Below are 52,287 nucleotides of genomic sequence, written 5' to 3'. Positions count from 1 at the left end.
CCCTCGCTGATTCCCCCCTCGGGCTCGTTCCACTACCAGCCCGGCGCGGTGGTCACCGCCTGGAGCTCGTTCGCCTGGGATTCCACGCGCCATGACCTGCTGCTGTGGGGCGGCGGCCATGCCAGCCATTCCGGCAACGAGATGTACATCTGGGACGGCAGCACCGGCGCTTGGACACGAGGTTCGCTGCCGAGCAAGGTGCTGCCGGCGACGGCGGCCGGCCAGCCGAACCTGATCATCGACAACGCGGCCCCGCAGGCGTCCCACACCTACAACTCGAACCAGTACCTGCCGATCAACGATCGCTTCATCACCTTCGGCGGCCCGGCCTACAACGATGCCAGGGGCTTCTCGGTGCTGGACGGCAGCGGCAACATCGTGCGTGCCGGCCCGTGGATGTACGACCCGAGCAAGGCCGACCCCACCAAGGTCGGCGGCACCAATGGCTCGGGCTGGAACCCGGCCACGCAGGGCGGCAACATGTGGCAGAACCGCGCGCCGATGGCGACCGGTGCCGCGCCGGGCTACTTCATTAACAACACGGCCGAATACCACCAGGAAAACGGCCATGACGTCGTCTACATCACCGACTACAACGGTGGCGGCGGCTGGCCCAACCTGTACCGCTACATCGTGGCCAATCCGGGCACCAGCGAGACCGATCGCTGGGAACTGGTGGGCGTCACCAGCTACGCCCACAACGCGGCCAGCTTCCAGGCCGCTGGCACGATCGACAACGCGCACAACCTGTACGTGCACACGGTGTCCTGCTACACCTGCTCGGCCTACGACCTGAACGTCTGGGACATCACCAAGTCGGGTGTGGGCAACGCGGCAGTGGACATCCAGCTGGTCGGGCCTCAGGGCCAGGCGTTCACGATGGACCAGACCTACTCGGTCCAATACAGCGATCGGGACGGCGGGCTCTACCTCTATAACGGCGACCAGGGCAAGGTGTATCGCACCCAGGTGGCCTTCAACCCGGATGGCAGCCTGAAGACCGTCTGGGAAGTCGACCTGCTCGGTTCGGTGACCGCCGCGCATCCCAAGGGCAACTATGTCTATGGCGTGGTCGGCAAGTGGCAGTACGTCGACGAGCTCGGTGCATTGGTCGCGCTGGACGAGATGTCCAATGGTGATGCGAGCGTCTGGCTCTACAAGATCGCCGATCTCTCGGCCCCGGTGCCCGAGCCCGGCGTATGGGCCATGCTGCTCGCCGGCCTGGGCCTGATGGGCCTGCGCCTGAAGCGCCTGCGCCCCTGAGCCGGCAGGCGCTCGCAGCGCTCGCCCGCCGCCACACACCCCGGGTCCAGCCCGGGGTTTTCTTTGTCCGGCGCGCCTCCTAGACTGGGCAACTTTTCCCAAGCTCCCCGGAGTCCGCGCCATGAAGCTCTACTACCACCCCGCCTCCACCACCAGCCGCCCGGTGGTGATGTTCATCGAAGACAACGCCATTCCTGCCGAACTGCAGGTGGTGGACCTGTTCACCGGCGAGCACATGGGCCCGGCGTTCTCGTCGGTGAATCCGAGCCAGCTGGTGCCGGTGCTGGAAGACGGCGATTTCCGCCTCACCGAAAGCTCGGCGATCCTGAAGTACCTGGCCGACCGCATCGATTCGCCGGCCTACCCGAAGGACCTGAAGGCGCGGGCCAAGGTCAACGAGATGATGGACTGGATCAACACCCAGCTGTGCCGCGACCTGGCCTACGGCACGGTGTACGCGCAGATCTTCCCGGGCCACAAGCGGCCGACCGAGGAAGCCCAGCGCGTCACGGTGGCCTGGGGCCAGGAGCGCGCCAAGCGCTGGATGGCGGTGCTGGACCAGCACCTGCTGGGCAGCGGCAAGCCCTACCTGTGCGGTGCCTCGATCACCATCGCCGACTACTACGGCGCCTCGTTCGTGCACCTGGCCGAGGTGATCGGCTCGGACCTCTCGGCCTACCCGAACGTGAAGAGCTGGCTCGGCCGCATGAAGGAACGTTCCACCTGGGACAAGGTCTACGCCGCGATCAACGGATTCGCCAAGCAGCTGCCGCGCGGGCAGCTGGCCACCGTGTGAGCGGCAGCACGTCGGGAGCCTCACCATGAGCATCCGTGGCCTGCACCACAACGCCTACCGCTGCCGCGATTCGGAACAGACGCGCCGCTTCTACGAGGATTTCCTCGGCCTGCCGCTGAGCGGCTCGCTGGAGATCCGCGAGACCAAGAGCGGCCGCAAGACCGACACGCTGCACACCTTCTACCGCCTGGGCGACGGCTCGTTCCTGGCCTTCTTCGAAGCGCCGGACATGCCTTTCGAGTTCAAGGCCCAGCACGACTTCGACCTGCACATCGCGCTGGAGGTCGACCTCGCGACGCTCGACGGCATGCTGGCCAAGGGCAAGGCCGCGGGCATCGAGACGCGCGGCATCTCGAACCACGGCTTCATCGACTCGATCTACTTCCGCGACCCCAACGGCTACGTGATCGAGCTGACCTGCAAGCGCGAGGGCCACGACGGCGCAATGGACCCGACGCGCAACGAGGCGCGGGCCATCCTCGACCGTTGGCAGTTGGCCAAACAAGCCGCCTGACACGCCGATGGTCACGGCGCCCTGTTGCGCCGCGTTCAGCGGCCGCAACCCAAGCGAACACCGCGGAACCGGCTCTGCCGGGCCGCTGGTGTTGCCCCCTTGAGGGGGAGGCGCCGCAGGCGCCTCGGGGGTGAGCCTGTTACTCGGGTTTGAAGTCGATCGCCTTCAGCAGCGCGGCCATCTTGTCCGAATCGGCCTTCAGCGCGGCCGCCAGCTCCTGCGGGCTGCGCGGCTGGCCGGGCTCGAAGCCGATCTCGGCCAGGCGGCCTTTCACCGCCGGGCCGGCCAGTGCCTTCAAGGCCGCTTCGCGCAGCTTGGCCTGCATCGCGGCCGGCACGTCGGGCTTGACCCACAGGCCCAGCCAGGCCACCGCCTCCAGCTGCGGGTAGCCCTGCTCGGCGAAGGTGGGCACCTCGGGCAGCAGCGCGAAGCGCTTGGGCGTGCTCACCGCATAGGCCTTCAGCTTGCCGGCCTTGATCAGCGGCAGCGAGGTGGGCATCGCGTCGAACATCAGCGGCACATGGCCGCCCATCACGTCGGTCAGCGCCGGCGTCGAGCCCTTGTAGCCGACGTGCACCATGTCGATGCCGGCGGCCTTGTTCAGCTGCACGCCGATGACGTGCGAGATGGTGCCCGCGCTGTACGAGGCCACGTTCACCTTGCCCGGGTTGGCCTTCACGTAGCCGACCAACTCCTTCAGCGTGCTGGCCGGCAGCGTGGGCGTGCCCACCAGCACCAGGCCGCCGCGCGCGAGCTCGGCCACGGGCATAATCTCGTGCGGCATGTCGATCTTCAGCTTCATGATCTGCGGGATCTCGCTGACCAGCGAGTTCACGCCCACCATCACCGTGTAGCCGTCGTGCGCGGCCTGGCCCAGTTCGGCCACCGCCAGCGAGCCGCCGGCACCCGGCTTGGGCTCGACGATCACCGGCTGGCCCGAGTCCTTGCCCAACTGGTCGGCCAGCAGCCGCGCCATGATGTCGGACGAGCCGCCGGCCGTGCCGGCGACGATGATGCGCAGCGGCTTGTCGGGGAACCTGGCGGCGGTCTGCGCCAGCAGGGTGGCGGGCAGCAGCGCGATCAGGCTGGCCAGGGCGTGGCGGCACAGGCCGCGGCGCAGGGCATTCGGTTTCATGGATGTCTCCAGTCGAACAAGAGTGTGGCGGTTCAGCCGGTCCAGCGCACCAGGGCCAGTACCAGCAGGGCGAGAAAGACGGTTTCGCCCAGCATCAGCAGCACGGGCTTCAAGCCGACGCTGGCCAGCTCGCGCAGCTGGGTCTTCATGCCGATGGCGGCGATGGCCGCCACCAGGCACCAGCGCGAGGCATCGTTGCCCAGGGCAGACAGCACCGGGGGGCACCAGCCGCTGCTGTTGAAGGCCACCAGCAGAGCGAAGCCGACCGCGAACCAGGGCAGCAGTGGCGGACGCGGGCCGGCCTGTGCTGCCTCATGGCCGCTGCTTTTGCGTGTCAGCATCACCGCGAAAACGATCACCGGCAGCAGCATCGCCACCCGCATCAGCTTGACGAAGGTGGCCACGTCGCCGGTGTGGTGCGACAGGCTGTAGCCGGCGCCGACCACCTGCGCCACGTCGTGGATGGTGCCGCCGAGGAACACGCCGGCGGCGCGCTCGTCCAGCCCCAGCGCGCGGCAGATCATCGGGTAGACGATCATCGCCAAGGTCGACAGCGCCGAGACGCCGACCACGGTGAACAGCGTGGCGCGTTCCTTCTGCGGATGCGCCGGCAGCGCGGCGGCCAGTGCCAGCGCGGCGGAGGCGCCGCAGATCGCGGTGGCGCCGCCGCTGAGCAGTCCGAACAAGGTGTTGAAGCCGAGCCAGCGCGCGACCAGCATCGACAGGCCAATGGTCAGCACCACCGAGGCCATCACGATCAGCACCGGGTGCCAGCCCAGCTCGGCGATCTGCGCCAGCGTGATGCGCAGGCCCAGCAGCGCCACGCCGATGCGCAGCACCTGCCGCGCGGTGAACTCGATGCCCGGCGCGCAGGGACCGTCGGTCGAGAGGAAGTTCATCGCCATGCCCAGCAGCAGCGCGAACAGCATCACCGGCGCGCCGTAGTGCTGCGACAGGAAGGTGGCGGCTGCGGCCACCACGGCCGAGGCCAGCACGCCCGGGAACAGGCGGCGCAGCCGGGCCGGCCAGGCGGTGATGTCGAAAGGGGCGAGCGCGGCGGTGTTCATCGCGGGTGTCCTGCGGAAGAGGGGGCCTGGCACGCGGCTCAGGCCGCCAGCGCCTTCGGGCGCGAAACGCTGCGCTCGGGCGCGGTGCCGGCGTCGGCTTCGGCCGCCAGCCCTTGCGCCAGCCGGCGGTCGCGCTCGTAATGCGCGGCGGCGCGCCACCAGGCCAGCGCGGCCAGCAGCGCGGCGCCGGGCGTGATGGCCAGCGCGGCCTGCAGGCCCCAGTGGTCGGACAGCCAGCCGGCCAGCAGCGGGCCGGCGGCCAGGCCGAACAGGTTCTGGCACAGCGCCAGCACCGACGAGCCGGTGGCGCGCGCGCCGGGGTGGACCACGTCGATCACCATCGCCGAAGCCGGGCCGACGGTGCAGGTGGCCAGCGCGCCGCCCAGCAGCACCAGGCCGAACTGCAGCGACGCCGATGCGATAACACCGAAAGCAAGCGTCAATGGGACCATCGACAGTACGCACAGGCCCGCCAGCAGCAGCGGCTTGCGGCGCGGCGCGGCGCGGCCGAGCCGGTCGACCAGCGCGCCCCACAGCACGCTGCCCAGCGCGCCGGCCAGCACCACCAACGCCGCCTTCAGCGCGGCCTGCTCGGGTGCCAGCCCATGCAACCGGTTGAGGAAGCTCGGCAGCCAGGACCACAGCGCCGAGACGACGATCAGCTGCGCCGCGCCGCCCACGCACACCCAGCGCAAGGTGGCCGAGCGGCCCAGCGCACGCGCGGTGGCGCGCAGGCCCGCGCCCGGCCGTGTGGTGGTGACATCGAGCGCCACGGTCTGGTAGTCGCGCACCTTCAGGTACAGCAGCGCCAGCAGCAGGCCCGGCAGGCCGACCACGCCGAAGGCCGCGCGCCAGCCCCAGCGCGCGGCGATCAGGCCACCCAGCAGCACGCCGAGCACCGAGCCGACCGAGGCCGCGGCGAAGAAGCCGGCCAGCAGCGCGCCACGCAGGCGCTGCGGAAAGTGGCTGGCGATCAGTGCCGCGCCCACCGCGCCGTAGCCGGCTTCGCCGACGCCGACCACCGCGCGGGCGGCCAGCAGCGCGCCGTACTGGCGCGTGAACATGCACGACACGGTGGCCAGGCTCCAGGCACCGGCCATTACCGCGACGCTCCTGACGCGGCTGACGCGGTCGGCCAGCAGCGCCACCGGCAGCGCGCCGAGCGCGACGGTCAGCGACACCACCGAGACCAGCGCGCCGAGCTGGCGGTCGCTCAGGCCCCACTCGGCCTTCATCTGCGGGAACAGCGAGACGATGACCTGGCGGTCGACATAGTCGAACACCATCAGCGCGATCGTCATGCCGAAGGCGAACCAGGCCGGCCCGGGGCCGAACAGGTAGCGCTCGTCCGGCCGGGCCGGTTGGGCATCGAGGTGCATGGCGGCGGTTCCCGTGCAGTGGCGGCGGTCAGGGGATCAGCACCGTGGCGCCCACCGTCTGCCGCGATTCGAGCGCGCGGTGCGCCAGCGCCGCATCGGCCAGCGCGTAGGTCTGGCTGGCCGTGCCCTGGATGTGACCCGCGCGCACCAGGCCGAACAGCTCGTCAGCCATCGCCAGCATGTGGCTGCGCGGCGTGGCGTAGTGGATCATCGCCGGCCGCGTGACCCACAGCGAGCCCTTCATCGCCAGCTGCATGGTGTCGATCACCACCGGGCCCGAGCTGGTGCCGTTGCTCACCAGGACGCCGCGCGGCTGCAGGCTGTCCAGCGAGGCCTGCAAGGTGTCCTTGCCGACCGAGTCGTACACCACCGGCACGCCCTTGCCACCGGTGATCTCGCGCACCCGCTCGGCGATGTTCTCGCGGCTGGTCACGATGGTGTGGGCGCAGCCATGGGCGCGCGCCACCGCGGCCTTCTCGTCGGTGCTGACGGTGCCGATCATCGTGACGCCCAGTGCCCGTGCCCACTGGCAGGCCACCAGGCCCACGCCGCCGGCGGCCGCGTGGTACAGGATGGTCTCGCCGCCCTGGAGCGGAAAGACCTGGCGGAACAGGTACTGCGCCGTCATGCCTTTCATCATCAGCGTGGCGGCGGTGCTGTCGCTCACATCGTCGGGTAGCGGAATCAGCACCTCGGCTGGCATCACGCGCACGTCGGCATAGGCACCTTGCGGCCCGAGCAGGTAGCCGACGCGGTCGCCGGGCTGGACCTCGGTGACGCCGGGGCCCACCGCCTCCACCACGCCGACCGCGTCGGAGCCCAGGCCATTGGGCAGCGGCATCGGGTAGCGGCCGCTGCGGAAGTAGATGTCGATGAAGTTCACCGCCACATGGCTGTGGCGCACGCGCGCCTGGCCAGGGCCGGGCTCGGCGACCTCGACGGTCTGCAGCTCGAGCACCTCGGGGCCGCCGGTCTGGTGGATGCGGATGGCACGGGCCATGGGGATGTCTCCTTCAGGGTTGTTCGAGCAATTCGTCCAGCAGCTGCCGGCCGCGCGGCCAGGGGCCGAAGCCCGAGGCCGGGTTCAGATGGCCGACGGGTCCCAGATCGACCAGCCGGCTGCCCCAGGCCGCGGCCAGATCGGCCACGCGCCCGGGGCGCGCCAGCGGGTCGTCGCTGCTCGCGGCCACCAGGCTGGGGAAGGGCAGGCGCTGCTGCGGCACCGGCAGCCAGCCGCCGGCGCGCAAGGCCCCGAGCGTGGGGTAGCCGGCGGGCAGCGGCGATTCGAAGTCGGGCGGCGTGGCCAGCAGCGCGGCCTGTACCGGCCGATCGGTCTGCAGCGCCCAGTGCGCCACCATGATGCAGCCGCCGCTGTGCGCGACGACGACGATCGGCCCTGGAATCGCCTGCGCCGCACGCTCGATCGCGCAGACCCGCGCGCCGCAGTCCAGGTCCTCACGGCCCATCGGCGGCACGCTGTGCACCGGCCGGCCGGCGGCCGCGAGCTCGTCGTGCAGCAGCGTCTGCCAGTGCGTGGCCACCGCGTCGCGCAGGCCGGGCACGATCAGCACCGTCGGGGACATGCGCATGCGTCGGTTCAGGCGTGCTGGAGAAAGCCGCGCTGGCCGTGGCGGCGGTTCGGCGCGAAGCCGTTCTTCGCCAGCGTCTCGTCGGCGTTCTTGTAGAACTCGCCGATGCGGTAGATGCGGCGCGCCTCGGCGGCATCGGCCACCTCGCGGCCGAACTCGCGGCTGATGCGCACCAGCTGCTCGATCTGCTTCACCGAGCCAAGCTTGGCCTTGCGGTCCTGGGTCCAGATGTTGTCCTCGATGCCGCAGCGCACATGCAGGCCCATCGCGATGGCCATCATGTTCAGCGGCAGCACGTTCAGCATGCTGGTCTCGAGCGTCAGCACCGCGCCATCGGGCACCGCGCGCACGAAGTTGGCCAGGTTGTAGAGGTTCGGCGCATCGAAGCCGCCGCCGATGGCGACCCAGGTCAGGATCAGCGGCACGTTGCAGACGCCGCGGCGCATCATGCGTTCGACTGTCTCCAGCTGCGTGATGTTGGCGAGCTGGAAGTGGGTCTGGATGCCCTTGGCGGAGAGCCGGCGGATGTGTTCCTCGACCCATTCCGGACCGGCGGGAATCGTCATCTCGCGGTAGGCGCGGTACATCGCCGGTTCGGCCAGCGAGGTGCCGGCGATGTCGGCCTCGGTCATCTGCTCGACCACGTTCATCTGGTTCGAGTTGATCGCGATCGTCACCTGGTCCGGCCGCGGCTGCAGCTCGGCCAGCATGTGGCGCGTGTCGTCGGAGAGCCACTTGGCCGCTTCGCCGTCGCCTTCGGGCGCGAACGAGATCGAGCCACCGACCTGGATGATCAGCTCGGGCACGCGGGCGCGGATGCCGGCGATCAGCTCGTTGAACTTCGACAGCCGCTTGCTGCCGTGGCCGTCGAGTTCGCGCACATGCAGGTGCAGCACGGTGGCGCCGGCGTTGTGGCAGTCCACCGCCTTCTGGACCTGCTCGTCCATCGTCAGCGGGATGTCCTCCGGAAAGTCCGCCGGCATCCACTCGGGGCCGTAGGGGGCCACGGTGATCACCAGCTTGTCCTGGTTCTCGGGGAACAGCGAGCCGTCTTGGAAGTTCATGGCGTGTCTTTCAGGTGTTAGGAGAGTCAGAACGGGGTGTCGCCCTTGATGCCGGCGCGTTCCATCTTGCGGTGGCACGGGGGGTAGTCCATCACCGCGTAGTGCTGGGTCGAGCGGTTGTCCCACATGGCCACCGAATTCGGCTGCCAGCGCCAGCGCAGCTGGTACTCGGGGATGAAGGCCTGGCTCTGCAGGTAGCGCAGCAGCTCGCTGGCGCCGTGGGTGTAGTCCTGCCCCACGCGCACGTGGGCAGCGGTGTGGAAGTTCGTGAAGTGCGTGGTGAAGGCGTTGACGAAGAGGATCTTCTCGGCCGTGTCCGGGTGCGTGCGCACCACCGGGTGCTCGGCATCGGGGAACTGGGCCTTCAGCGCCAGGCGCTTCTCGATCGGCATCGCCGCGCCGAAGCTGGCCTCGATGCTGTGTCGTGCGCGCAGGCCGTCGATCTTGCGCTTCACGTCCTCCGGCAGCTTCTCGTAGGCCAGCACCATGTTGGCCCACATCGTGTCGCCGCCCACCGGCGGGCATTCCACGCAGCGCAGCACGCAGCCGAAGGGCGGCTGTTCGCGCCAGGTGGCGTCGGTGTGCCAGGCGTTCTCGTAGCGGTCGTTCGGCGTCTCGGGGCTCTTGTAGATGCGCACCAGTCCGGGATGCTCGGGGTCACTGCCCGCCACGGGGTGGTCTTCCAGCTCGCCGAAATGGCGCGCGAAGGCCACGTGCTCGGCCCGCGTGATGTCCTGGTCGCGGAAGAACAGCACGCGGTGCCTCACCAGCAACGCGCGGATCTCGGCCATCAGCCCGGCGTCGCGCGAGGCGGCGCCGAGGTGGATGTTCGACAGCTCGGCGCCCAGCGCGCAGGTCAGCGGCTCGACGCGAAGGCTGCGGGTCAGCGCCTCGGCGCTGATGACGGCGGGGGCGGCCGGGCTGGCCAGGGTGGCGGTGGCGCTCATCGGGGGTGTCTCCTTCACTGGGGTACAGCGTAGGAAACCCGGGGGTGCCGAGCCCCCCCATCGTGGAGGGGGGTCGTTCAGCCCGCCTGCGCGCTGAGCGCGTCACCGGGCGGGGGGAGGCCCGCCTTCAGCTGTCCGAGGCGGCCTGGGCGCAGCGCCCGCCGCCCTGGGCCTTGGCGCTGTACATCGCGCGGTCGGCCTGGCCGATCAGCTGGGCTGGCTCCGGCCAGTCGTCAGGGCCGGCCTGGGCCACGCCCACGCTGAGCGGCGGCTGGCCCGGCTGGCGCGACCATTCCTCGATCAGGCGGCCGGCGATCTCGGTGGCGGTCGCCGCATCGGCGTCGGGCAGCAGCACGCAGAACTCGTCGCCGCCGTAGCGGCAGCACAGGTCGTAGTCGCGGCAGGTGGCCTGCAGCAGGCCGGCCACCGCGCGCAGCACCTCGTCGCCGGCCAGGTGGCCGCGGCGGTCGTTGACGAGCTTGAAATCGTCCACGTCCACATACAGCAGCGACAGCGGCCGGCCCGCGCGCCGCGCGCGCGAGAGCTCGCGGCGCAGCGATTCGGCGAAGAAGCGCTGGTTGTACAGCCCGGTCAGCGGATCGCGGCGCGAGACTTCCTCGAGTTCGCGCGTGCGCTCGGCCACCTTCTGCTCGAGGCTGAGCGCGTGCTGGATCGCCTTGTCCTTGGCCGATTCGATCTCGGCCAGCAGGCTGCGGATGTAGGTGTCGAAGACGAACTCGTTGTCGAAGTACAGCAGCTTGTCCAGCGCCTGCACGGTGTCTTCGCGGTCGGGGTGCGCGCCCATGCGGCGCGCCAGCACGTCCAGCAGCAGCGACTTCAGGATTCGCATCGCCGACAGGTAGTACTTCGGCGCGACCCCGATGCGCTTGTGGACCAGGCCGATGCGCAGGCGGTTGTTGACGTAGTCCTCGTCGTAGTAGCCGGCGAACAGGTCGATCACGTAGCGGGTCATCGCCGCGCGCAGCCGGGTCAGCGTGCCGATGTCGCCGATGATCAGCGAGATCTCGTCGATCCCGGTCTGCTTTTCGTAGAACACCGCCACCAGGGCTTCGACCTCTTCCGCGATGAAGCCGCTGCAGGCGGACAGCAGCTGCACGTCGCGCGGGCCGAAGCCCAGCAGTTCCTTGCGGCGTGCGATCTCCAGGTCGTGGATCTGCATCTGCTCGAGCAGGCTCTGCTGGGTGGGGTTCATGGCAGGGATTCGTCGCGAAGGGTCGGTCAGGCGGCCGGTGCCGCGGCCGCCCGCTCGGCCAGCGTGAACACCGCCACCGTCTGCGTCAGCTGCGCGGCCTGCTGCTTCAGGCTCTCGGCCGCCGCGGCGCTTTCTTCCACCAGCGCGGCGTTCTGCTGCGTCACCTGGTCGAGCTGGTTCACCGCATCGCCGATCTGGCCGATGCCGCTGCTCTGTTCGTTGCTGGCGGCGCTGATCTCGGCGATCAGGTCGTTGACGCGCCGCACTTGCGCGACCACCTCGCCAATGGTGCGGCCGGCGTCGCCGACCAGCGTGCTGCCGGCCTCGACCTTCTCGACGCTGGCGCCGATCAGCGACTTGATCTCGCGCGCCGCCTCGGCGCTGCGTTGCGCCAGCAGCCGCACCTCGCCGGCCACCACCGCGAAGCCGCGGCCCTGCTCGCCGGCGCGCGCGGCTTCCACCGCGGCGTTCAGCGCCAGGATGTTGGTCTGGAACGCGATGCTGTCGATGGTGCCGATGATGTCGGCAATGCGGCGCGAGCTGTCGCTGATGTCCTGCATCGTCGCCACCACCTGGCCGACCACCGTGCCGCCCTGGTCGGCCACGCTGGCGGCCTGCGCGGCCAGCTGCGCGGCCTGGCGTGCGGTGTCGGCGTTGTGGTTCACGGTGGCGGTCAGCTGCTCCATCGAGGCCGCGGTCTGCTGCAGATTGCTGGCCTGCTCCTCGGTGCGCTGGCTCAGGTCGGCATTGCCCTGGGCGATCTGGCCGCTGGCGGTGGCCACACTGTCGGCATTGCCGCGCACGCCGGCCACGATGCGCGCCAGGTTCTCGGTCATGCGCTGCAGCGCGGCCAGCAGCTGGCCGGCTTCGTCGCGGCGCCTGGTCGTCAGCTGCGCGCGCAGGTCGCCTTCGGCCACCGTCTCGGCCAGCTGCACGGCCTGGCGGATCGGGCCGGTGATCGAGCGGGTGATCAGCCAGGCCAGCAGCGCGCCGGTGACCATGCCCAGCGCCAGCAGCCCGCCCACGAGCCACAGCGTGTGCTGGTAGTTGCGCTGCGAGTCCTGGTAGGCGCCGTCGCCCCCCTGGGTCTGGAACACGACGTCGCGGCTCACGGCGGCCATCAGGTCGCCGAAGACCTTGCGGCTGTCACCCTGGTAGATGGCCATTGCCCCGCTGGTGTCGCCCTTGCTGGCCAGCTCGATCGAGCGGGCCTGCTGCGCGACGAAGCGGGTCTCGGCCGCGCGGATCTCGTCGGCGATGCGGCGCTCGGTCTCGGACGCCACGGTGGCGTCGTAGCGCTTCCAGGCTTCGGCGGCCTCCTGGGCCGCGTCTTTCAGGTGTTGGACCTCGGCGGCCCGGGCCTCCGGCGTCGGGCTCATCAAGGCCATCGCTTCGGCGCGGCGCTGCCCGTTCAAGGCCGCCTGGTACTCGCCCAGCGTGCGGGTCCCGACCAGCCAGTTGGTGGCGAGTTCGGCCGTGGCGTCGTTGACGGCCGCCAGGCGGTTGATCGCCGCCAGTCCTAGCACCAGCAGCAGGGCCAGCATGGCGGCGAAGCCGAGCCCCAGCCGGGTGCCGATCTTCAGGTTGGAGAACATGGACATGGTTGCCTTTCCTGCGAACGGGTGTGTGAGGGGAAGGTGGCGAGCTCAGCAGACGGTACCGAGGGCGGCGCCATCGTGGGGTCCTGCCAGATCGCGCAGCCGGCCACGCTGGCTGGTGAACCAGCCCAGCAAGTCGCCGCCCGGCATCGGCCTGGCCAGCAGGTAGCCCTGGGCCAACTCGCATCCCAGCAGCCGCAGCAGGCGCCAGTCGGCCGCGGTTTCGACGCCTTCGGCCACCGTGGTGATGCCCAGCCGCCGGCCGATGTCCAGCGCGCTCAGCAAGATGGCGCGGCGGTTCGCGCGCTCGCTCGCGCCGTGCACGAAGCTGCGGTCGATCTTCAGCTCGGTGAAGGGGCAGCGCGAGAGGGTCTGCATCGACGAGTAGCCGATGCCGTAGTCGTCCATCGCCAGGCCGAAGCCCTTCAGGCTCAGCCGCGCCAGGTTGGCCAGCGAACGCGTGCTCATCAGCGAGGTCTCGGTCACTTCCCAGGTGACGGCGGCCGGCGCGATGCCCTGCGCAGCGACCAATGCGGTCAGGCGCTCGATGAAGCCGGCATCGGCCAGGTCGTCGGCCGACAGGTTCAGCGAGACGCTCAGGTTCGGCAACGAACGCGACCACTGCTGCATCTGCCGCAGCGACTGCTCGACGATGGCCAGCGTGAAGCGCGCCATCAACGGCGTGCCTTCGATGCGCGGGATGAAGCGCTGCGGGCCGACCAGGCCCAGCGTCGGGTGCTGCCAGCGTGCCAGCACTTCCACGCCCCGCAGCCGCACGTCGCGCAGCGAGAGCTTGGGCTGGAAGTACGGCACGAATTCGCCTGCCGCCAGCGCGCGCTCGATTTCCGGCAGGTCCGGCGCCGCGGCTGTTGCGGCGTTGCCCGGCGCGGCCGGGCGCTGGCCGGCACGCCGGGGCTTGAGCGCATCGTCGAGCAGGGGCTGCAGCTGTTCGCGCGCCACCGGCTTGACCAGCGTGCCGAGCAGCCGGGTCGCGCGCTGCTCGCTGCCCAGGCGCTCCACCGTTTCCAGCAGGCGCGGGTCGCGTGCGCTGGCCACGATCAGGTGCTCGGCGAGGCCGGCCGCGTCGACACGGCCGAGCAGTTCGATGCCGTCCATGCCGGGCATCGCGATGTCGGTGATGACCAGGAACACCGGCTCGGCGCGCGATTGCAGCAGGCGCAGCGCCTCGTGGCCCTCGGCAGCCTGCAGCACGTCGGCCAGGCCCATGTCCTGCAGCATCGCCACCAGGTGCTCGCGCTGCGTGGGGCTGTCTTCGACCACCAGCACGCTCAGCGCGGTGGGTACAGGGGGCGTCATGTTCACGGGCTCCCGAGGGCGCTGGCACTCGGGCCGAGTGCCAGGATTTCGCGGTCGATGGCCGCCAGCGGCACGCTGCGCTCCACCGCGCCGCGCTTGACCGCTTCGCGCGGCATGCCATAGACCACGCAGCTGGCTTCGTCCTGCGCCACGGTGCGGGCGCCGGCCTCGCGCATTTCCAGCAGGCCGGCGGCACCGTCGTCGCCCATGCCGGTCATGATGATGCCCAGCGCATTCGCGCCGGCGCAGCGCGCCACCGAGCGGAACAGCACATCCACCGAGGGGCGATGCCGGCTGACCGGTGGCCCGTCGACCACCTCGACGAAATACTGCGCGCCGTTGCGCCGCAGCAGCAAGTGGCGGCCGCCGGGCGCGATCAAGGCGCGGCCCGGGCGCACGCGGTCGTTGCTCTGCGCTTCCTTGACCTCGATGGCGCACAGCTGGTCCAGCCGCTGCGCGAACGCGGCGGTGAACTTCTCCGGCATGTGCTGCACGATGACGATGGCGGGGCTGACGCGCGGCAGCGCGGTGAGCACCTGCTCCAGCGCCTGCGTGCCGCCGGTGGAGGTGCCGATGGCCACCACCTGCTCGGTGGTCTGCGCCATCGCGCGCGGGGCGGCCATCGGCGCCGCAGGCAGGATCACGTCGGCGCTCTGCGTCGGCCCTGCCGGGGCCGCCGTCGGCGGCCGCGGCGCGAGCCGCCCGACGTTCGCCCGCGCCGCGGCCTTCACCGCCTGCACCAGCTCGCTCGCGCTGTCCTGCAGGAAGCGCTTCAGGTCCAGCTTGGGTTTGGTGACGATGGCCACCGCGCCGGCAGACAGCGCCTCCACCGAGGTCTTCGCGCCGCGCTCGGTCAGCGTCGAACAGATGACCACCGGCGTCGGCCGCTCGGCCATGATCTTGCGCAGGAAGGTGATGCCGTCCATGCGCGGCATCTCGACGTCCAGCACGATCACGTCCGGCCACGCGCTCTTCATGCGCTCCATCGCCAGCAGCGGATCGGCCACCGCATGCAGCACCTCGATGCCCGGCGCGGCGGCGAGCAGCGCGCCCAGCACCTGGCGCACCACGGCGGAGTCGTCGACGATCATGACCTGGATGCTCATGGTGTAACGCTCACATCCGGCGGTAGACCGAAGGCGCCACCGCGCGCAGCTCGGGGTGCATGTCGGTCAGCGATTCGGAATGGCCGATCAGCAGATGGCCGCCTTTCTTGAGCGTCGTCACCAGCCGGGCGACGACCTCGCGCTTGGTGGTGGCGTCGAAGTAGATCATCACGTTGCGCAGGAACACGATGTCGAACAGGCCCACGCTTGGCAGCGGCCGGTCGAGGTTGATCTGCAGGAAATTCACGCGCTGTCGCAGCGCGCGCTGCACCAGCAGCGTGCCCGCCTGCGGGCCGGTGCCACGCAGGCAATAGCGCCTCAAATACTCGGGGGCGATGCCCTCGGTGCGCGTGTCCGGGTAGTGGCCGCTGCGCGCGCGCTCGAGCATGCGGCTGCTGATGTCGGAGGCCAGCACCTCCCACGGCAGGTCGCCCTGCGCATCGGCCAGCACCATCGCGATGCTGTAGGGCTCCTCGCCGCTGGAGCAGGCGGCGCTCCACACCCGCAGCGGCTGGCCCTGCCGGCGTGCGTCCAGGGCCAGTTCGTGCAGCAGCTCGAAATGGCGCGGCTCGCGGAAGAAGTAGGTCTCGTTGGTCGTCAGCAGGTCGATCGCGCGCTGCACCTCGTCGGGCTCGCGGCCGCTGCGCAGCAGCGCGTGGTACTGCGTGTAGCTGGCGAGGCCGCGCTCGCGCAGTCGCTTGTCGAGCCGGCCGCTGACCAGCGCCTTCTTCGCCGACGACAGCGTGATGCCGGCCGACTCGTGGATGAAGGCCTGGAACTGCCGGAACTCGCGCTCGCTGATCTCGATCGTCATCGCGGGCTCCGGCGCGCGCTTCAGGCGGCCAGCGCTTCGGCGCTGCCGACGGTCACGGCCAGGCCGTCGATCGCCAGCACCTGCTGGATGTTCAGCAGGATCACGAACTTGCCGTTGACCTTGCCCATGCCCGAGACGAAATCGGTGGCAATGGCCATGCCGAAGCTGGGTGGCGGCTCGATGTCGGCCGGCGCGATCTCCTGCACCGCGTTGACCGAGTCGACGACGATGCCCACCACCTGCTGCTCGCCGTTGACTTCGAGCTCGACGATGACGATGCAGGTTCGCTTGGTGACCTCGGCCGTCGGCTTGCCGAAGCGCACCGCCAGGTCCATCACCGGCACCACCGCGCCACGCAGGTTGATCACGCCGCGAATCGTGGCCGGCATCATCGGCACGCTGGTCAGGCCGCCGTACTCGATGATCTCCTTGATCGACAGGATGCCGATCGCATACACCTCGCCGCGCAGCATGAAGGTGAGGTACTGCGTCGGCTCCAGGGTCGCCGCGTTGGCGGCGACGGGAACGAGAGCGTTCATGGTCTGTCCTTCGCTTGGCCAGGAGGCGATCAGTACTTGACGAAGTGGCTCTCGTCCGGCGCCTGCTCGCTGCCGTGGGCCTTGGGCTCGGCGCGGCGCGCCGGGCCTGCGGGCGTGCGCGCGGCGGCCTTGCGCAGCACCTGGCGCGCGGCGCTCGCCGGGGTGGTTGCGCTGCCTTCGGTCTTGAAGAAGCTGATGATGTTCTGCAGCTCCTCGGCCTGGCCGCTCATCTCCTCGGCGGTGGCGGCCAGCTCTTCGGAGCCGGCGGCGTTCTGCTGCGTGGTCTGGCTCAGCTGCGCGACGGCGGAGTTGATCTGCGCGACGCCGGACGATTGTTCTTCCGAGGCGGCGGTGATCTCCTGCACCAGGTCGGAGGTGCGCTTGATGTTGGGCACCATCTCGTCGAGCAGGTGGCCGGCACGCTCGGCCAGCTCGACGCTGGAGCCGGCCACTTCGCCGATCTCCTGCGCCGCGACCTGGCTGCGTTCGGCCAGCTTGCGCACCTCGGCGGCCACCACTGCGAAGCCCTTGCCATGTTCGCCGGCGCGGGCCGCCTCGATGGCCGCGTTCAGCGCCAGCAGGTTGGTCTGGTAGGCGATGTCGTCGATGATGACGATCTTCTTGGCAATCTGCTTCATCGCCGCGACGGTGGACTTCACCGCCTCGCCGCCTTCGGTGGCTTCGGTGGCGGCCTTGCTGGCCATCGCGTCGGTGGCCTTGGCGTTCTCGGTGTTCTGCGTGATCGAGGCCGTCATTTGCTCGACCGAGGCGCTGGTCTCCTCGACGCCCGAGGCCTGCTCGGTGGCCGCTTGCGACAGCGACTGCGCGGTGGAGTTCACCTGCTCGGCCGCGCTGGCCAGGCCGTTCGCGCTGTTGGACACCTCGGACACCACGTGCGAGAGCTTGCCGACCATCTGCTTCATCGCGAACAGCAGGCTGCGGTCGTCGCCGGCGCGCAGGGCGATGTCGATCGTCAGGTCGCCCGCGGCCACCTGCTCGACCACCCGGGCCGCATAGGCCGGGTCGCCGCCGAGCTGGCGCATCACCGCACGCAGCATGAACAGGCCCAGCAGCATCAGCGCCACCAGCGCCACGCCGCTGGTGCCGTACATCAGCACCTGGGCGCGGGTGGAGGACTCGGTGGCGTGCTGCACCGCCGCGTCTGCGTACTGCTTGTTCAGCTCGACCAGCTTGCCCAGGCTGGCTTCGGCGGCGGTGAACAGCGGGCGGGCGTCCAGCAGCAGCTGGTGGAACTGCTCGAACACCTGCTTGCGCTGCGCCGGCGAGTCGGCCTTGCTGCCGTCCTTCATCAGCGCCGTCAGCTTCATGTCGGCGGCCTTCCAGGCGTCCCACTCCTTCGTGAACTGCTTCCACACCTGGGCCTCCTCGGGCTCCTGCGGCAGCGGTTCGTAGACCTTCCAGGCCTTCTCTGCGCGGGCCCAGGCGGTGGCCTTGCGCTCGATGGCGCTGTCGATGTCCTTCCACTCGGCCGGGTACAGCGCCAGCGCGTCGAAGGCGCGGCTGTTGGAGCGGATGGCGGTCTGCGCCTCGTTGATGACCTGCAGCGAATTGATCGACGGCAGCCGGTTGCGGCCGATCTCGTCGAGCATCTCGGCGTCGCGCTTCAGGCCGAAGAAGGCGATCACGATCACCGCCAGCAGGGCCAGCACGCCCACGCTGATCAGCGTGAGGATCTTGGCCTTGAGCGAAACATTGGCAAACATGGTGGGGTCCCTTTCTGCAGGGGAGGGTGGATTCAGTTTGAAAGTTGTTCGGCGCGCGGCGCCGGGCTGGTGACACTGGCCATCAGCGCGGCCACGTCGAGGATCAGGGCCACCTCGCCGCTGCCGAGGATGGTGGAGCCGGAGATGCTCTTGACCTGGGCGAACACGCGCGACAGCGGCTTGATCACGGTCTGGAACTCGCCCATCAGGCTGTCGACCACCAGGCCGAAGCGCTGGCCGGCCTGCTGGATCACGACCACGCTCTCGCGCCGCGGCGGCGGCGCCTCGATCTCGAAGTGGTCGCGCAGCCGGATCTGCGGCAGCACCTGGCCGCGCAGGTTGCTGAAGGATTGGCCGGGCTCGCTGGCAAACTCGATGCACTCGTCTACCACCTCCAGCGGCACCACGAACACCGAGCCGCCGACGCCGACCAGGAAGCCGTCGATGATGGCCAAAGTGAGCGGCAGCCGAACGCTGACGGTGGTGCCCATCCCCTCGATCGAGCGGATGGACACGGTGCCGCGCAGCGCCGTGATGTTGCGCTTGACCACGTCCATGCCGACGCCGCGGCCGGAGAGGTTGGTGATCTGCTCGGCGGTGGAGAAGCCGGGCTCGAAGATCAGCTCGAACACTTCGGCGTCGGTGAGGCGCTGGTCCGGCTGCACCAGGCCGCGCTCGAGGGCCTTGGCCAGGATGCGGTCACGCTTCAGGCCGCCGCCGTCGTCGCCGACCTCGATCACGATGCTGCCGGAATCGTGGAAGGCATTCAGCCGCACGGTGCCGCGCTCGGGCTTGCCGCGCGCCTCGCGCTCGTCCGGCGGCTCGATGCCGTGGTCGATGGCGTTGCGCACCAGGTGCAGCAGCGGGTCGCCGATCTTCTCGACCACGGTCTTGTCGAGCTCGGTGTCTTCGCCGCTCACGTCGAGCGCGATGTCCTTGCCGATCTCGCGCGCCACGTCGTGCACCACGCGCTGGAAGCGGTTGAAGGTGGCGCCGATCTTCACCATGCGCAGCTGCAAGGCGCTGTCGCGCACCTGCTGCACCAGGCCCGACAGGCGCGAGGTGGCCTCCTGCAGCTCGGCCTGGTGGGTCTGCTGCGCCAGCAGGTTGGCGCTGGCGCCGGCGATGATCAGTTCGCCCACCAGGTTGATCAGCGTGTCCAGCTTGTCGGCATCGATGCGCAGCGAGCGCGCCTCGGCCGCCTTGCCGTCGCTGGCCTGGCGCTGCTTGACCAGCGCGGCTTCCACCACCTCGGGCGCCACCGCCCGCTGGTTCACCAGGATGCTGCCGATCAGCGGCGCCTGGGGCGTGCTGGCCGCCTCGGCGCTGCGGGCCTGCGCGGCCAGCGCCTCGTTCAGCTCGCGCTGCGTGATGCTGCCGCAGGCGACCAGGATCTCGCCCAGCCGCAGCGCGTGGGTGGGCAGCGACTGGATCAGCTGCACGTATTCTTCGGTGCGGCTGTGCGGTGCGAGCAGGCCGATCGAGCACTCGTCGCGCACGAACTCGAACACGCCCTCGATCTCGGCCTTGCTGGCGCTGCTGGCGAAGCTGATCTCGAAGCCGAGGTGGCAGTTCTCCGGGTCCAGCGCGGCCAGCGGCGGCAGCTCGTCGGTGACGGTGTGGATCGCGACGATGCGGCCCAGGCGCTTCAGGTAGCGCAGGAAGCTGGTCGGGTCCATGCCGTGGCGCAGCACGTCGGGCCCGAATCGCAGCGACAGGTGCCAGTGCTCGCGCATATCGCCGGCTTGGCCGGTGTTGCCGGCCAGGCGTTCGAGGGCAGGGCCGTCGGCCGGCGCGGCTGCGGCCACCAGCGCGTGGCTGGCGGGCTGCGCCTGGTGATGCGCCAGCTGGGCCAGCAGCGCGGCGCCGGCCTGCTGCTGCCCGGCATCGGGGGCCTGGCGGCCGGCTTCGACATCGGCGATCAGCTGGCTCAGATGGTCGCAGCAGGACAGCAGCAGCACCGTCAGCTCCTCGCCGATGTGCAGCGCGCCGCCGCGCACCTCGTCGAGCACGCTCTCGACCACATGCGTGAACGCGACGATGTGGTCGAGCCCGAACAGCCCGGCCGAGCCCTTGATGGTGTGCGCGGCGCGGAAGATGGCGTTCACCGCTTCGGTGCGATCGGCCAGCTGGTCCAGTGCCAGCAGCGCGGATTCCATCTCGCCGAGCAGCTCGCGGCTTTCCTCGGTGAAGGTGTGCAGGGCGGCGTCGAGGTTCATGCGGTGGCTCCGGCATCGGTGGCGCTGTCGATCAGCAGCGGGTCGCCGAAGAAGGCGGCCACGTCCAGCAGCTCGAACACGTCCAGCACCGCCGGGCTGTGCCCCTGCAGGCGCAGCGCGCGGCCGGCCGCGGTGGCCGCGGTCTTGGCCGCCATCAGCAGCTGCAGGCCGGCGGCATCGAATTCACTGACCTCGGCCAGGTCGATCTCGATCGGCGCGCCGTCGCCGTCGGCCAGCGCCTGCAGCAGCAGCGGTTTGAGCTCGGCCGCGCGGTAGATGGTCATCTCGCCGGTGATGCAGATCATGGGGACGTGCCTTTAATGATTTACGGGAGGATGAGTTTCTGCACCGCGTTCAGCAGCGCATCGGGCTTGAAGGGCTTGACCATCCAGGCCTTGGCCCCCGCGGCCTGGCCTTGCGCCTTCTTCTCGGCCTGCGATTCGGTGGTCAGCATCATCACCGGCGTGAAGCGGTAGGCCGGCAGCTGCTTCACCGCCTTCAGGAAGCTGATGCCGTCCATGTTGGGCATGTTCACGTCGCTGATGATCAGGTGCACCTTCTGCCCCTTCAGCTGCGACAGCGCGTGCTGCCCGTCGCTGCCTTCGACCACTTCGTAGCCGGCGCCTTTCAGTGCAATGCCGACCACCTGCCGCAGCGAGGCGGAGTCGTCGACGATCATGATGGTCTTGGCCATGGGGGTGTCCTGTGGTCGTGGTGGATCGGGGTCAGAAGAAGGTGACTTCCTCGCTGGCCTCGGGCACAGCGGCAGCGGCCGCCTGGCCGTGGTGCAGCGCACGCTCGCTGGCCATCGCATAACTGTTTTCCAGCTCGGCCAGCAGCGCGGCGGCGTCCAGCGGCTGCAGCTGCTGCCGCTCGCGGAAGCAGCGCTCGCCATCGGCCAGCAGCGGCGGCACGCGGCCGATGTTGGCGTGCACATGGGCCATCACCTGGCTCACGCGGTCCTGGAACTGCAGCTGCACCAGCGCCTGCGAGATCTCCTCGCGCAGCTGTTCGCGGCTGGCGGCCAGCGCCTGCGCGCGCTGCAGCAGGTGGCCGGTGCTGCTGCGGAAGCCGCCGAGCACCGTGCCGATGCTGGACTCCGAGGCGCGCATCGAGGCCTGGTCGGCGGCCAGCGAGTCTTCCGCGCCGCGGCAGGCGGATTCGATCGCGGCGATCACGCTGTCGACCTTGGCGCCGATCTCGCGGCCGGTCTGCGCCGATTGCTGCGACAGCATGCGCACCTCCTGGGCCACCACCGCGAAGCCGCGGCCATGCTCGCCGGCGCGCGCCGCCTCGACCGCGGCGTTCAGCGCCAGCAGGTTGGTCTGCTGCGCGATGCGCGCGACGGTGGCGGCCATCTCGCGCAGCTCGCCGATGAAGCCCTGCAGCCCGGTGATGCTGCCCAGCAGCGCCTGCTTGCTGGCCATGGCCTCGCGCTGCGCGGCGATCACCGCGTCCAGCTGCTGCTGGCTGCGCGACAGCAGCGGCACCAGGCCGCCGCCGTTGCCGGCCTCGGACAGCTCGGCGGTCTGCTGCAGCTGGTCGACGATGCCGGAGAAGCGCTGGCTCAGCGCGGCGATGGCGGTCTCCATCTGGCCGCGGGCCGACTCGATGTGCTGGGCCCACACCGGCAGCAGCAGCTGCCCGAGCTGCTGCTGGCCGCCGACGTAGCGCGCCAGCGCCGCCCGGTGCTGCCGTTCGGTGTGCAGCTGCCAGCGGCTGATGGCCCCGCCGGCGGTGGCCAGCAGCCCGGCCAGCGCGAGCGGCACCCATTGCCAGGGCGCCAGCGTCAGCAGCGCCAGCGCACCGGCCAGGCCCAGGGCGGCGGGCGCCCACAGGCGCCCCCGGCCGGCGGCGGTGCCAGGGGTCGAACCGGGGGCGTTGGAGCAGTTCATGCGCGGCCTTTGCTAGGGGTTGCCGATCGTTGTTCGTCTCTCGCGTTCTCGGAGTGTCTCGCTGTCCACTTTAAATCAAACAAAACAAATACAACATAAATTGAGCACAATTTGCATGAAAGAGGTGAGCACGCGAGCCGGGCAGGGCCACCGCCCTGGGCGCGTTTCATGCTGGAATCCGGCGATGCCGCTGCCCGACACCGCCCCGCTCGACGATGGCCGACCCTGGGTCGGCGTGCTGCCCGGCGCTGCCGACCGGGCGCTGCCGCTGGTATGCGACTCACCGCACAGCGGCACCCGCTACCCGCTGGACTACGGCTTCGCGGCCGAGCCCGCGCTGCTGCGAAAGGGCGAGGACACGCACATCGAGCGCCTGTGGATGCAGGCACCCGCGCTGGGTGCCACGCTGATCCACGGCCGAGCCCTGGCCCGCGCCGCTGCAGCCCACGCAGCGCACGCGCGAACTGGGCATGGGCCTGGTGTGGCAGCTCACGCCCACCGGCGAGCCGATCTACCAGCGCCGCCTGTCCGTGGCCGAGGTGCAGCGGCGCATCGACCGCTGCTGGCACCCCTACCACCAGGCCCTTCACGCGGCCTGCGACGCCGCGTTGCAGCGCTTCGGCGCCTGCTGGCACCTGAACCTGCACTCGATGCCGGCCAATGCCTACGAGCGCCTGGGGCTGAAGGACCGCGGCCCGCTGGCCGACTTCGTGCTGGGCGACCTGCACGGCCGCACCTGCGCGCCTGCCTTCGTCGACGCGGTGCGCGGCGCGATGCAGGCGCGCGGCTACCGCGTCGCGGTCAACGATCCCTACGCCGGGCAGGAGCTGGTGCGCCTGCATGGCCAGCCGGCGCAGGGCCGGCACAGCCTGCAGATCGAGGTCAACCGCGCGCTGTACATGCACGAGCCGAGCCGCGAGCCCAACGCCAATTTCGAGCGTCTGCAGGCCGACATCGGCGGCATCCTGGCCGAGGTGGTGGACTGGATCCGCCAGCGCAGCGTTGCCTGAGCCGCGCGGCCCGGCTTGAATCAGCGCAGCGCCGCGGCGCCGGCGCGCACCGTGTCGATGAACAGGCGCGGGTCGATCGGCTTGCTCACCACCTTCACCGCCAGCGGCCAAGCGCCCATCGCGGCCAGCCGGTCCGGTGCCAGCCCGCTGACGGCGACGATCAGCCGCGGCCGCACCGTGCTCTCGGTGGCCAGGTGGCGCAGCATCTCGAAGCCGTTCATGTTCGGCATCATGATGTCGGTGATCACCACGTCGGGGGCCGAGTGGCCGATGGCCACCAGCGCCTCGAAGCCGTTCTCGGCATGGTCGATGCTGGCGCCGGGAATCGCCGCTTCGACCAGTGCGCTCATCAGGTCGCGGTCGTCGGCACTGTCGTCCACCAGCAGCACCGACAACGGCCGCGTCGGGCCGTCGGCTTCCGGCGCGGCGGCGCCGGCGCTGGTCTGGCGCGCGATGAAGCGGTCGGCGCTGTCCGCATCGAGCCGCCGGTGGCCGCCCACGGTCTTCCAGGCCTTCAGGTGACCCTGGTCGACCCAGCGCTGCACGGTGGGCACCGAAACGCCCAGCCGGCGCGCCACTTCGGCGGTGGAGTAGGAACGCGGAGGGGTACTGCTGTCGTCTTCGCTCACGGAAGCCATTTAATCACTTCGCTCAGGCGCCGGGCATCGCGGCGGCCAGATGGGCGCGGATCGCCGCGAGCACGACGGCATGTTCCTGCGCCAGCGCCTGCAGCAGCATCGGCAAGCGGTCGGCCTGCTGCTGCTCCAGGGCCTGCTGCAGCGCACGGGCCATGGCCGACAGCGGCATCGCGCCGATGGTGCCGGCGGTCGACACCAGCGTGTGCGCGATCAACACGGCCTGCGCCGTCTGGCCGGCGGCCACCGCGTCGCGCAGCTCCTCGGGCAGCCGGGCGCGCGTGTCGACGAAGCGGCGCAGGATGCGGTCGTGCAGCTCGGCCTTGCCCAGGCAGCGGTCCAGCCCCAGCGCGAACGAGATGCTGCCGTCGGCGCCCATCGCCCCGCGCAATTCGGCCAACCCGGCCAGCCGCGGCAGCGCGCGCGGGGGGGCGGCGCCGAGCACCCGCGCCAGCACGCCGAACAGGTCGTCCGGATCGAAGGGCTTGGTCAGGTAGTCGTTCATGCCGGCCGCCAGGCAGCGCTCTCGGTCGGCCACCGAGGCATTGGCCGTCATCGCGATGATCGGCAGCGCCGCCAGCCGGGCATCGGCGCGGATGCGGCGCGTCACCTCCAGGCCGTCCATGCCGGGCATCTGCAGGTCCATCAGCACCGCGTCCGGCAGCACCGCGTCCGGTGGCTGCAGCAGCTGCAGCGCCTGGGCGCCGCCGGCGGCCACCGTCACCTGCACGCCAGCCTCGCCGCGCAGCAGCTCGGCGGCCACCACCTGGTTCAGCTCGTTGTCCTCCACCAGCAGCACACGGCGGCCGCGCAGGCTGCCACTGCCTTGCGGGGCCGGCGGCGGGGGCGCCTCGGCCACGGCCTCGCGGTCGTCGGCCAGCGCCAGCGGCACGGTGAAGCTGAACGCGCTGCCCCGGCCCGCCGTGCTGCGCGCCGCGATCTCGCCGCCCATCAGCGTCACCAGCTGGCGGCTGATGGCCAGGCCCAGCCCGGTGCCGCCGAAGCGGCGGGTGGTCGAGGCGTCGGCCTGCATGAAGGGCTGGAACAGGCGGCCGAGCTGTTCGGGCGTCATGCCGATGCCGCTGTCGCGCACCTCGAAGCGCAGCGTGCACTGCGTGTCCTGCCGCGACTGCAGCGCGACCGTGGTCGTCACCTCGCCTTCGGGGGTGAACTTCACCGCGTTGTTGCACAGGTTCAGCAGCACCTGCTGCAGGCGCTGCGCATCGCCGCGCAGCCAGGGCGGCACCTCGGGCGCGATGGCCATCGTGAAGCGCAAGCCCTTATGCTGCGCCAGCGCGCCGGCGATGCTGTCCACGCGCTGCAGCAGCTCGTCGAGCCGGAACGGCCGCTGCTCGAGCTCGAGCTTGCCGGCCTCGATCTTCGAGAAGTCGAGGATGCGGTCGATCAGCGCCAGCAGCGAATCGGCGGCCAGCCGGGACTTGCTCAGGTAGTCGTGCTGGCGCGCATCCAGCGGCGTGCGCAGCGCCAGGTGCGTGAGCCCGAGGATCGCGTTCATCGGCGTGCGGATCTCGTGGCTCATGTTGGCCAGGAACTCGCTCTTCGCGCGCGTGGCGGCCTCGGCCTGGTCGCGGGCGCGGGCCAGCGCGTCGGCGGTGGCCTGCAGCTGGGCGGTGCGTTCGGCCACGCGCCGCTCGAGGCTGGCGTTCAGCGCGCGCAGCTCGGCCTCGGCGCGCCGCAGCTCGGTGGCGTCCAGGCTCATCACCAGGATGCACGGCTCGCCGTCGTGCTCGATGGCTTCGGCACTCAGCAGCACCTCGCGCAGCTCGCCGCCCGCCACGCGCAGCCGCACCGGCCAGCCTTCGACGCGGCCATGGGTCTGCACCGCGCGCGCGAAGACCGCGCGGTCCTCGGCCACGATGCCCAGGCCGAACTCGATCAGGCGGTGGCCCAGCACCTGCTCGCGCGTCATGCCGTAGCGCTGCACGGCCGCGTTGTTGATCTCGCGCACCCGAAAGCCGTCGCGGCTGATGATCATCGCCGGGATCGGCGCGGTGTAGAACAGCAGCCGGAAGCGCTCGAGGCCGGCCTCGGCCGCCTGGCGCGCCCGCGCGTGTTCGGCCTCGCGGTCGATCTGGTCGAGCGCGAACGAGACGTCGGCGGCCATCTCGTCGAGCAGGGCCTCCAGCGGCGCATCGAAGTAGCCCGCTTCCTCGGCATGGATGGCCAGCGCGCCGTGGACCTCGCCGCCGCGGCGCAGCACGAAGGCCCCCATCGAGCGGAAGTTGACCTGCAGCGCCAGTGGATGCCACGCGGCCAGGCCCGGGTCCTGCAGGTAGTTGTTGGTGACCTCGTGGCGGCCGGCCACCACCGCGCGGCCCACCACCGAGGCCTGGACACCCGGCCGCGCCAGGGGCAGGCGCTCGGGCAGCGCTGCCGGCACCGGGCCGTCCTGGGTGGCCACGGTCACGCGCCGCAGTTCGCCGTGTTCGATCAGGAAGACGCCGGCGATCTGCGCATGGCCCTCGTCGACGACGATGCGGGCCAGCTGCGCCAGCAGGGCCTGCGGGTCGCGCTCGCGCACGATGAGCTGGTTGGTGCGCGACAGGGCGCGGTAGAACCGGCTCATGCGTTCGGTGCGGGCATCGGCCTCGCGGCGCTCGCGCTGGTGCGCGGAGACGACCGAAGCGCCCAGCAGCGTGCCGACGGCCGCCGCCAGCAGGGCCAGGCCGGCCACCGCCAGCCAGGCGCGGCGCCGCAGGTGCTGGATGCGCTCGGCCTCTTCCTGCGCCACCGACAGCTGCACCTGCAGCAGCTGCTCCATCACGGCGTTCATCGGCTTCAGGGCCGCCGGCAGGTCGTTGGTGGCCAGCTGCGTCAGTGCGCCGAGGTCCTGCTGCGCGATGGCCTGGCGCGCGCGTGCCACCACCGCATCGGCCTGCTGCAGCAGCGGCTCGGCCTGTGCCACCAGGCGCTGCTCCAGCTCGACCAGGTAGGTCTGCTTGTAGGCCCGCCATTGCCGGGTGCTGCGCGCCTGCGCGTCGTCGATGCGGGCGACGGCCTCGGCCGCGCCGAGGCTGCCGTCGCGCACCCGTTGCACGCTGCCGGTGACGTCGGTCTCGTAGCCGGCCACCACCTGGCGCAGCTGGTACAGCGGCACGACCCGGTCCTTGTACAGGCTTTCCACCGAGCTGGCGCTCTGCTCGAGCGCGCGCAGCGCCAGCACGGCCAGGGCCGCCAGCAGGCCGCCGGTGAGCAGCAGCAGCAGCGCCAGGCGCAGCGAAACGCTCCCTCGTGTCATGCCGCGATGCTGCGGGAAGCCCACCGGCGTGGCAACCGGGCATACGCCAGCGGCTGTCTCGGCAAAGAGACGGACCCGTGCTCCACCGTGGTGCGTGGCCGCTTCGACGCACAATGCCGAGGGCGACAGGGCCTGCCGCCTGCTTCACCCGTCCACACCGATGACCTCGTCAGAGCGCGCTCCCGACCATCGCCTGCGCCAGGCCTGCGCGGCCGGCGTGCTGCTGTCGCTGCTGCTGCTGGTGCTGCTGCTGTACAGCCCGCCGTTCACGCGCTGGATGGTGCCCGACACCAGCGTGCTCAGCGTGCACCTGATGCTCGAGCTGGTGGCGGTGGTGGTGGCGATGCAGATCGTCAGCATCGGCTGGCATGCGCTGGACGGCGAGGCGGCCGGCACCGGCAGCGTGCTGATCACCGGCTTCACCGTGGTGGCGCTGTGCGACCTGGTGCATGCGCTCACCTACGAGGGCATGCCGCCGCTGCTGGGCGAGGCGAGCACGCCGCGCGCCATCTTCTTCTGGCTGATGGGCCGCAGCGCCGAGGTGGTGACGCTGGCCTGGCTGGCCTGGCCGCCGCGCCGGCCGCTGCCGCGCGCGCTGGCGCTCGGGCTGGGCAGTGCCATCGGCCTGGGCCTGGTGCTGCTCGGCTCGTTCGCGATCGAGGTGTTTCCGCTCACCTTCGTCAAGGGCCGTGGCGTCACCGCGTTCAAGGCCGCCTACGAGGTGGGCCTGTGCGTGGGCAACGTGCTGGTGGGCGTGCTGCTGTGGCGCCGGGCCGGCCCGCGGCGCATGCCGTACTACCTGCTCGGCACCTCGGCCTTCGTGATGGGCGTGGGCGAGCTGGCGTTCACCCAGTACGTCACGCCCTCGGATTTCCAGAACCTGTTCGGCCATGGCTTCAAGGTGGCCGCGTACCTGCTGCTTTATCGGGCCACCTTCGTCACCAGCGTGCGGGCGCCGTTCGAGGCCCTGCGCAGCAGCCGCCAGCAGGTGGCCGCGCGTGAACAGCAGCTGGCCGACGTGCTGGCCGGCACGGTGGACGGCATCGTCACGCTCGACGCGCAGCAGCGCATCGTGATGTTCAACCGCGCCGCCGAGCAGCTGTTCGGCATCGGCGTGCTGCAGGCGCTGCGCCTGCCGCCGACGGCGCTGGTGCCGGCCGCGCGCCGCGCGCGCATCGAGGCGCTGGTGCGCCGGCCCGGCGGCCGCGCCGCGCACCGGCGCTGGCGCGTGACCGGGCAGCGCGCCGATGGCAGCCGCTTTCCGCTGGAGCTGTCGCTCAGCCAGGTCGGGGAAGGCGAAGGCCGGCTGCTCACCGCGGTGCTGCGCGACCTGGCGCCGCAGCGGGCGATCGAGGCCTCGCGCCGGGGCCAGGCCGCGGCCGAGGCGGCCAGCCGCGCCAAGAGCGAGTTCCTGGCCAACATGAGCCACGAGATCCGCACGCCGATGAACGCGGTGCTCGGCTTCGTGAACCTCGCGCTGCGCGGCCCGCTCGAGCCGCGCCAGCAGCAGTACCTGAGCCGGGCGCGCATCGCCGCCGAATCGCTGCTGGGGCTGATCGACCAGATCCTCGACCTGTCCAAGGTCGAGGCCGGCAAGCTGGCGCTGGTCGCGGCCCCGTTCCGGCTGGAGCACGTGATCGAGCGGGTGGAAGTCATCAACAGCCAGCTGGCGCGCCAGAAGGGGCTGACCTTCGATGTGATCGTGGACGAGGACGTGCCGCCGGTGCTGCAGGGCGATGCGCAGCGGCTGGCCCAGGTGCTGACCAACCTGTGCGGCAACGCGGTGAAGTTCACCGCCAGTGGCAGCGTGACGCTGCGGGTGGCGCTGCTGGCGCGCGAGGCCGGCGGCGAAGGCGACGAGGTGACGCTGCGTTTCAGCGTCAGCGACAGCGGCATCGGCCTGAGCGACGAGCAGATCGCCCGCCTGTTCCGGCCCTTCGAGCAGGCCGATGCCTCCACCACGCGCCGCTACGGCGGCACCGGCCTGGGCCTGGCGATCAGCCAGCAGCTGGTGGGCCTGATGGGCGGGCGCATCGAGGTGACCAGCCGGCCGGGCCAGGGCAGCTGCTTCAGCTTCGTGCTGCGCCTGCCGGCGCTGGCCGCTGCGGCGGTCGAGGCCGCGGCCGGCGCGCCCACCGACCAGCCGCCCGAGCAGGCGCTGCAGGGCCGTTCGGTGCTGCTGGTCGAGGACAACGCGTTCAACCAGGAAGTGGCCGGCGAGCTGCTGCGCGAGGTGGCCGGCATGCGCGTCAGCGTGGCCGGCGACGCGGCCAGCGCGCTGCGGCTGCTGGTGCAGGAGCCGCCGTTCGACGCGGTGCTGCTGGACGTGCAGCTGCCCGGCATGGACGGATTCGAGCTGGCGCGCCGCATCCGCGCCGAGCCGCGCTGGCGCGGCCTGCCGCTGATCGCGATGACCGCCCATGCCGGCGCGGCGGATCGCGCCGCCTGCCGGGCCGCGGGCATGGACGACCACATCGGCAAGCCCTTCGAACCGGCCCAGCTCTTCAGCACGCTGCAGCGCTGGCTCGGCCCGGCGCCGCCGACGGCGGGCACCCCGCCCGGGCTGCCGGCGTCGGCGGTGCCGCCGGTGCTGCCGCCGGCGGCCACGGCCGCGGTCGAGCCGGTGGACGTGGCGCTGGGCCTGCGCTACTGCGGCGGCCGCCCCGCGCTCTACGCGATGGCGGTGCGGCGCTTCCTCGAGACGCAGGCCGACATGGCGCAGCGGCTGCGCCAGGCCGAGCGGGCCGGCGACCTGCCGCGCGTGGCCAGCCTGGCCCACATGCTGGTGGGCAATGCCGGCACGCTGGGGGCGCAGCGGCTGTCGACGCTGGCGCGCCAGCTCGAACAGGCCGTGCCGGAGGCGCCGACCGATGGCGCGGCGCAGGTCGCCACCCTCCTGGCTGCGCTCGAGGCCGAGCACGCGCGCGTGCTCGATGCGCTGCGCCGCCACCTTGCCACGGTGGCCTGATTGCTCAGGTGTCCAGCAGCCCGAGGATGCGGGCGCGCTGCACCACCTGCTTGCGCGTGCCGGCGTCGAGCTTGGCGAACAGGTTCTTCATGTGCCACTTGATGGTCTCTTCGCCCACCTGCATCGCCAGGCCGATCTCCTTGTTCGAGAGGCTGCGCGCCAGCAGTGCCAGCACCTCGCGTTCCTTGGGCGTCAGCGCCATGCTGGGCGCCACCCGGGGCGCGGCGGGCGGGGTGATCAGCGGCGCGGCCAGCGGGCCGGGGCGGCCGGCGGCGTCGGCATCGCCCTGCTCGCGCAGCGCGCGCTGCACCCAGTCGCCCAGGGCCGGGTGGGCATCGGCGAACACGCGCGCCAGGCCGTAGCCCTGGGCCAGGTCGGCCGCCTCGCGCAGCAGGGGCAGCGCGGCGCGTTCGCCGACGCGGTCCAGCGCCAGCGCGCGCAGCCCCAGCAGCTCGATGTGCAGGCGGCCCAGCCGCGCGGCCTGGGCCTGCGCGTCGGCCTGCTGCAGCAGCGTGATCGCGCGGCGCCAGTCCTGCGCGGCCAGCGCGGCATGGGCCAGCGCCGTGTCGCGCAGCAATAGCACGCCGCGGCGCCACAGCGGGCCGGCGGGCAGCGCGGCCTCGGCCAGCAGTGCATCGATCTGCCGGCACAGCGCTTCGCAGGTCTCGCTGCGGAAGCGCCGCGCGTGCAGGCGCACCTGCTCGACCAGCGCCGCCACGCGCAGCCGCGGCAGCGTGCGCGCGCGGCCGACCGCCTCCATCGCGCCCAGCAGTTCCAGCGCGCGGTGCTCGGCGCCCTCGGCGATGGCCATGCGCGCCATCGTGCGGTAGCCCAGCAGCACGGCCTCGGGCAGGGCATGGCGTTCCAGCACGTCGAGCCGGTTGGCCAGCAGCGCGCCGGCCTCGGCCGGGCGGTCGCGTTCCCACAGCGCCGCGGCCAGCAGCGCGGCCAGCATGCAGGCGAACGGGCTGCGGCGGCCGAGCTCGGCCTCGGCGCGCGCCAGCGTGGGCCGCAGCAGCGCCTCGGCCTGCCGCGCCTGGCCCTCCCACAGGTAGCTCAGCGCGACGATGAAATCGCTCCAGCGCCGAACGTAGGCCAGCGCCGGGCCGGCCTCGGCGCGCGGGGCCTGCTGCTGGCGCAGCCGGGCCAGCGCGGGGTCGCCGTCGAGTAACGCGCGAAAGGCGCGGCGATTGGCATGCACCTGCAGCAGCTGCGCGTCCTGCAGCGGCGGCGCCTCGGCCCAGGGGTCGTGCAGTTCGGCGAAGCGGTCGGGCAGGTCGGCGAAGACCGCGGCGCCGCCGAGGATCAGCGCGCATTCGCAGCGCAGCGCGTCGTCCACCGCCGGCTGCGCCAGCAGGCGCGCCACCAGCGCGCCGGCCTCGTCGTGGCGCTCGCTCAGCGCCAGGGTCCAGGCCGCGGCCAGCAACAGGCGCGGGCGGCGGTCCAGCTCGGCCGGCGGCAGGTGCTGCAGCCAGTCGAGCACCGCGTCGCGGCGGCCCTGGCCCATCAGCGACTGGTACAGGCTGCGCTCGGCCAGCTCGTAGGCCTGCTCGTGGCGGCCGGCGGCCAGCGCGTGGCGCGCCGCGGCCTCGATCTGGCCCTGCGCGGCCAGCCAGTCGGCGGCGCGGGCGTGCAGCAGCGCGCGCTCGTCGGCCGGCAGCGCGGCGAAGCGCTCGCGCAGCACCTCGTGCGCCAGCGCGTGCAGGCGCAGCCAGTCGCCCAACTCGGCGGCGGCGAACACCGGCGTGTCGCGCGCCAGCCGGGCCAGCCGCTGCGGCGCGTCGGCCTCGGCGGTGACGGCCTCGCACAGCGCCGGGTGCAGGTGGTCCAGCAGCGCGATGCGCGCCAGGAAGCGCGCATCGGCCGGGTCCAGGTTCGCCAGCAGCAGGTTGACCAACGGCGCGCGCAGCTCGCCCTCGGCCGCGCGCAGGCTGCCCTGCTGCGCGGCCAGGTGGTCCAGCCCGGCATGGGCATCGGCGCCGCTGGCCATCAGCGACAGCGCCAGCTGCAGCCCGAGCGGCCAGCCTTCGGTCAGCTCGTGCAGGCGGGCGGCGCCATCGGCGTCGAACTGCGCGCCGAAGCGCTGGCGCACCAGGGCCAGCGTCTCGTCGAGCTGGAAGCGCAGCTGCGCGGCCCCCAGGCGCAGGCAGTGCCCGTAGGCCACCAGGTCGTCGATCTCGAGCTGCGCGTCGGTGCGCGCGGCCACCGCCACGCGCAGGTTGGCCGGCGCGTTGCGCAGCAGGTAGGCCAGCGCTTCGCGGCCCGCGGCGGGCAGGCGCTCGGCCTCGTCGACGATCAGCAGCACGTTCAGCGCCGACTGCGCCAGCTCGGCCAGCCAGCCGGTGATGCCTTCGAGTCCGTCGGCCGGTGCCTGCAGCAGCGCCTGGCCGAAGCCGGGGCGGCCGGCGGCCAGGCGCAGCGCCAGCGTCAGCGCCTGCACCAGCCGCGCCGGCGTGTCCTGCGGCTGTGCGCTGAGCCAGGCCACCACGTCGCCTTGCGCCAGCTGTTCGCGCCGCCATTGCGCCAGCAGCGAGGTCTTGCCGTAGCCGGCCGGCGCCTGCACCAGCAGCGCCGCGGCGCCGCGCAGCTGCGGCTGGCCGGCCTGCAGCCGCTCGCGCGCCAGCAGGCCGCGCGGCACACGGGGCGGCGTCACCTTCAGCAGCAGGTCGTCGCTGGCGGCGGCAGGCGAGGCGAGCAAGGGGCGGCCCGGGGGACGGAGTGGTCGACGAACGGCCATGGTAGCGCCCGCACCCGCGTCGCCCATCCGGGGCCGCCCTTTCGCGGCGTGGCGTGGGGGGCCGGCCCCCCCGCCGCGGGGGGCGTCGCGGCCGGGCCGCGGCCTAGCATCGATTCAGGCCCGCTGCGGGCGCTGCTGGCTGGAGGCCGCGAGATGTACCAACACCTGCTGGTTCCGATCGACGAGACGGAACTGTCGATCGAGACCGTCGGCAATGCCGTCGGGCTGGCGCGCACGCTGGGCGCGCGCATCACCTTCTTCCATGCCAGCGCGGACCTGGCCGGCTCGCTGCGCGGCGAGGCCGACGTGCTGCGCCTGACCGCGCCGGCCGACCTCGACTGGGCGCTGGGCGGGCAGGCGCGCGAGCTGCTGTGCAAGGCCGAGGCCGCGGCGCGTGCGCTGGGGGTGCCCTGCGACCTGCTGCAGGCCGCGCACGACCATCCGGCGCAGGCCATCGTCGCCGCCGCACGTCAACAGGGCTGCGACCTGATCTTCATGGCCTCGCACGGGGCGCGCAGCAAGCTGGGGATGGCGCTGTCCTCGGCCACGCTGGAGGTGCTGATGCACGCCGGCCTGCCGGTGCTGGTGGCCGCCACCGGCGAGCCACCGCCGCCGGCGCGGGCGATCGCGGTGATCCGCGACGAGCACCGCTCGCTGGCCGCGGTGCTGCATGCGGGGGGTCGCGCGCTGGCCGAGGCGCGCGCCGCGGGGCGCCTGCCGGCGCTGGCCCTGCTGCGCGACCTCGTGCACTACCTGCGGGTGTTCCCGCTCGCGCTGCACCACCCGAAGGAAGACGCGCACCTGTTCAGCCGGCTGCGCGAACGCGCGCCGGCCCTGGCCAGCGAGCTCGACGAGCTGCAGCGCCAGCACCTGCGCGACCATGCGCTGGTGGACGCACTGGCAGGCCAGGTGGAAGCGCTGGCCACCGCCATGGCGGTGGGTGACGGCCTGGCCGCGCGCACGGCGCTGCAGGACCTGGACGCGTCGTTCGAGCGTTACGTCCGCTTCACCTGGGAGCACCTGGGGCGCGAGGAAGGCGTGATCCTGCCGGCCGCGCAGCGCCACCTGCTGGCGCAGGACTGGGCCGCGATCGACGCGGCTTTCGCCGAGCACCGCGAGCCGCGCGCGGCCGTGGCCGGCGCTGCGGCCGGCGAGGGCGAGCGCGCGCTGCGCCAGCTGTTCTCGCGCATCGTCGGCCCGCGCGGCTGAAGCCGGCGGGCGCGCCGGCCGGGCTCAGGCCTTGCGCAGCGCCGGCCGCGTGCGCTCGATGTCGCGGCGGTTCGCGGCCAGGATGTCCTTGCGCGCCCGCTCGCTCTCGACCGCGCGCGCCAGCACCAGCGCGCCCACGCACTGCGCCAGCAGCGCCCAGGCGCCGTCGGCGTCGTCCTGGTCGCCGTCGCCCAGCCGGGCGGCCCAGCGCTGGTGGGTCTGCTTCAGCGCGCGCTCGACCGTGCGGCGCACCGCGGGTGTCGACCGCGCGATCTCGGGCCCCAGCGTCGGCAGCACGCAGCCGGCCTCGGGGTTCAGCGCGTGGAAGCTGCTGAGGTAGCCGCGCAGCCGCCGGGCGAGGGTGGCGGCGTCTGGCGCGGCGTCGGCGTCGTCGTCGCCGGCCAGCATCTCGCGGCTGTGGTCCATTTCCTCGGCGATCAGCGCCTCGAACAGGGCCTGCTTGGACGGGAAGTGGGAGTAGAACGCGCCGCCGGTCAGGCCGATGGCCCCCATCAGCGCGTCGACGCCGGTGCTGCCGAAGCCGCCGCGCTTGGCGATCGCGCGGCTCGCGCCCAGCAGCTTGCGGCGGGTGTCATCCTTGTGGGTGCGGGCATAGCGCATGGCGGCAGCCGCGCAGGCCGCGGCGGGGTGGGCAGGCGGGGAACATAGCATGGCGACCGTTCAGTAAACGGTCGTGCGGTGCCGGCCGCCGCGGTGCGGCGCCGAGACGGTGCTCAGCGGTAGAAGGCTTCGACCGCGCCCTTGAGCGTGATCAGCAGCGGCTGGCCGCGGCGGTCGCGCGTCTTGCCCGAAGGCACCTTGATCCAGCCTTCGCTGACGCAGTATTCCTCGACGTCGGAGCGCTCCTTGCCGTTGAAGCGGATGCCGATGTCGTGCTCGAACACCGCGGCCACATGGTGCGGGCTGCGCGGGTCGGCCGACAGGCGGTCGGGCAGGGCGGGGCGGGAGGTCGGCTCGGACATGACAGGGATGCGGGGAGGGCGCCGCAGGGCGCGGCGCGCGCGATTGTCCAGCATCCGAGCCGGGCCGATAGCGGCAGCAATCCGCACTCGTCACATCGGGTGACAGCCACGACGCCGACGCGCTGGCTACCATCGTCCGTCCCGCTGAACGAGGCTCGCGATGGCCACCCCGAACGACGTCAACACCCCGCCCCATTCCGGCCTGCAGCACATCGATGCGCTGCTGGACACCGGCCCGGGCTGGAACTGGCTCACGCCCACGCGCACCACGCTGTACTACACCTTCGCGCTGGGCGGCGCGGACACGGCCGGCAGCGGCCTCATCAGCGGTGCCGCCAGCACGATGAACGTCGCCCAGCAGGCCGCGGTGACGAACCTGCTGAACTACGTGGCCACCGTCACCGGCATCACCTTCGCGCTGACGGCCGATGCCAACCAGGCCGACCTGCACTTCGTCGACGGCAACATCACCGCCGCCGGCACCGCCGGCTACACCCACTGGAGCTGGAGCTACCAGAGCAACATCCAGACGATCACCAGCTACACCGCCGATGCCTTCGTGTTCATGGACACGACGGATTTCGGCGCCGCCAACCTGAACCCGACCCAGGCCGGCGGCGGCTACGAGATCCTGCTGCACGAGATCGGCCACGCGCTGGGGCTGAAGCATCCGTTCGACGGCAGCACCACGCTGCCGGCGGGCCAGGACGACACCGCGCACACGCTGATGTCCTACACCCACGTCGGCGGGCCCTACGGCAGCTACCAGAGCTACGACATCGACGCGCTGATGTTCCTGTACGGCGGCGACGGCCTCGGCGGGCTCTACGGCCAGGGGGCGCCCGGGCTCTACCTGATCGGCACCAGCACGAACGAGACGCTGACCGGCGGCAGCGGCAACGACATGCTCGAGGGCGGCGGCGGCAACGACGTCATCCTCGGCGACGCCGGCGACGACACCGCGCGCTTCAGCGGCCTGCGCAGCCAGTACACCATCACCACGCTGTCGGACCGCATCCTGATCGTCGGCCCCGACGGCAGCGACACGCTGATGGGCGTGGAGTTCGCGCGTTTCACCGACATGACGGTGCAGCTGGCCTCGACGCCCACCAACCATGCGCCCACCGGCAGCCTGACGGTCGGCGGCAGCGCCACGCAGGGCGTGGTGCTGACGGCCGTCTCGACCCTGGCCGATGCCGACGGCATGGGCAGCCTGAGCTACCAATGGCAGTCCTCGGCCGACGGCAGCACCTGGGCCGACGTCGGCGGCGCCAAGGCCAGCACGCTGACGCCGGGCGAGGCGCTGGTCGGGCTGCAGCTGCGCGTGCAGGCCAGCTACACCGACGGCCTGGGCAAGCTCGAATCGGCCACCAGCGCGGCGACGGGCGCGGTGGCCAACGTCAACGATCCGCCGGTGGGCAGCGTGTCGATCAGCGGCACCCCGAAGATCGGCAGCGCCCTGCAGGGCAGCGCCGCGCTGACCGATGCCGACGGCCTGGGCACGCTGCTGTACCGCTGGCAGGTGCAGAGCGGGCCGACCTGGGTGGACATCGCCGGCGCCAGCAGCGCCAGCTTCACGCCCACCGCGCTGCAGGCGGGCCAGGTGCTGCGGCTGCAGGTCAACTACGTCGACGGCCACGGCACCATCGAGACGGTGAACTCGACCCCCACGGCCGCGGTGGACCTGCTGAACCATGCCCCGACCGGCGCGGTGACCATCGGCGGCACCGTGCAGCAGGGCCAGGCCCTCACGGCCAACACCGGCAGCCTGGCCGATGCGGACGGCCTGGGCAGCTTCCACTTCCAGTGGCAGTCCTCCGCCGGCGGCGGCAGCTGGAGCAACATCGCCGGCGCCACCGCGTCCGCCTACACGCCCGGCGAGGCACAGGTCGGCCTGCTGCTGCGCGTGGCGGTGAGCTACACCGATGGCGGCGGCAGCGCCGAGTCGCTGGCCAGCGCCGCCACCGCGGCCGTGGCCAACACCAACGATGCGCCGACCGGCCGCGTGCAGATCGGCGGCAACGCGGTGCAGGGCAGCAGCCTGAGCGCGACCCACACGCTGGCCGATGCCGACGGCCTGGGCGCCATCGCCTACACCTGGGAGGCGTCCACCAACAACGGCGCCAGCTGGAACCCGATCAACGGCGCCACGGCCAGCAGCTTCACACCGGGCCTGGCCCAGGTGGGCTCGCTGCTGCGGGTGCAGGCGCACTACGTCGACGGCCATGGCAGCAGCGAATCGGTGGCCTCGGCCGCCACCGCCGCCGTGGCCGGCTACCAGCTGGGCGGTCCGGGCAAGGACATTCTGGTCGGCACCGCCTTCGCCGACACGCTGGTCGGCGCTGACGGCGACGACCGGCTCACCGGCGGCGGCGGCAACGACACGCTGCAGGGTGGCGCCGGCCTGGACAGCGCCGTGTATGCGCTGCCGCGCGCGCAGTACACCGTGGGCGCCAAGGCGGCCAGCGTCGTGGCCGGCAGCGGCAGCGAGGGCAGCGACACCTTGAGCGGCATCGAGCGGCTGGTGTTCAGCGACCAGTCGCTGGCGTTCGACATGAGCGGCCATGCCGGCACCACCGCGCGCTACCTGGGCGCGGTGTTCGGCCCGGCCTCGGTGGCCAATCTGCAGTACGCCGGCATCGGCGTGATGCTGCTGGACACCGGTGTCAGCAACAACGACCTGATGCAGCTGGCGCTGGACGCCAAGCTGGGGGGCGGCTTCAGCGCCGCGGCCGAGATCGGCCTGCTGTACCAGAACCTGCTGGGCCAGGCGCCTTCGGCCGACGAGCTGGCGTTCTGGACCGCGGCGCTGAACAGCGGCCAGTACACCGCCGTCTCGCTGGCGCAGATGGCGGCCAACCTCGACCTCAATGCGGCCAACATCGGTCTGGCCGGGCTGGCCGACACCGGCCTGGCCTACGTGCTGCCGGGTTGAGCCCGGGCCTGGGTCTGAGCCTTCGCATGCGCCGGATGGACCCGGCCTGCCGGGTCACTGCCCGCCCAGCCACTGGCTGACCACCGCCCGCGCCATCTTCCATTGCAGGCGCCGGCTGGGCTGGTGGCCCCAGCTGCTGGTGCGCTCGCTGGGCTGCTCGTGCCACGCCGCGGGGTCGATCTCCTGGCTGCCGTGGCCGATCTCGAAGTCGAAGCCCGAGGGCGTGGCCGCGTAGAACGAGAAGGTGCCGTCCGGGTCCGGGTGCTGGCCGATCTGCAGGCTCAGGGGATGCTTGTGCTGCTGCACCCGCTCGTAGGCGCTGCCCACGTCGGCCAGCCGCTCGGCCTGCAGCATGAAGTGGTGCATGCGCTGGCGCAGCGGCAGCTGCAGCAGTGCGATGCTGTGGTGGCGTCGGTTGCAGTGCAGGAACAGCGCCGACACCTCCAGCGGGCCGGTGCGCGTGTGCAGGCGCTCGCTGCGGCCGAAGCCCAGCGCGTCGGCGTAGAAGCGCTCCATCGCCGGCAGGTCGCGCGCCACCAGCGCGGCATGGCCCATGCCCAGCGCGCCGGTGCGGAAACCGCCGGGGAAGACCGCCGACGCGAAGGGCTCGGCGGCCGCGGCCAGGCCGCAGTGCAGCTCGATCGTGTTGCCGGCCGGGTCGCGGGCGGTGAACAGGCGCTGCACGCGCCGCGCCTCGCGCCGCGCCGGGTCGGCCTCGTCGACCGCCACGCCCCGTTCGCGCAGGCGCTGCACCTGGCGCAGCAGCGCCGCCTCGTCCGGCGCGCCCAGGCCCAGTGCCGCCAGGTCGTCGTCTTCGCCCTGGACAATCGCCAGCCGCTGCCAGCGGTCATCCAGCCGCCAGCCCTGGCTGCCGTCGGCCGCCGGCGGGTTGGCGGGCAGGCCCAGCGTGTCGGTGAGCAGCCGGTTCCAGGCCGCGGGCTTGCGCACCGCGAAGACCATGTAGGCGAGTTCGAGCTTGGCTTCCATCAAGAGGCTCCGTTAAGATGTGGTTGATACCAAAAATGGTATGAGGATCCAAATTTGAAAGATATCCGTCTTTTGGCGGATCACCCGCCGGGTGCCTCGCGCGCCGCGCTGCCCGTCCCCGGGCTGCCCCTGGGCCACGTGCCCGGCGTGATGGCCAGCACGCAGCCGGCGCCGCTGCCGGCCGAGCTGGCCGCTGCGCTGATGGCCTCGCCCGGCCCCGCGCCCAAGCGCGAGCGCACGCGCCGCCAGCTGGTGGAGGCGGCGCTGCGGGTGTTCTCGGCGCGTGGCGTGGCCACCAGCACCGTGGGCGACATCGCGGCGGCCGCCGGCGTGGCCGGGGCCACGCTGTACAACCACTTCGCCTCGAAGGACGAGCTGGTGCAGGCCGTCGCGCTGTGGCTGGCGCAGAGCCTGTGCGCCTGCATCACCGACAGCTCTGCCGGCGTGGCCGAAGGTGCCGAGCGCATGGCCATCGGCAACCGGCGCTACCTCTGGCTGGCCGAGCAGAGCCCGGCCTGGGCCATGCTGCTGCTGGATGTGGCCGCGCTGTCGCCGGCGCTGCTGCGCGTGACCGGCGACTACGTGCTGGCCGACCTGCGCCTGGGCCTGCGGCAGAAGGCGTTCCGCGTCAGCAGCGAGGCGGCCGCGCTCGACCTGGTGGGCGGCACCATCGGCCAGGCCATGCGGATGATCGCCGCCGGCATCGCGCCGCCCGGCCATGCCGCGGCGGTGACGACACTGGTGCTGGCCGGCCTGGGCCTGCCCTGGGAGCAGGCGCGGGCGCTGGTGCGGCGGCCGCTGCCGCCCTTGCGGCCGCCCTTGCCACCGTCGCCGCCCGCGGCGTCGCGCCGGCGGGCCCGCGGAGGGCGCGCCGCATGATGGCCGCCCCCGCCTTTGCCGTCACCCGCATCCAGCCGCCGCGCCGGCCGCCGGGCTGGGTGGCACGCCCGCGGCTGCAGCAGCGCCTGCTGGAGGCGGTGCAGCAGCAGCCCGTGACGCTGCTGTGCGCCGCCGCCGGCTACGGCAAGACCGCCGCGCTGGCGCAGCTGATCCACGAACTGCCGCCCGGCACCGCGCTGGCCTGGGTGGATGCCGACGAGGACGAGCAGCTGCCCACCTTCCTGGCCTGCCTGTGCGCCGCGCTGGCCTCGCTGCAGCTGCCCTGGCGCGTGGCGCCCGATGCGCTGGCCACGCTGGCGCTGGCCGACCGCGGCCTGCGCGAGGTGGCCAGCACGCTGGTCAACGCACTGGCCGGGGCCGATTGCCCGCGCGGGCTGATCGTGCTGGACGATGGCCACCGCATCGTCGACGCGCGGGTGTTCGAGCTGCTGCAGATGCTGATCGAGCGTCTTCCGGCGCAGTGGGGCGTCGTGCTCGCCAGCCGCACGGAGCCGCCGCTTGCGCTGGCGCGCTGGCGTGCGGCCGACCGGCTGGCCGAGTTCCGCCAGGCCGATCTGCAGTTCGATGCCGGCGAGGTGCAGGCGCTGGTGCAGGCCGCGCAGCCGGCAGGCGCCGCGGCGGCAGCGGCCGAGCTGGCCGACCAGGCACGCCAGCTGCTGCAGCGCACCCAGGGCTGGGCGGCGGGGCTGCGGCTGAGCCTGTCGGTGGGGCGCCAGGCCACCCAGGCCGGCGAACGCCTGACGCAGCGCCACCTGTTCGACTTCCTGGCCACCGAGGTGCTGGCCGAGATGCCGCCGCGGCTGCGCGAGTTCCTGCTGCGCAGCGCGGTGCTACCCGAGCTGACGGCCGAACGCTGCGCGCGTGTCACCGGCATGGCCGATGCCGCCGAACTGCTGGACGAGGTGGACCGGCGCGGGCTGTTCGTCTCGGTGCTGGCCGCCGAGCAGCCGACCTGGCGCCTGCACGACCTGTTCCGTGACTTCCTCGAAGACCGCCTGCGCCGCGAGCAGCCCGCGCAATGGCAGGACCTGCTGCGCAGCGCCGCGCAGGACGAGCCCGACCTGGCGCGCGCGGTGGGCTACCTGCAGCGCGCCGGGGCGTGGGAGGCGGCGCTGGGCGTGCTGGCGCAGCGCGGGCTGGCGCTGCTGGCCACCGGCGGCGCCAGCAGCCTGCTGCAGATGCTGGCGCAGTTCCCGCCCGAACAGTACGCGCGGCTGCCCGACCTGTGGCTGCTGCGCGGCCTGTGCGCCTGGCCGGGCTACGACTTCGACCAGCTGCGCCACTGCATGCACCAGGCCGTGGCCGGCTATGCCGAAGCCGGCCGGGAGCGCGACGCCGCGCTGGCCAGTGCGCACCTGAGTGCCGCGTTGCAGCACATGGGCCGCTTCGAGGAAGGCACGCGCATCCTGGCGCGGCTGGGGCGGCTGCAGCTGGACGACGCGGCCATGGCCTTCATCCACTACGGCGAGGCCTGCGACGCGGTGGTGTGCGGCCGGCCGGCCGACGTGGCGGCCAACGGCGCGCGCATGCTCGCTGCGCTGCAGCGCGTGCCCGAGCCGGGCCTCTGGCAGCAATGCCCGCTGCAGGTGATGATGGTCGGCGCGCCCGGCACGGCCGCTCATTCATTGCGTTATGGCGATGCCATCCTGCAGGTGGCCGGCCACGCGCCCAGCCCGCTGCGCGCGGGTGCCTGGCACGCCCGCTGCTGGGCCGCGCTGCTGGCCGGCCGCATCGACGAGGCCGCCAGCGCCCTGGCGCGCGCCGACGAGGATTTCCGCTGGCTCGGCAGCCCGCGCATGATCCAGACCGACAACGGCATGCTGCACGGCCTGCTCCAGGCCCTGCGCGGTGAGGCGCTGGCCAGCCGCGCCGCCGGCGAGGCGCTGATCGAGGACATCCGCCGCGCCGCCAGCGCCTCGTTCCGCCGCGTGCACGAGCCGGCGATGCTGTTCAACCAGGCGCGCGCCGCCTGGCTGCTGGGCGACGTGGCGCTGCTGCGCGAGATGGACGCGGCGATGCGCGCGGTGCGCCACCCGGCCGAATGGCCCAGCGGCGTGGGCGCGCATGCGATGGTGGCGGCGATGCTGGCGCTGGCCGAGGACCGCATCGCCGACGGCCTGCAGCAGCTGGCCTTGCTGGACGCTCGTTTCGACTGCTATTTCCTGTGCGCCGGCGTGCAGGCCGCCACCTTGCACGCCTGGGCGCTGGCGCGCAGCGGCCGGCTCGACGAGGCCGCCGCCCGCCTGCAGCCGCTGCTGCAGGGCCCGGGTGACGACGAGCGCGGCGCGGCGGTGCTGGCCGGCGTGCAGGTGCTCGACGACCTGCGCGCGCAGCCCTGGCAGGGGCGGCTGGCGCCGCCCGCGCTGGCCCGGCTGGACGAGCTGCTGTCGCGGGCGCGCCGCGCCCGCGCCGGGGCCGCCCACCCCGCCCACCTGGCGGGGAGCGCCGCGCCAGCCCTGGCCGCATCGGTCGCGCCAGCCGCCGCCGAGCCGGTCGAGTCGCCCACGCCAGGCCCGGCGGCCGTGGCCGCGCCAGGGGCCGCCCGGCCGCCAGCCCTGGAGCAGCTGACACCGCGCGAGGCCCAGATCCTGGCGCTGCTGGCCGCCGGCGACAGCAACAAGCTCATTGCGCGGGCCCTGAACCTCAGCGTGCACACCGTCAAGCAGCATGTGGCCAGCGTGCTGGGCAAGCTGGGCGTCGCCAGCCGCGGCCAGGCCGCGGCCTGGTGGCACGCGCGGGGGAAGTAGCCGGCCCCCGGCGCGCGGGGTGGGTGGCTCTTCTGGGGGATGCGGCGGGCCGGTGGCGCCCGCCAACATCCAGCCATGCTTGTCCACCACCATGCCCACCTGCCCTGCGAGCAGCGCGAAGGCGTGTGGTCCTGCCGGGTCGCCGGCCCGGGGCAGGGGGCGCAGGTCCTCGCGGCCTGGCAGCTGGTGCTGGAGCCCGGCGCCGAGGCGCTGATCGACGCGGAGGCGGCGGAATCCGTGCTGCTGGTGCAGCAGGGCCAGGGCCGCCTGCTGCCCGACAGCGGCCCGCAGCGCCTGAGCGCGCCGTGCACCGTGTGCCTGCCGCCCGCGGCCGCCGTGGCGGTGCAGAACATCGGCGCCACCCCGCTGCACCTGCTGCTGCTGCGCGCGTCGCCAAACCGCGCCGCCCCCTAGCTCTTCGGGGCGGGCGCCGATGGCCCGAACGGGCGATGCGACGCCGGCCGTCGATTCCTACAGTGCGGCCAGCTCACCGACACCGCACTGGAGAACACCATGAACACCCGTCGATCGATCGCTCGCCTGACCCTGGCCGCCTGGCTGGCACTGGGGCTGGGCGGCGTGCCGGTCTGCGCGCTGGCCGCCGGCGCGTCCGGCGCGGCCGCCCCAACCGCAGCCGCTGCCACTGTCGCTGTGGCCACCGTCGACGCGGCCGAGGCCGCCCGCCAGCTGATGGACTTTGCCGAGGTCACTTTCCCGAACTACTTTCCGCCGCACCCGGCCGTGCTGACGGCCGCGCCCTTCACCTACCGCTACTACCCGGACACCGGCGTGTACCTCGGTGTCGTCACGCAGGCGGGGCAGGGCTTTCCGCTCAACGGCGTCTACGTGATGGGCGGCGACTTCGGCCCCAACCCGGTCCCGGTGGGGCAGCTGAGCGACTTCATCACGCCGGTGGCGAACTATGGCGTCGCCCTCTCGGTCGACCGCAGCGCCGTGCTGCAGGGCGGGCAGGTCACGCTGAAGGCCACGCTGACGCGGCGCAACGGCTTCACCGGCGCGGTGCAGCTGGTGCTCGACGGGCTGCCGGCCGGCGTGACCAGCAACGCGATCAGCATCCCGGCCGGCGCCACCAGCGCCGACATCGTGCTCACCGCGCAGAGCAGCGCGCCGCATTCGCTGCCCACGGTGGCGCGCGTGCGCGCGCTGGCACCCAACGGCAATGCCACCGACGTGCTGCACCAGCCGCTGGTGGTGACGGTGCGCGGCGCCGCGGGCGTGGTGGACACCAGCTTCGGCGGCGGCATCACCACCACGCCGGTGGGCATCGGCGAAGACTATGGCAATGCGGTGGCGGTGCAGCCCGATGGCAAGGTGATCGTCGCCGGCTCGAGCGCGACGCCCACCGGCACCTTCGTCTCGCTGGTGCGCTACGGCCGCGACGGCGGGCTGGACCTGAGCTTCGGCACCGCCGGCAAGCTCATCACCCAGATCGGCCCGCGCAACGACGTGGCCGCCGCCATCGCGCTGCAGGCCGACGGCAAGATCGTCGTCGCCGGCGCCAGCGAGCAGAACGGCAGCGGGCTGGACTTCGCCGTGCTGCGCTACCTGCCCAACGGCACGCTGGACGCCGGCTTCGGCAACGGCGGCAAGGTGGTCACCGCGATCGGCAACGACAGCGACCGCGCCTGGGCGGTGGCGATCCAGGCCGACGGCAAGATCATCGTCGCCGGCGAAAGCAACCAGGGCAACGTCAGCGGCGTCGACTTCGCGCTGGTGCGCTACCTGTCCAACGGCACGCTCGATGCCGGCTTCGGCAACGGCGGCAAGGTGCTCACCGCGATCAAGTCCAACACCGGCCGCGACGCGGCGTATGCGCTGGCGCTGCCGGTGGTCAACGGCGAGCAGCGCATCCTCGCGGTCGGCGGCGACGGCGACTTCCAGGCCGTGCGCTACCTGCCCAACGGGACGCTCGATGCGTCCTTCGGCCTGGGCGGCAAAGTGAGCGGCCTGTTCAATTCGAACATCGGCGGCGCGCGCGGCGTGGCGCTGCTGCCGGGCGGCCAGGCGGTGCTGGCCGGCGCGATCAACAACGACTTCGCGGCGGCCCAGCTCGGCACCAGCGGCCAGCTCGACCCCGGCTTCGGCACGGGCGGCAAGTTCACCCGCGACGTCGCCAACGGCAACTGGGACTCGGCCACCGCCATCGTGCGGCAGGCCGACGGCAAGCTGCTGCTGGGCGGCTGGGCCAACACCGGCAACAGCTCCGCCGGCGACTTCGCGGCGCTGCGCCTGCAGGCCAACGGCACGCTCGACGCCGGTTTCGGCAGCAACGGCGTGGTGATCCACCCCACCGCCAGCGGCACCAAGAACGACCAGGCCCATGGCCTGGCGCTGCAAGCCGACGAGCGCGTGCCCACCGTGCGCGCGTTCCAGGCCGGCGAGGCCAACGGCAGCAACCACGACTTCTCGCTCATCCGTCTGTGGCTCTGAGCCGTACACCCTGCACGCGGAGGTTCCCCTGATGACGCCCTGGATCAAGTACCCGCTGGTCGCCCTGGCCGTGGTGGCCGTCGCGGTGGCCGGCACGCTGGCCTATGCCACCCACCGCAGCGAAGCCAAGCGCACCCGCAGCATTGCGCTGCCGGCCTACGCCCTTGCGATCAGCGCCGACGCCGCGAGCATCGAGCGCGGACGCTACCTCTACCAGTCGCGCGGCTGCAGCGACTGCCACGGCAGGGACGGCGCCGGCCGCGTGTTCGTCGACGGGCAATGTGGTGGTGGGCTACCAGCCGGCCGACTGGGAACGCACGCTGCGCCACGGCGTGAAGCCCGACGGCACGCCGCTGATGGTGATGCCCTCGGAAGACTTCGCGCGCTGGACCGATGCCGACGTGGCCGCGGTGGCGGCCTACGTGCGCAGCCTGCCGCCCCAGCCGGGCGGGCCGGCGGTGCTGCAACTGCCGCTGCCGGTGCGCGTGATGTACGGCCTGGGCCTGGTCCAGGACGCGGCCGAGCGCATCGACCACCGCCTGCCGCCGGCGCAGCCGGTGCCTGAAGGTGTCACGGTTCAGCACGGGCAGTACGTGGCGAACGGCTGCACCGGTTGCCATGGCCAGCAGCTGTCGGGCGGCAAGATCCCCGGCGCGCCGCCGGACTGGCCGGCCGCCGCCAACCTGACGCCCGGCGAAGGCAGTGCCCTGGTGCGCTATGCCGACGCGGCGCAGTTCCGCGCCATGCTGCGCTCGGGCCAGCGGCCCGACGGCAGCGCGGTGAGCAAGGTGATGCCCTTCGAGGCCCTGTCGCAGATGAGCGACACCGACATCGACGCCGCCTACCTGTACCTGAAGTCGCTGCCGCCGCGCGCGGCCGGTGGACGGTAGCCCCCCCCCGGAGCGCCTGCGGCGCCTCCCCCCAGGGGGGCGCCGCCAGCGGCCCGGCGGAGCCGGATCCGCGGCGACTGCTGGGGTGGTCCCGCGCCGAACGCGGGGGCATTGCTTTGGGCGATGATGCGGGCTTGTCGTCAACGCCGGGAGACCATGATGCGAACCCGCCTGGCGCTGTGTGCAGGCCTGTGGCTCGCGGCCTGCGCCAGTGCGCCGCCCCTGCAGCCGGGCTTGAGCGAAGCCGAAGTGGTGGCCCGCCTGGGCCACCCGACCGGCCGCTATGCGATGCCCGAGGGCGCGACGCGCCTGGAATTCGCGCGCGGGCCGATGGGCCGTACCACCTGGATGGTCGACCTCGACGCGGCCGGCCGGGCGCAACGCTGGGAGCAGGTGCTGGACGACGCGCATTTCGCGCAGGTGGTCGATGGCATGCCGCGCGATGCGCTGCTGCGGCTGCTGGGGCGGCCGGCCCATCGTGCTGCCGAGTGGCAGCACCGCGAGTCCTGGTACTGGCGCTACCAGACCAACGATTGCCTGTGGTTCGCGGTGACGCTCAGTGCCGAGGGCCGGGTGATGAACGGCGGCGGCCACCTGCCCGATCCGATGTGCGACCACAACGACCGCGGCGACGCGCGCTCCTGAAATCCTGGCGGCCGCCCCCGAGACCATGACCATCACCCTGTACGGCATCACCCACTGCGACACCGTCAAGCGCGCCCGGGCCTGGATGGCCGAGCATCATCCGGGTTATCAGTTCCACGACTTCAAGAAGCAGGGGGTGCCGGCCGCCCGCCTGCCCGCCTGGGAGGCCGCCGTCGGCTGGGAACGGCTGCTGAACCGGCAGGGCACCACCTGGCGCAAGCTGGACGACGCCGCGAAGGCCGCAGTTCAGGACGCCGCCAGCGCGCGGACGATGATGCTGGCCCAGCCCAGCGTGATCAAGCGGCCGGTGGTCGAGTGGGCCGACGGCAGCATCACCGTCGGCTTCGACCCGGCGGACTTCGCGCGCCGGGTGGGCTAGCCATTCAGCCCGGCATCGGGCTGTGACCGATTCTCAGCCCGGCACCGGGCTGTGACCGATTCTCAGCCCGGCACCGGGCTGCGGTGGGCCGCCACCTGGGGATGGTCGCCCAGCACGTGGGTCACTGCCGCCGCCACCGCATGCTGGCGTGAAGCCGCGCCACCGGCCGCCTGGCCGACGCCGAAATAGGTGCCGTATTGCGCGCTCATCTGCTGCGCCAGCAGGTCGAACTTCGCGAATTCGCTGGCGGTATCCGGGCTGCACCAGTCGGTCTTCCACATCGCATGCTCGCCGGGCGGCAGCGCCATGCGTCCGTCGATCGCGCCCTCGGGCTGGTAGGCGCAGGCCAAACCCCAGGGAAAATCTCGCCGATAGGCTCGGCGCATATTGCCAAGACCAAAATCGACGATGATTTTCTCTTCCACCACGCAATAGGCATGGCCGGCGATCTGGCCCGGGCCCACATGGGTTTTGCCGCCGAGCTGGTAAATGCGCTGGTCGCTGCCCAGCACGTCCACATACCCCGAGGCCGCACGTGCACGAAAGCCGTGCAGCCGCGCCACGTTCTGCACCAGGCTGGCCATCAGGAAGCAAATGGAGCCAAAGTTGTGCAAATACAGCCAGCCGAGGTCGTGGAAATGGTCGAACAGCAACTCGACGAATGATGCCAGCTCGGCGTCTGGCACCGCCATGCGCAATTGCTGCTGGCGCAAGTTGCTGCGCACGGCATAGACGTGGTCGAGTTCTTCGGTATAGGCTTTCAGCAGTTCCAGATACCGGGGGGTGGGGACCCAGCGGCGCTGGGTTTCACTGCCTTGGGCTTGCAGCAGACCCGCGCGCATCATCTTGAGCAGCTGGATGCGAATTTCCTTTTCGGTATGGGGCAGTTCGCGGCGCAGGGAATTCAAATCAATCGGTGCGCCGGCAAGAAAATATTGTCCTATTTTCACGAACAAATCGTGGCCGGCTGTCGATTCGGTGAAGGGAATATTGGCTGTCAACCACCGGCGCACCTCGGCCACACCTTCCATGTGCGACGCGATGCGCCCAAACTGCAAAGTCATTGTTCGCTCCACTGAAACTTCCCGTAGGTCTTGCAACAGGGTGGCAATATTCGGAAATATTGTGTTTGTCGTTCTTGCCGGCTCTGCGCTGCCCAAGCGAAAAAATATAAACCAGCGGGCGGTCCGGACCAATATCCGCAAGGGCTTCCAAGGTATGTAAACGTTCGAAATGCCAAAACCCGCAGCGACGCGCTCAAGTCGGGGCCGCGGCGGCCGATAAGCCGAACGTGGGCCATGGGGCCCACACCACTCGGAGCGCGCGCATGAACATCCGTTCCTGGCTGGTGGCCGGCTTGAGCTGCCTGCCGCTTGCCCTGTCCAGCGGGCCGGCCTCTGCCAGCCTGATCACCCTGCACACCCGGGCTTCCGGGGCGGCCGCCGCGCCGGCGGGCAGCGTGGCCTCGCTGGGCAGCTACTACCACGACACCATCGAAGCGGCGCTGGCGGGCGCACCGGGTGCCGGCTATTGCGACGTCACGCTGTCGAGCTTCGCCGACACCAGCAACCACGGCTCGTGCAGCGGTGGCAGCAGCAGCAACATCGCCTTCGCCTACAAGCTGGACTTCGGCCTCGACGCCGCACAGGGCGGCGACTTCAGCATGCGGCTGGGCGTGGACTTCGGCAAGGGCGGCGCAGTGTTCCTCGACGGCCAGCTGCTCGATGCCCGCAACACCGACCTGTGGTGGGCCGGCAACTGGAGCGCCGGCTCGCAGCTGTTCCAGTTCAGCAGCCTGGCGCTGGGCGCCGGCAACCACGAGCTGGCGATCTACGGCCTCGAAGGCTGCTGCGACGGTGGCCAGCGCGGCGAATACCGCATCGGCGCCAACGGCAGCTGGACCGCCTTCGCCGCCGGCGATGGCCTGATCTTCCGGGCCGCTCCCGCCAGCGTGCCCGAGCCGCGCAGCCTGGCGCTGGTGCTGAGCGCGATGCTCGGCCTGGCCGCCACGCGGCAGCTGCAGGCGGCACGCAAGCGCAAGCGCGCGGACTGACGCCGCGCAGGCGACAGCGCCAGCGCTGAGCGGCGCGCACAATCGACTCCCTGTACCCGAGGAGAGTCGATTGAACGACCCGCACAGCGACCGCGTCCGCATCACCCTGGACGCGTCCGGCGTCGCCGAGGTCTGCCTCGCGCGGCCGGACAAGATGAACGCTCTGGACTTCGCGATGTTCGACGGCATCGCGGCCGCGATCGACCGCCTGAAGGCCGAAGCCCGGCTGCGCGCCGTGGTGCTGCATGGCGAAGGCCGGGCCTTCTGCGCCGGGCTGGACATGGGCCGCATGAGCAAGATTGCGGACCAGGCCACCGGGGGCTTCCGCGACCTGCGCCCACGCACGCATGGTCTGGCCAACTCGGCGCAGTACGTGGCCCAGGGCTGGCGCGAGCTGCCGGTGCCGGTGATCGCCGCGGTGCATGGCGTGGCCTTCGGCGGCGGCCTGCAGGTGGCGCTGGGCGCGGACATCCGCCTGGTCACGGCGGACCTGAAGATGTCGGTGATGGAAGTGAAATGGGGCCTGGTGCCCGACATGGCCGGCATCGTGCTGATGCGCGGCCTGCTGCGCGACGACGTGGCGCGCGAACTCACCTACAGCGGCCGCGTCGTCAGCGGCGAGGAAGCGGTGCAGCTGGGCCTGGCCACGCGCGTGTGCGCCGATCCGCTGGCCGCGGCACGCGAGCTGGCCGCCGGCATCGCCAACCGCAGCCCGGATGCCGTGCGCGCCGCCAAGCGCCTGCTGAACCAGGCCGCCGCCGGCGCCAGCGAGGCCGCGCTGCTGCAGGCCGAATCGGACGAGCAGGTCGCGCTGATGGGCCAGCCCAACCAGATCGAAGCGGTGCGCGCCAACCTCGAGCAGCGCCCCCCTGTCTTCAGCCGTTAGCACGGATTGGCGCCACCTTGAATCCACAGCCGCCGTTCCCGCGCGATGCCGGCTTCGAAGCCCACCTGCGCCAGCGCCTGGCCGACTGGCCGCTGCAGACGGCCAGCCACGAAGGCCTGCGCCGCGCCGCGGTGGCGATGGTGATCACCGACGCTGCCCATGGCGGCGACCTGCCCGGGCTGGCACGGCATGCACAGTGGCGGAGCGAGGCGGCGCTGATCGTGACCCGGCGCGCGGCCGGCCTGCGTGCGCATGCCGGGCAGTTCGCATTGCCGGGCGGGCGGGTGGAGGAAGGCGAATCGCTCGAGGCCGCCGCGCTGCGCGAGCTGCACGAGGAAGTGGGGCTCGTGCTCGATGCTTCCGCCATCATCGGCCGCCTCGACGACTACGTCAGCCGCTCGGGCTACGCGATCACGCCGATCGTGGTGTGGGGCGGCGCCGCGGAAGCGCTGGCGCCCAATCCCGACGAGGTGGCCAGCATCCACCGCATTCCACTGACCGAGCTGCTGCGGCCCGACGCGCCGATCCTCACCGACGAAGGCGGCACGCAGCTGACCCTGCGCATGCCGGTCGGCGAAGGCTGGATCGCCGCGCCCACCGCGGCGCTGCTGTACCAGTTCCGTGAGGTTTGCCTGTTAGGCCGCGACACCCGCGTCGCGCATTTCGAGCAGCCGCGCTTCGCCTGGCAGTGATGCCCGGCGCGGCGCTCAGATCTGGACGCGGGTACCCAGCTCGACCACCGCGTTGTCCGGCAGCTTGAAGAACTCGGCCACGCCGCCGGCATTGCGGCTCATTGCGGCGAACAGGCGTTCGCGCCAATGGGCCATGCCGGTGCCGGGCGTCGGCACCACGGTCTCGCGGCTGAGGAAATAGCTGGTCTCGAACAGCGGCACCGGCAGGCCCTGTGCCGTACAGCCGGCCAGCGCGCGCGGCACGTCCGGCGTTTCCATGAAGCCGAAGTGCAGGCGCACGCGCCAGAAGCCGCGGCCCAGGTCCTCGATCTGCAGGCGCTGCTCGGGCGGCACCACCGGCACGTCGTCGAACAGCACGGTCAGCACCAGGTTCTTCTCGTGCAGCACCTGGTTGTGCTTCAGGTTGTGCAGCAGCGCCTGCGGCACCGTCTCGCCATCGGCCACCGCATACACCGCGGTGCGCTGCGCGCGGTTCAGCCCGCCCTCGTCGAGCGAGGCGATGAAGGGCTCCAGCGCCAGCCCGTCGCTGCGGATGCTGTCCAGCAGCAGGCGCCGGCCGCGCGCCCAGGTGCTCATCACGCCGAACAGCAGCAGGCCCAGCGCCAGCGGGAACCAGCCGCCTTCGAACAGCTTCAGCGCGCAGCCGGCCACCAGCAGCGCGTCGATGGCCAGGAAGAACAGCGTCGCGGCAGCAGCCACCGGCGCCGGCACGCGCCAGCTGTGGCGCACCACGAACCAGGTCAGCACGGTGGTGATCATCATCGTCATCGTCACCGCGATGCCGTAGGCACCGGCCAGCGCGGTGGAACTGCCGAAGGCCAGCACCGCGGCCAGCACGCCGGCCAGCAGCGCCCAGTTCACCGCAGGCATGTAGATCTGGCCGGCCTCGCGCGCCGAGGTGTGCGTCAGCCGCATGCGCGGCAGGAAGCCGAGCTGGATGGCCTGGCGCGTCATCGAGTACGCACCCGAGATCACCGCCTGCGACGCGATGATCGCGGCCAGCGTCGCCAGCACCACCGCCGGCAGCACCCAGGCGGCCGGGAACAGGCGGTAGAACGGGTTCTCGATCGCCTTCGGGTCGTGCATCAGCAGCGCGCCCTGGCCCAGGTAGTTCAGCGCCAGCGCCGGCATCACCAGCGCGCACCAGGCCAGCTGGATCGGGCGGCGGCCGAAGTGGCCCATGTCGGCATACAAGGCCTCGGCGCCGGTGAGTGCCAGCACGATGGCGCCGATCGCCGCACCCACCATCCAGCCGCGGCCGGCCAGGAAACGCAGCGCTTCGATGGGGTTCAGCGCGGCCAGGATCGCCGGCTCGCGCACGATCTGCTGCACGCCGGTGACGGCGAGCACCGCGAACCACAGCAGGATCACCGGCCCGAACAGCTTGCCGACCACGCCGGTGCCGAAGCGCTGCAGCAGGAACAGCCCCAGCAGCACCGCCAGCGAGAACGGCAGCACGTAGGGCTTGAGCGCCGGCGTCGCGACCTCCAGGCCTTCCATCGCGCCGAGCACCGAGATCGCCGGCGTGATGATGCTGTCGCCATAGAACAGCGTGGCGCCGAACACGCCCAGCAGCAGCAGCGCGCCGCGCAGCTTCGCGCGGCCGGCCACCGCATGCGCCGCCAGCGCCGTGAGCGCCAGGCCGCCGCCTTCGCCGCGGTTGTCGGCACGCAGGATCAGGATCACGTACTTCAGCGTCACCACCAGCATCAGCGCCCAGAAGATGGCCGAGATCGCGCCGA

Annotated in this window: 43 protein-coding genes and 1 pseudogene; 18 read left to right on the top strand and 26 right to left on the bottom strand. The window is 71.9% G+C overall.

Going from position 1 to position 52,287, the window contains the following annotated elements; all coding sequences use genetic code 11:
* The 3 genes from ACILR4_RS18415 to ACILR4_RS18405 form a co-directional block, all read left to right on the top strand.
* Positions 1-1,263: PEP-CTERM sorting domain-containing protein (locus ACILR4_RS18415; protein ID WP_395702324.1), on the top strand; the 1,263-nt coding region annotated here is incomplete at its 5' end.
* A 121-nt stretch (positions 1,264-1,384) separates the two neighbouring features.
* A complete protein-coding gene (locus ACILR4_RS18410) occupies positions 1,385-2,059 on the top strand; it encodes a glutathione S-transferase family protein (protein ID WP_395702323.1) in 675 nt (224 codons plus the stop codon).
* Between the two features lie 25 nt (positions 2,060-2,084).
* Entirely contained in the window at positions 2,085-2,573 is a 489-nt protein-coding gene (locus tag ACILR4_RS18405; protein WP_395702322.1) for a VOC family protein, read from the top strand.
* A gap of 139 nt (positions 2,574-2,712) precedes the next feature.
* Here the strand turns inward: ACILR4_RS18405 and ACILR4_RS18400 are convergent, their stop codons facing one another.
* The 18 genes from ACILR4_RS18400 to ACILR4_RS18315 all read right to left on the bottom strand — a co-directional run bounded on the left by ACILR4_RS18400 (position 2,713) and on the right by ACILR4_RS18315 (position 22,179).
* Positions 2,713-3,708, bottom strand: a complete 996-nt coding sequence (locus ACILR4_RS18400) for a Bug family tripartite tricarboxylate transporter substrate binding protein (RefSeq protein WP_395702321.1) — start codon at positions 3,706-3,708, stop codon at positions 2,713-2,715.
* A gap of 32 nt (positions 3,709-3,740) precedes the next feature.
* Entirely contained in the window at positions 3,741-4,775 is a 1,035-nt protein-coding gene (locus ACILR4_RS18395; RefSeq protein ID WP_395702320.1) for a YeiH family protein, read from the bottom strand.
* Positions 4,776-4,813: 38 nt separating this feature from the next.
* Positions 4,814-6,154 carry an MFS transporter gene (locus ACILR4_RS18390; RefSeq protein WP_395702319.1) on the bottom strand — a complete coding sequence of 447 codons (1,341 nt, stop codon included), beginning with the start codon at positions 6,152-6,154 and terminating at the stop codon, positions 4,814-4,816.
* A gap of 28 nt (positions 6,155-6,182) precedes the next feature.
* Complete coding sequence (locus tag ACILR4_RS18385) at positions 6,183-7,154, bottom strand: quinone oxidoreductase family protein (RefSeq protein ID WP_395702318.1); 972 nt, start codon at positions 7,152-7,154, stop codon at positions 6,183-6,185.
* Positions 7,155-7,167: 13 nt separating this feature from the next.
* A complete protein-coding gene (locus ACILR4_RS18380) occupies positions 7,168-7,743 on the bottom strand; it encodes an RBBP9/YdeN family alpha/beta hydrolase (RefSeq protein ID WP_395702317.1) in 576 nt (191 codons plus the stop codon).
* 8 nt (positions 7,744-7,751) lie between these two features.
* A complete protein-coding gene (locus ACILR4_RS18375; protein WP_395702316.1) occupies positions 7,752-8,807 on the bottom strand; it encodes a 3-keto-5-aminohexanoate cleavage protein in 1,056 nt (351 codons plus the stop codon).
* A 26-nt stretch (positions 8,808-8,833) separates the two neighbouring features.
* On the bottom strand, positions 8,834-9,754 hold the full coding sequence (locus ACILR4_RS18370) for a TauD/TfdA dioxygenase family protein (RefSeq protein WP_395702315.1): 921 nt from the start codon (positions 9,752-9,754) through the stop codon (positions 8,834-8,836).
* Positions 9,755-9,881: 127 nt separating this feature from the next.
* Positions 9,882-10,967, bottom strand: coding sequence for a GGDEF domain-containing protein (locus ACILR4_RS18365; RefSeq protein ID WP_395702314.1), 1,086 nt, complete (start codon positions 10,965-10,967; stop codon positions 9,882-9,884).
* 26 nt (positions 10,968-10,993) lie between these two features.
* A complete protein-coding gene (locus ACILR4_RS18360) occupies positions 10,994-12,568 on the bottom strand; it encodes a methyl-accepting chemotaxis protein (RefSeq protein WP_395702313.1) in 1,575 nt (524 codons plus the stop codon).
* 45 nt (positions 12,569-12,613) lie between these two features.
* Positions 12,614-13,882: an EAL domain-containing protein gene (locus tag ACILR4_RS18355; protein WP_395702312.1), complete on the bottom strand. Its 1,269-nt coding sequence runs from the start codon at positions 13,880-13,882 to the stop codon at positions 12,614-12,616.
* Positions 13,883-13,884: 2 nt separating this feature from the next.
* Positions 13,885-14,988: a chemotaxis response regulator protein-glutamate methylesterase gene (locus ACILR4_RS18350; protein ID WP_395702311.1), complete on the bottom strand. Its 1,104-nt coding sequence runs from the start codon at positions 14,986-14,988 to the stop codon at positions 13,885-13,887.
* A gap of 10 nt (positions 14,989-14,998) precedes the next feature.
* Complete coding sequence (locus tag ACILR4_RS18345; RefSeq protein WP_395702310.1) at positions 14,999-15,802, bottom strand: CheR family methyltransferase; 804 nt, start codon at positions 15,800-15,802, stop codon at positions 14,999-15,001.
* Positions 15,803-15,822: 20 nt separating this feature from the next.
* Positions 15,823-16,341, bottom strand: coding sequence for a chemotaxis protein CheW (locus ACILR4_RS18340; RefSeq protein ID WP_395702309.1), 519 nt, complete (start codon positions 16,339-16,341; stop codon positions 15,823-15,825).
* A gap of 29 nt (positions 16,342-16,370) precedes the next feature.
* Positions 16,371-18,065 carry a methyl-accepting chemotaxis protein gene (locus ACILR4_RS18335; RefSeq protein ID WP_395702308.1) on the bottom strand — a complete coding sequence of 565 codons (1,695 nt, stop codon included), beginning with the start codon at positions 18,063-18,065 and terminating at the stop codon, positions 16,371-16,373.
* A 32-nt stretch (positions 18,066-18,097) separates the two neighbouring features.
* A complete protein-coding gene (locus ACILR4_RS18330) occupies positions 18,098-20,284 on the bottom strand; it encodes a chemotaxis protein CheA (RefSeq protein WP_395702307.1) in 2,187 nt (728 codons plus the stop codon).
* Complete coding sequence (locus ACILR4_RS18325) at positions 20,281-20,589, bottom strand: lipid asymmetry maintenance protein MlaB (protein WP_395702306.1); 309 nt, start codon at positions 20,587-20,589, stop codon at positions 20,281-20,283. Before ACILR4_RS18325 ends, ACILR4_RS18330 begins: the two co-directional genes overlap by 4 nt.
* A gap of 20 nt (positions 20,590-20,609) precedes the next feature.
* Positions 20,610-20,978: a response regulator gene (locus ACILR4_RS18320; protein WP_395702305.1), complete on the bottom strand. Its 369-nt coding sequence runs from the start codon at positions 20,976-20,978 to the stop codon at positions 20,610-20,612.
* Positions 20,979-21,009: 31 nt separating this feature from the next.
* Positions 21,010-22,179, bottom strand: a complete 1,170-nt coding sequence (locus ACILR4_RS18315) for a methyl-accepting chemotaxis protein (RefSeq protein ID WP_395702304.1) — start codon at positions 22,177-22,179, stop codon at positions 21,010-21,012.
* Positions 22,180-22,294: 115 nt separating this feature from the next.
* Between ACILR4_RS18315 and ACILR4_RS18310 the strand changes: the two are divergent.
* Together ACILR4_RS18310 and ACILR4_RS18305 are read left to right on the top strand one after the other, a co-directional pair.
* Positions 22,295-22,540 (top strand): annotated as a pseudogene (locus ACILR4_RS18310) (hypothetical protein); the annotation flags it as partial.
* Positions 22,541-22,649: 109 nt separating this feature from the next.
* Entirely contained in the window at positions 22,650-23,189 is a 540-nt protein-coding gene (locus ACILR4_RS18305; protein WP_395702303.1) for an N-formylglutamate amidohydrolase, read from the top strand.
* A 20-nt stretch (positions 23,190-23,209) separates the two neighbouring features.
* On the opposite strand, the gene ACILR4_RS18300 is transcribed toward ACILR4_RS18305, so the two are convergent.
* A complete protein-coding gene (locus tag ACILR4_RS18300) occupies positions 23,210-23,818 on the bottom strand; it encodes a response regulator (protein ID WP_395702302.1) in 609 nt (202 codons plus the stop codon).
* Between the two features lie 22 nt (positions 23,819-23,840).
* The gene (locus ACILR4_RS18295; RefSeq protein ID WP_395702301.1) at positions 23,841-27,083 is read right to left on the bottom strand and encodes an ATP-binding protein; all 3,243 of its coding nucleotides are present in this window, start codon (positions 27,081-27,083) and stop codon (positions 23,841-23,843) included.
* A gap of 160 nt (positions 27,084-27,243) precedes the next feature.
* On the opposite strand from ACILR4_RS18295, the gene ACILR4_RS18290 reads away from it, so the two are divergent.
* A complete protein-coding gene (locus tag ACILR4_RS18290) occupies positions 27,244-30,051 on the top strand; it encodes an MASE3 domain-containing protein (protein WP_395702300.1) in 2,808 nt (935 codons plus the stop codon).
* 4 nt (positions 30,052-30,055) lie between these two features.
* Here ACILR4_RS18290 and ACILR4_RS18285 read toward each other — a convergent pair whose 3' ends face one another.
* Positions 30,056-32,788, bottom strand: coding sequence for a LuxR C-terminal-related transcriptional regulator (locus ACILR4_RS18285; protein WP_395702299.1), 2,733 nt, complete (start codon positions 32,786-32,788; stop codon positions 30,056-30,058).
* A 153-nt stretch (positions 32,789-32,941) separates the two neighbouring features.
* Between ACILR4_RS18285 and ACILR4_RS18280 the strand changes: the two genes are divergently transcribed.
* Positions 32,942-33,997 (top strand): universal stress protein, encoded by a 1,056-nt coding sequence (locus ACILR4_RS18280; protein ID WP_395702298.1) that lies wholly within the window; start codon positions 32,942-32,944, stop codon positions 33,995-33,997.
* A 24-nt stretch (positions 33,998-34,021) separates the two neighbouring features.
* On the opposite strand, the gene ACILR4_RS18275 is transcribed toward ACILR4_RS18280, so the two are convergent.
* Together ACILR4_RS18275 and ACILR4_RS18270 are read right to left on the bottom strand one after the other, a co-directional pair.
* Complete coding sequence (locus ACILR4_RS18275) at positions 34,022-34,618, bottom strand: TetR/AcrR family transcriptional regulator (protein ID WP_395702297.1); 597 nt, start codon at positions 34,616-34,618, stop codon at positions 34,022-34,024.
* A gap of 113 nt (positions 34,619-34,731) precedes the next feature.
* Positions 34,732-34,980 (bottom strand): DUF3297 family protein, encoded by a 249-nt coding sequence (locus ACILR4_RS18270; protein WP_395702296.1) that lies wholly within the window; start codon positions 34,978-34,980, stop codon positions 34,732-34,734.
* Positions 34,981-35,140: 160 nt separating this feature from the next.
* On the opposite strand from ACILR4_RS18270, the gene ACILR4_RS18265 reads away from it, so the two are divergent.
* A complete protein-coding gene (locus ACILR4_RS18265) occupies positions 35,141-37,915 on the top strand; it encodes a hypothetical protein (RefSeq protein WP_395702295.1) in 2,775 nt (924 codons plus the stop codon).
* 54 nt (positions 37,916-37,969) lie between these two features.
* Here the strand turns inward: ACILR4_RS18265 and ACILR4_RS18260 are convergent, their stop codons facing one another.
* Positions 37,970-38,902 carry a VOC family protein gene (locus ACILR4_RS18260; RefSeq protein ID WP_395702294.1) on the bottom strand — a complete coding sequence of 311 codons (933 nt, stop codon included), beginning with the start codon at positions 38,900-38,902 and terminating at the stop codon, positions 37,970-37,972.
* A gap of 54 nt (positions 38,903-38,956) precedes the next feature.
* On the opposite strand from ACILR4_RS18260, the gene ACILR4_RS18255 reads away from it, so the two are divergent.
* From ACILR4_RS18255 to ACILR4_RS18225, 7 genes are all read left to right on the top strand, one after another.
* Complete coding sequence (locus ACILR4_RS18255) at positions 38,957-39,781, top strand: TetR/AcrR family transcriptional regulator (protein ID WP_395702293.1); 825 nt, start codon at positions 38,957-38,959, stop codon at positions 39,779-39,781.
* Complete coding sequence (locus tag ACILR4_RS18250; protein WP_395702292.1) at positions 39,778-42,549, top strand: LuxR C-terminal-related transcriptional regulator; 2,772 nt, start codon at positions 39,778-39,780, stop codon at positions 42,547-42,549. The genes ACILR4_RS18255 and ACILR4_RS18250 overlap by 4 nt, the downstream gene beginning before the upstream one ends.
* 75 nt (positions 42,550-42,624) lie before the next feature.
* Complete coding sequence (locus tag ACILR4_RS18245) at positions 42,625-42,963, top strand: hypothetical protein (RefSeq protein ID WP_395702291.1); 339 nt, start codon at positions 42,625-42,627, stop codon at positions 42,961-42,963.
* 99 nt (positions 42,964-43,062) lie between these two features.
* Complete coding sequence (locus ACILR4_RS18240) at positions 43,063-45,000, top strand: hypothetical protein (RefSeq protein WP_395702290.1); 1,938 nt, start codon at positions 43,063-43,065, stop codon at positions 44,998-45,000.
* Between the two features lie 284 nt (positions 45,001-45,284).
* Positions 45,285-45,890: a c-type cytochrome gene (locus tag ACILR4_RS18235; protein ID WP_395702289.1), complete on the top strand. Its 606-nt coding sequence runs from the start codon at positions 45,285-45,287 to the stop codon at positions 45,888-45,890.
* A gap of 159 nt (positions 45,891-46,049) precedes the next feature.
* The gene (locus ACILR4_RS18230; protein ID WP_395702288.1) at positions 46,050-46,535 is read left to right on the top strand and encodes a hypothetical protein; all 486 of its coding nucleotides are present in this window, start codon (positions 46,050-46,052) and stop codon (positions 46,533-46,535) included.
* Between the two features lie 25 nt (positions 46,536-46,560).
* The gene (locus ACILR4_RS18225; protein WP_395702287.1) at positions 46,561-46,914 is read left to right on the top strand and encodes an ArsC family reductase; all 354 of its coding nucleotides are present in this window, start codon (positions 46,561-46,563) and stop codon (positions 46,912-46,914) included.
* A 62-nt stretch (positions 46,915-46,976) separates the two neighbouring features.
* On the opposite strand, the gene ACILR4_RS18220 is transcribed toward ACILR4_RS18225, so the two are convergent.
* Positions 46,977-47,978 (bottom strand): hypothetical protein, encoded by a 1,002-nt coding sequence (locus ACILR4_RS18220; RefSeq protein WP_395702286.1) that lies wholly within the window; start codon positions 47,976-47,978, stop codon positions 46,977-46,979.
* Positions 47,979-48,241: 263 nt separating this feature from the next.
* Here ACILR4_RS18220 and ACILR4_RS18215 point away from each other — a divergent pair, with 263 nt between their 5' ends.
* From ACILR4_RS18215 to ACILR4_RS18205, 3 genes are all read left to right on the top strand, one after another.
* Positions 48,242-48,967, top strand: a complete 726-nt coding sequence (locus tag ACILR4_RS18215; protein ID WP_395702285.1) for a CCXG family PEP-CTERM protein — start codon at positions 48,242-48,244, stop codon at positions 48,965-48,967.
* A 70-nt stretch (positions 48,968-49,037) separates the two neighbouring features.
* Positions 49,038-49,853 (top strand): crotonase/enoyl-CoA hydratase family protein, encoded by an 816-nt coding sequence (locus ACILR4_RS18210; protein ID WP_395702284.1) that lies wholly within the window; start codon positions 49,038-49,040, stop codon positions 49,851-49,853.
* 17 nt (positions 49,854-49,870) lie between these two features.
* The gene (locus ACILR4_RS18205) at positions 49,871-50,545 is read left to right on the top strand and encodes an NUDIX hydrolase (RefSeq protein WP_395702283.1); all 675 of its coding nucleotides are present in this window, start codon (positions 49,871-49,873) and stop codon (positions 50,543-50,545) included.
* A gap of 15 nt (positions 50,546-50,560) precedes the next feature.
* Here the strand turns inward: ACILR4_RS18205 and ACILR4_RS18200 are convergent.
* Positions 50,561-52,287, bottom strand: a 1,727-nt coding sequence (locus ACILR4_RS18200) for a potassium transporter Kup (protein WP_395702282.1), incomplete at its 5' end; no start/stop codon positions are given.

The sequence above is a fragment of the Aquabacterium sp. genome (genome assembly GCF_044226965.1).
GTDB lineage: Bacteria > Pseudomonadota > Gammaproteobacteria > Burkholderiales > Burkholderiaceae_C > Pseudaquabacterium.
The sequence above is the reverse complement of the archived record's forward strand: the minus strand, read 5'-3'. Positions and strand labels throughout refer to the sequence as shown.

Coding starts and splice junctions, on each gene's coding strand:
- ACILR4_RS18320 (WP_395702305.1), bottom strand. CDS start 20,978: ATGGCCAAGACCATCATGATCGTCGACGACTCCGCCTCGCTGCGGCAG.
- ACILR4_RS18285 (WP_395702299.1), bottom strand. CDS start 32,788: ATGGCCGTTCGTCGACCACTCCGTCCCCCGGGCCGCCCCTTGCTCGCC.
- ACILR4_RS18245 (WP_395702291.1), top strand. CDS start 42,625: ATGCTTGTCCACCACCATGCCCACCTGCCCTGCGAGCAGCGCGAAGGC.
- ACILR4_RS18385 (WP_395702318.1), bottom strand. CDS start 7,154: ATGGCCCGTGCCATCCGCATCCACCAGACCGGCGGCCCCGAGGTGCTC.
- ACILR4_RS18240 (WP_395702290.1), top strand. CDS start 43,063: ATGAACACCCGTCGATCGATCGCTCGCCTGACCCTGGCCGCCTGGCTG.
- ACILR4_RS18275 (WP_395702297.1), bottom strand. CDS start 34,618: ATGCGCTATGCCCGCACCCACAAGGATGACACCCGCCGCAAGCTGCTG.
- ACILR4_RS18265 (WP_395702295.1), top strand. CDS start 35,141: ATGGCCACCCCGAACGACGTCAACACCCCGCCCCATTCCGGCCTGCAG.
- ACILR4_RS18345 (WP_395702310.1), bottom strand. CDS start 15,802: ATGACGATCGAGATCAGCGAGCGCGAGTTCCGGCAGTTCCAGGCCTTC.
- ACILR4_RS18350 (WP_395702311.1), bottom strand. CDS start 14,988: ATGAGCATCCAGGTCATGATCGTCGACGACTCCGCCGTGGTGCGCCAG.
- ACILR4_RS18270 (WP_395702296.1), bottom strand. CDS start 34,980: ATGTCCGAGCCGACCTCCCGCCCCGCCCTGCCCGACCGCCTGTCGGCC.
- ACILR4_RS18250 (WP_395702292.1), top strand. CDS start 39,778: ATGATGGCCGCCCCCGCCTTTGCCGTCACCCGCATCCAGCCGCCGCGC.
- ACILR4_RS18290 (WP_395702300.1), top strand. CDS start 27,244: ATGACCTCGTCAGAGCGCGCTCCCGACCATCGCCTGCGCCAGGCCTGC.
- ACILR4_RS18390 (WP_395702319.1), bottom strand. CDS start 6,154: ATGCACCTCGATGCCCAACCGGCCCGGCCGGACGAGCGCTACCTGTTC.
- ACILR4_RS18365 (WP_395702314.1), bottom strand. CDS start 10,967: ATGAACCCCACCCAGCAGAGCCTGCTCGAGCAGATGCAGATCCACGAC.
- ACILR4_RS18380 (WP_395702317.1), bottom strand. CDS start 7,743: ATGCGCATGTCCCCGACGGTGCTGATCGTGCCCGGCCTGCGCGACGCG.
- ACILR4_RS18215 (WP_395702285.1), top strand. CDS start 48,242: ATGAACATCCGTTCCTGGCTGGTGGCCGGCTTGAGCTGCCTGCCGCTT.
- ACILR4_RS18360 (WP_395702313.1), bottom strand. CDS start 12,568: ATGTCCATGTTCTCCAACCTGAAGATCGGCACCCGGCTGGGGCTCGGC.
- ACILR4_RS18315 (WP_395702304.1), bottom strand. CDS start 22,179: ATGAACTGCTCCAACGCCCCCGGTTCGACCCCTGGCACCGCCGCCGGC.
- ACILR4_RS18395 (WP_395702320.1), bottom strand. CDS start 4,775: ATGAACACCGCCGCGCTCGCCCCTTTCGACATCACCGCCTGGCCGGCC.
- ACILR4_RS18280 (WP_395702298.1), top strand. CDS start 32,942: ATGTACCAACACCTGCTGGTTCCGATCGACGAGACGGAACTGTCGATC.
- ACILR4_RS18260 (WP_395702294.1), bottom strand. CDS start 38,902: ATGGAAGCCAAGCTCGAACTCGCCTACATGGTCTTCGCGGTGCGCAAG.
- ACILR4_RS18230 (WP_395702288.1), top strand. CDS start 46,050: ATGCGAACCCGCCTGGCGCTGTGTGCAGGCCTGTGGCTCGCGGCCTGC.
- ACILR4_RS18405 (WP_395702322.1), top strand. CDS start 2,085: ATGAGCATCCGTGGCCTGCACCACAACGCCTACCGCTGCCGCGATTCG.
- ACILR4_RS18400 (WP_395702321.1), bottom strand. CDS start 3,708: ATGAAACCGAATGCCCTGCGCCGCGGCCTGTGCCGCCACGCCCTGGCC.
- ACILR4_RS18370 (WP_395702315.1), bottom strand. CDS start 9,754: ATGAGCGCCACCGCCACCCTGGCCAGCCCGGCCGCCCCCGCCGTCATC.
- ACILR4_RS18355 (WP_395702312.1), bottom strand. CDS start 13,882: ATGACGCCCCCTGTACCCACCGCGCTGAGCGTGCTGGTGGTCGAAGAC.
- ACILR4_RS18325 (WP_395702306.1), bottom strand. CDS start 20,589: ATGATCTGCATCACCGGCGAGATGACCATCTACCGCGCGGCCGAGCTC.
- ACILR4_RS18220 (WP_395702286.1), bottom strand. CDS start 47,978: ATGACTTTGCAGTTTGGGCGCATCGCGTCGCACATGGAAGGTGTGGCC.
- ACILR4_RS18410 (WP_395702323.1), top strand. CDS start 1,385: ATGAAGCTCTACTACCACCCCGCCTCCACCACCAGCCGCCCGGTGGTG.
- ACILR4_RS18330 (WP_395702307.1), bottom strand. CDS start 20,284: ATGAACCTCGACGCCGCCCTGCACACCTTCACCGAGGAAAGCCGCGAG.
- ACILR4_RS18375 (WP_395702316.1), bottom strand. CDS start 8,807: ATGAACTTCCAAGACGGCTCGCTGTTCCCCGAGAACCAGGACAAGCTG.
- ACILR4_RS18305 (WP_395702303.1), top strand. CDS start 22,650: ATGGGCCTGGTGTGGCAGCTCACGCCCACCGGCGAGCCGATCTACCAG.
- ACILR4_RS18335 (WP_395702308.1), bottom strand. CDS start 18,065: ATGTTTGCCAATGTTTCGCTCAAGGCCAAGATCCTCACGCTGATCAGC.
- ACILR4_RS18225 (WP_395702287.1), top strand. CDS start 46,561: ATGACCATCACCCTGTACGGCATCACCCACTGCGACACCGTCAAGCGC.
- ACILR4_RS18340 (WP_395702309.1), bottom strand. CDS start 16,341: ATGAACGCTCTCGTTCCCGTCGCCGCCAACGCGGCGACCCTGGAGCCG.
- ACILR4_RS18295 (WP_395702301.1), bottom strand. CDS start 27,083: ATGACACGAGGGAGCGTTTCGCTGCGCCTGGCGCTGCTGCTGCTGCTC.